43 protein-coding genes and 1 pseudogene are annotated in these 50,859 nt (G+C 40.0%); 16 read left to right on the top strand and 28 right to left on the bottom strand.

Annotated elements, in window-relative coordinates:
* Positions 1-296 precede the first annotated feature (296 nt).
* On the bottom strand, positions 297-509 hold the full coding sequence (locus WA1_RS22695) for a hypothetical protein (RefSeq protein ID WP_026134761.1): 213 nt from the start codon (positions 507-509) through the stop codon (positions 297-299).
* Positions 510-814: 305 nt separating this feature from the next.
* On the opposite strand from WA1_RS22695, the gene WA1_RS22700 reads away from it, so the two are divergent.
* Positions 815-2,203 carry an RNA-guided endonuclease InsQ/TnpB family protein gene (locus WA1_RS22700; RefSeq protein WP_017744394.1) on the top strand — a complete coding sequence of 463 codons (1,389 nt, stop codon included), beginning with the start codon at positions 815-817 and terminating at the stop codon, positions 2,201-2,203.
* 261 nt (positions 2,204-2,464) lie between these two features.
* Positions 2,465-4,375: an ATP-binding protein gene (locus WA1_RS22705; protein WP_017744393.1), complete on the top strand. Its 1,911-nt coding sequence runs from the start codon at positions 2,465-2,467 to the stop codon at positions 4,373-4,375.
* 103 nt (positions 4,376-4,478) lie between these two features.
* Here the strand turns inward: WA1_RS22705 and WA1_RS22710 are convergent, their stop codons facing one another.
* The 3 genes from WA1_RS22710 to WA1_RS22720 form a co-directional block, all read right to left on the bottom strand.
* Positions 4,479-5,984, bottom strand: a complete 1,506-nt coding sequence (locus WA1_RS22710; RefSeq protein ID WP_017744392.1) for a flavin-containing monooxygenase — start codon at positions 5,982-5,984, stop codon at positions 4,479-4,481.
* A 42-nt stretch (positions 5,985-6,026) separates the two neighbouring features.
* Entirely contained in the window at positions 6,027-7,604 is a 1,578-nt protein-coding gene (locus WA1_RS22715) for an NAD(P)-binding domain-containing protein (protein WP_017744391.1), read from the bottom strand.
* Positions 7,605-7,779: 175 nt separating this feature from the next.
* Positions 7,780-8,493: a hypothetical protein gene (locus WA1_RS22720; protein ID WP_017744390.1), complete on the bottom strand. Its 714-nt coding sequence runs from the start codon at positions 8,491-8,493 to the stop codon at positions 7,780-7,782.
* Between the two features lie 695 nt (positions 8,494-9,188).
* Between WA1_RS22720 and WA1_RS22725 the strand changes: the two genes are divergently transcribed.
* Positions 9,189-14,783: an ATP-binding sensor histidine kinase gene (locus tag WA1_RS22725; protein WP_026134759.1), complete on the top strand. Its 5,595-nt coding sequence runs from the start codon at positions 9,189-9,191 to the stop codon at positions 14,781-14,783.
* 29 nt (positions 14,784-14,812) lie between these two features.
* Here the strand turns inward: WA1_RS22725 and WA1_RS22730 are convergent, their stop codons facing one another.
* The 3 genes from WA1_RS22730 to WA1_RS22740 all read right to left on the bottom strand — a co-directional run bounded on the left by WA1_RS22730 (position 14,813) and on the right by WA1_RS22740 (position 17,663).
* Positions 14,813-15,040, bottom strand: a complete 228-nt coding sequence (locus WA1_RS22730) for a hypothetical protein (RefSeq protein ID WP_066612978.1) — start codon at positions 15,038-15,040, stop codon at positions 14,813-14,815.
* Positions 15,041-15,195: 155 nt separating this feature from the next.
* A complete protein-coding gene (locus WA1_RS22735; RefSeq protein ID WP_017744387.1) occupies positions 15,196-16,854 on the bottom strand; it encodes an alpha-amylase family glycosyl hydrolase in 1,659 nt (552 codons plus the stop codon).
* Positions 16,855-17,306: 452 nt separating this feature from the next.
* Positions 17,307-17,663, bottom strand: a complete 357-nt coding sequence (locus WA1_RS22740) for a DUF1823 family protein (RefSeq protein ID WP_017744386.1) — start codon at positions 17,661-17,663, stop codon at positions 17,307-17,309.
* 73 nt (positions 17,664-17,736) lie between these two features.
* Here WA1_RS22740 and WA1_RS22745 point away from each other — a divergent pair, with 73 nt between their 5' ends.
* On the top strand, positions 17,737-18,033 hold the full coding sequence (locus WA1_RS22745; protein ID WP_017744385.1) for an acylphosphatase: 297 nt from the start codon (positions 17,737-17,739) through the stop codon (positions 18,031-18,033).
* Between the two features lie 10 nt (positions 18,034-18,043).
* Here WA1_RS22745 and WA1_RS22750 read toward each other — a convergent pair whose 3' ends face one another.
* A complete protein-coding gene (locus tag WA1_RS22750) occupies positions 18,044-19,333 on the bottom strand; it encodes a proton extrusion protein PcxA (protein WP_017744384.1) in 1,290 nt (429 codons plus the stop codon).
* Positions 19,334-19,381: 48 nt separating this feature from the next.
* The gene (locus tag WA1_RS55215; RefSeq protein ID WP_148662742.1) at positions 19,382-19,576 is read right to left on the bottom strand and encodes a hypothetical protein; all 195 of its coding nucleotides are present in this window, start codon (positions 19,574-19,576) and stop codon (positions 19,382-19,384) included.
* Between the two features lie 2 nt (positions 19,577-19,578).
* On the opposite strand from WA1_RS55215, the pseudogene WA1_RS53075 reads away from it, so the two are divergent.
* A pseudogene (locus tag WA1_RS53075) lies at positions 19,579-19,886 on the top strand (hypothetical protein); the annotation flags it as partial.
* Here the strand turns inward: WA1_RS53075 and WA1_RS22755 are convergent.
* The 3 genes from WA1_RS22755 to WA1_RS22765 all read right to left on the bottom strand — a co-directional run bounded on the left by WA1_RS22755 (position 19,873) and on the right by WA1_RS22765 (position 21,506).
* Positions 19,873-20,286, bottom strand: a complete 414-nt coding sequence (locus WA1_RS22755) for a HEPN domain-containing protein (RefSeq protein ID WP_026134758.1) — start codon at positions 20,284-20,286, stop codon at positions 19,873-19,875. The pseudogene WA1_RS53075 and the gene WA1_RS22755 overlap by 14 nt on opposite strands.
* Positions 20,231-20,602, bottom strand: a complete 372-nt coding sequence (locus WA1_RS22760) for a nucleotidyltransferase domain-containing protein (protein WP_017744382.1) — start codon at positions 20,600-20,602, stop codon at positions 20,231-20,233. Before WA1_RS22760 ends, WA1_RS22755 begins: the two co-directional genes overlap by 56 nt.
* A gap of 604 nt (positions 20,603-21,206) precedes the next feature.
* The gene (locus WA1_RS22765; protein WP_017744381.1) at positions 21,207-21,506 is read right to left on the bottom strand and encodes a hypothetical protein; all 300 of its coding nucleotides are present in this window, start codon (positions 21,504-21,506) and stop codon (positions 21,207-21,209) included.
* A gap of 259 nt (positions 21,507-21,765) precedes the next feature.
* On the opposite strand from WA1_RS22765, the gene WA1_RS22770 reads away from it, so the two are divergent.
* Positions 21,766-22,941, top strand: coding sequence for a glycosyltransferase (locus WA1_RS22770; RefSeq protein ID WP_017744380.1), 1,176 nt, complete (start codon positions 21,766-21,768; stop codon positions 22,939-22,941).
* Positions 22,942-22,965: 24 nt separating this feature from the next.
* Here the strand turns inward: WA1_RS22770 and WA1_RS22775 are convergent, their stop codons facing one another.
* Positions 22,966-24,135: a pyridoxal phosphate-dependent aminotransferase gene (locus WA1_RS22775; protein WP_017744379.1), complete on the bottom strand. Its 1,170-nt coding sequence runs from the start codon at positions 24,133-24,135 to the stop codon at positions 22,966-22,968.
* A 404-nt stretch (positions 24,136-24,539) separates the two neighbouring features.
* On the opposite strand from WA1_RS22775, the gene WA1_RS22780 reads away from it, so the two are divergent.
* Complete coding sequence (locus WA1_RS22780) at positions 24,540-25,073, top strand: calcium-binding protein (protein WP_017744378.1); 534 nt, start codon at positions 24,540-24,542, stop codon at positions 25,071-25,073.
* A 667-nt stretch (positions 25,074-25,740) separates the two neighbouring features.
* On the opposite strand, the gene rd is transcribed toward WA1_RS22780, so the two are convergent.
* From rd to WA1_RS22825, 9 genes are all read right to left on the bottom strand, one after another.
* Positions 25,741-25,902: a rubredoxin gene (rd, locus tag WA1_RS22785; RefSeq protein WP_026134757.1), complete on the bottom strand. Its 162-nt coding sequence runs from the start codon at positions 25,900-25,902 to the stop codon at positions 25,741-25,743.
* A 105-nt stretch (positions 25,903-26,007) separates the two neighbouring features.
* Positions 26,008-27,789, bottom strand: coding sequence for a M61 family metallopeptidase (locus WA1_RS22790; RefSeq protein WP_017744376.1), 1,782 nt, complete (start codon positions 27,787-27,789; stop codon positions 26,008-26,010).
* A gap of 352 nt (positions 27,790-28,141) precedes the next feature.
* Positions 28,142-28,825, bottom strand: a complete 684-nt coding sequence (locus WA1_RS22795; RefSeq protein WP_026134756.1) for a Crp/Fnr family transcriptional regulator — start codon at positions 28,823-28,825, stop codon at positions 28,142-28,144.
* A gap of 61 nt (positions 28,826-28,886) precedes the next feature.
* Positions 28,887-30,182 carry a GspE/PulE/PilB domain-containing protein gene (locus tag WA1_RS22800; RefSeq protein WP_017744374.1) on the bottom strand — a complete coding sequence of 432 codons (1,296 nt, stop codon included), beginning with the start codon at positions 30,180-30,182 and terminating at the stop codon, positions 28,887-28,889.
* A 180-nt stretch (positions 30,183-30,362) separates the two neighbouring features.
* Complete coding sequence (locus WA1_RS22805) at positions 30,363-31,541, bottom strand: HetZ-related protein 2 (protein WP_017744373.1); 1,179 nt, start codon at positions 31,539-31,541, stop codon at positions 30,363-30,365.
* Between the two features lie 566 nt (positions 31,542-32,107).
* On the bottom strand, positions 32,108-32,839 hold the full coding sequence (locus WA1_RS22810; RefSeq protein WP_026134755.1) for a TIGR04283 family arsenosugar biosynthesis glycosyltransferase: 732 nt from the start codon (positions 32,837-32,839) through the stop codon (positions 32,108-32,110).
* 55 nt (positions 32,840-32,894) lie between these two features.
* Positions 32,895-33,233 (bottom strand): carbon dioxide-concentrating mechanism protein CcmK, encoded by a 339-nt coding sequence (locus WA1_RS22815; RefSeq protein ID WP_017744371.1) that lies wholly within the window; start codon positions 33,231-33,233, stop codon positions 32,895-32,897.
* A 126-nt stretch (positions 33,234-33,359) separates the two neighbouring features.
* Complete coding sequence (locus WA1_RS22820; protein WP_017744370.1) at positions 33,360-33,674, bottom strand: carbon dioxide-concentrating mechanism protein CcmK; 315 nt, start codon at positions 33,672-33,674, stop codon at positions 33,360-33,362.
* 116 nt (positions 33,675-33,790) lie between these two features.
* Complete coding sequence (locus tag WA1_RS22825; protein WP_017744369.1) at positions 33,791-35,062, bottom strand: hypothetical protein; 1,272 nt, start codon at positions 35,060-35,062, stop codon at positions 33,791-33,793.
* Between the two features lie 123 nt (positions 35,063-35,185).
* Between WA1_RS22825 and WA1_RS22830 the strand changes: the two genes are divergently transcribed.
* Positions 35,186-35,836, top strand: a complete 651-nt coding sequence (locus WA1_RS22830; protein ID WP_017744368.1) for an RNA ligase family protein — start codon at positions 35,186-35,188, stop codon at positions 35,834-35,836.
* Positions 35,837-35,877: 41 nt separating this feature from the next.
* Here WA1_RS22830 and WA1_RS22835 read toward each other — a convergent pair whose 3' ends face one another.
* Both WA1_RS22835 and WA1_RS22840 read right to left on the bottom strand, forming a co-directional pair.
* The gene (locus WA1_RS22835) at positions 35,878-36,543 is read right to left on the bottom strand and encodes a response regulator transcription factor (protein ID WP_017744367.1); all 666 of its coding nucleotides are present in this window, start codon (positions 36,541-36,543) and stop codon (positions 35,878-35,880) included.
* 161 nt (positions 36,544-36,704) lie between these two features.
* Positions 36,705-38,006, bottom strand: a complete 1,302-nt coding sequence (locus WA1_RS22840) for a sensor histidine kinase (RefSeq protein WP_017744365.1) — start codon at positions 38,004-38,006, stop codon at positions 36,705-36,707.
* A gap of 726 nt (positions 38,007-38,732) precedes the next feature.
* Here WA1_RS22840 and WA1_RS22845 point away from each other — a divergent pair.
* The 3 genes from WA1_RS22845 to WA1_RS22855 all read left to right on the top strand — a co-directional run bounded on the left by WA1_RS22845 (position 38,733) and on the right by WA1_RS22855 (position 41,692).
* Positions 38,733-39,197, top strand: a complete 465-nt coding sequence (locus WA1_RS22845) for a Spy/CpxP family protein refolding chaperone (protein ID WP_017744364.1) — start codon at positions 38,733-38,735, stop codon at positions 39,195-39,197.
* An 88-nt stretch (positions 39,198-39,285) separates the two neighbouring features.
* Positions 39,286-40,233: an S-layer homology domain-containing protein gene (locus WA1_RS22850; protein WP_017744363.1), complete on the top strand. Its 948-nt coding sequence runs from the start codon at positions 39,286-39,288 to the stop codon at positions 40,231-40,233.
* 133 nt (positions 40,234-40,366) lie between these two features.
* On the top strand, positions 40,367-41,692 hold the full coding sequence (locus WA1_RS22855) for a YcjF family protein (RefSeq protein ID WP_017744362.1): 1,326 nt from the start codon (positions 40,367-40,369) through the stop codon (positions 41,690-41,692).
* A 157-nt stretch (positions 41,693-41,849) separates the two neighbouring features.
* On the opposite strand, the gene WA1_RS22860 is transcribed toward WA1_RS22855, so the two are convergent.
* Together WA1_RS22860 and WA1_RS22865 are read right to left on the bottom strand one after the other, a co-directional pair.
* Entirely contained in the window at positions 41,850-42,278 is a 429-nt protein-coding gene (locus WA1_RS22860; RefSeq protein ID WP_017744361.1) for a type II toxin-antitoxin system VapC family toxin, read from the bottom strand.
* Entirely contained in the window at positions 42,275-42,520 is a 246-nt protein-coding gene (locus WA1_RS22865; protein ID WP_017744360.1) for a FitA-like ribbon-helix-helix domain-containing protein, read from the bottom strand. The genes WA1_RS22860 and WA1_RS22865 overlap by 4 nt, the downstream gene beginning before the upstream one ends.
* A 431-nt stretch (positions 42,521-42,951) precedes the next feature.
* Between WA1_RS22865 and WA1_RS22870 the strand changes: the two genes are divergently transcribed.
* The 4 genes from WA1_RS22870 to WA1_RS22885 all read left to right on the top strand — a co-directional run bounded on the left by WA1_RS22870 (position 42,952) and on the right by WA1_RS22885 (position 47,182).
* A complete protein-coding gene (locus WA1_RS22870) occupies positions 42,952-43,128 on the top strand; it encodes a hypothetical protein (RefSeq protein ID WP_017744359.1) in 177 nt (58 codons plus the stop codon).
* A gap of 24 nt (positions 43,129-43,152) precedes the next feature.
* On the top strand, positions 43,153-43,416 hold the full coding sequence (locus WA1_RS22875) for a hypothetical protein (RefSeq protein WP_017744358.1): 264 nt from the start codon (positions 43,153-43,155) through the stop codon (positions 43,414-43,416).
* Between the two features lie 317 nt (positions 43,417-43,733).
* Positions 43,734-45,902 (top strand): caspase family protein, encoded by a 2,169-nt coding sequence (locus WA1_RS22880; protein WP_017744356.1) that lies wholly within the window; start codon positions 43,734-43,736, stop codon positions 45,900-45,902.
* Positions 45,815-47,182, top strand: coding sequence for a DUF4384 domain-containing protein (locus tag WA1_RS22885; protein ID WP_148662743.1), 1,368 nt, complete (start codon positions 45,815-45,817; stop codon positions 47,180-47,182). Before WA1_RS22880 ends, WA1_RS22885 begins: the two co-directional genes overlap by 88 nt.
* Positions 47,183-47,274: 92 nt before the next feature.
* Here WA1_RS22885 and WA1_RS22890 read toward each other — a convergent pair whose 3' ends face one another.
* Together WA1_RS22890 and WA1_RS22895 are read right to left on the bottom strand one after the other, a co-directional pair.
* Positions 47,275-48,099: a DNA cytosine methyltransferase gene (locus WA1_RS22890; protein WP_017744354.1), complete on the bottom strand. Its 825-nt coding sequence runs from the start codon at positions 48,097-48,099 to the stop codon at positions 47,275-47,277.
* A gap of 373 nt (positions 48,100-48,472) precedes the next feature.
* Positions 48,473-49,552 (bottom strand): RuBisCO accumulation factor 1, encoded by a 1,080-nt coding sequence (locus tag WA1_RS22895; RefSeq protein WP_017744353.1) that lies wholly within the window; start codon positions 49,550-49,552, stop codon positions 48,473-48,475.
* A gap of 299 nt (positions 49,553-49,851) precedes the next feature.
* On the opposite strand from WA1_RS22895, the gene WA1_RS22900 reads away from it, so the two are divergent.
* On the top strand, positions 49,852-50,808 hold the full coding sequence (locus tag WA1_RS22900; RefSeq protein WP_017744352.1) for a response regulator: 957 nt from the start codon (positions 49,852-49,854) through the stop codon (positions 50,806-50,808).
* The last annotated feature ends 51 nt before the right edge of the window (positions 50,809-50,859 follow it).

Here is a 50,859-nt window from a genome sequence, read left to right on the forward strand (position 1 = left end):
GGGGGCCCCCCCCCCCCCGCCACTAATACACACCACTAATGCACACCGCCACTAATACACACCACTAATACAGGACAGGCGGGACGCCCGTCCCACAAGATGGGCTAATCCATTTCTTGGAAATATCCTTATTCGGCGACTCTGTATCTCATTGGGAAAGAGAGTTGGAGGCGATGTCCTAAAAGTTATCTGAAAAAAAAGTTTTATTAAATGGTCTTGACTTATTTCAACGAAGGCAAATTTCTGGGCGATCGCACGCACGCACGCACGCACGCACGTAAGTTCACTACACTTAATTAGGAATTAAGAACCTCCTGGCTGTCAAAAAGTAACTCACACAGAAAAGAGCGTGCCTCTTCTAACGAAAAATGTCTGGGCTTTCCTTGAAAAACGATTTGATACTCGTTATTGTTTGGCCCATCTCCGTATCCAGAAATCAGTTTGTGGTGAAAAGCTTCCTCTGCAAGGTGTTGGACTTCATTTCTAAGAACAACTTGTGTGTTAATCATAACTATGTCATCTCCTAGAATTATACTACAGTTATCGAGTAAGTATAAAAAATACAAAGGTATTGCGACTACTTTCAAAAGTTGTATGTTATGGCTCGGTCTAATGAAGGATAAATAACGAACTAGGTCAAGATTTTCCTGTTCCCTGTTCCCCGTGCCCTGTTCCCTTATTCTATCAAAATATAATGGGAGGGTGAGAACCCCTCAGTTTTAACGAGGGGATGAAACCCGACCCAACAGGTTTTAACCTGTTGTTGACTTTGTATGTAGTCACTAAGATAATCAACAACAGGAGGTGATGACAAGTGTACAAAACTTTACCAGTTAAGGCAAGGTTCACAGATATTGAAGAAGCGTTTTGGATTGACCAATGCCAACACGCTAACAGTTTGATTAATTGTGCTCTTTATCATGTTCGTCAAACTCATTATTCAAGACTTGAAGAGTCTGATAATGCATTCACAACTTATTGGCGTGGTGATGAATTGCGGCACGGTTGGAAGACATACAAATGTTTTACGACTTATCCCGAACTAGATAAAGTTCTTAAGGATAATCCACATTACAAGGCTCTGGCTGCACAAGCGGCACAGCAAACATTGAAATCTGTAGGGGAATCAATTACTTCTTACAATGGATTGGTTAATGCCTACTACAGAGGTGAGGTAGACAGACCCGCGTTACCACAATATAGGAAAAGCGGTGGACTTGCGGCAGTTACGTTCCCAAGACAAGCACTTACTTATAAAGATGGTTGTTTTTATCCATCAATTAGTAGAGAAACCAAACCGCATTTGTTAACTGAAATTGCTGTACCCTTGCCTGAATTCATTGATTCGGATTGGGTTAAAGAAGTGACAGTTCGTCCTTGTTACGGTCAGTTGTGGATTGATTGGGTTATCGATGACGGTAAACAGATTGTTGAAATTAATCCCAATCTTGATTACACCCAAGCATGGAGTTTTGACCACGGTGGAAATAACTGGCTAACAGGTGTTTCAACACTGGGACAAAGCTTAATCATTGATGGGAGAAAGTTAAGTTCAATGAATCAAGCTTATTGTCGGATTGTTGCCAAATATAAGCAGGGAAAGTCTGATTTCTACTGGGATTCAAATCTTGATAGGATTCAACGCAAACGCAATAATCAGATGCGTGATGCTATTAATAAAGCAGCAAGATTCATTATTAATCGATGTCTTGCTGATGGTATTGGAAATCTTATTATCGGTTGGAATGAAGGGCAGAAAAATGGTTCCGATATGGGCAAGCGTGGGAACCAAAATTTTGTGCCAATCCCGACTGCTAGATTGATTGAACGGCTTAAACAACTTTGTCCTGAATACGGGATTGTTTTAACAATTACTGAAGAGAGCTACACCTCCAAGAGTTCATTTTTGGATGATGATTTCCTACCTACATTTGGTGAAAAACCCGACGGATGGAAGCCATCAGGTGAAAGAATTGAACGTGGTCTTTACAAAACCAAAAAAGGTTTTTTAATCAATGCGGATTGCAACGGCGCAGCCAACATTGCAAAGAAAGTAGCCACACAGCTAGGACTTGTTCTAGTTAAGGTGGGTAGGGCAGTTTTGAGTCTGCCACATCGGTATGATTTGTTCCGCGATCTAAAGAATTCATTTCGTAATACGTTACGGAGTGCCTCTTTAGAGCACGGAGTAACAACCATGTAGAATCCCTCGTGTTTTAAACCGAGGGAGAACTCAAGATTATGCCTTTAGGATAACTAAAAATCATTATATTGGAGTTACAATAAGCAGGCGTAAGCGTAGCATTTGATGCTTAAGTCAAGTGTAACGCGTGTGGTGTGGCGCGGGCTGGTGCCATCGCTTCCCAAAGAGTAATCAATTTATAGAGATAGTAACTCAGTCTGGAGAAAGCATAAAAGCATATATACCTCCAGGTTCCGGTGTTTAGCCAAAGGTCTAGAGTCAATGGTTCAAGACAGAGTTGCAGACCCAATCCGCGTTAACGCAAGAAAGACTGATGCGTTCGATATTTTCAACTTTAAGCATTTCGTTGGAGCAAATCCCTATTTAGAAACAGGGGCATTGGTATTTGATTTTACTTTGACTGAATTGACACAACCTCTGCCTGTAGAGGAGTATGTTGCAGTCATTAGCGATCGCTATCCAAATTTGGGTAACGAAACATACGACTCCTATGCTCATCTGTTTGCCCGAACTTTATCAGAAGTTGGAAAGCTGCAAATGGATTTGCACCTCGACAGATGGGGTATAAAACCGTATCCGAATTTTACGAGGATTAGCTTGCAGTCACTGCACGAACGCACAACACGGGCTGTTGTTTACTTTGTTTGGGATTGGTTTGAAGCCATAACTCGAGACAAAGAAATTACCTTTGACGAACAAATTTCAAACCTTCAAAAGAGATTTCGGCAATCTGTCTACGGTGGGCCAACAGTCTACGCTTTACTGCGAACAGCTTCTAGAAAAGGTATTCCTGCCTTTTACCTGTGGGATGAAGGACTCACCCAGTACGGGTATGGCAAGAAACAGGTTCGGGGTGTAGCCACAACATTTGATTGTGACAGCCATGTAGATTCCGACTTCACAACCCGTAAAGATGACTGTAAAGCTTTTTTGAGTACTTTGGGATTCCCAGTTCCTAAGGGAGATATTGTTATTACAGAAAGGGAAGCACTCTCAGTCGCTAGAGAGATTGGTTACCCAGTAGCAGTGAAACCAGTCGTTGGTCACAAAGGAATTGGAGTCACAGCAGAAGTGCGAGACGAGTACGAACTAGAATCTGCTTTCGATCGCGCACTCAAGGCAATTCCAGAAAACGAGCCAAGCCGTATCATCGTTGAGAAAAGCATTATAGGTGCCGATTATCGACTGCTATGTGTCAATGGTAGATTTGTTGCTGTTACGGAACGTCGTCCTGCATGGGTAGTCGGTGACGGGGACTCAACCATTGAAGAATTAATCCGAGAAGAAAACCGAAAACCAGGACGGTGGGACACTCCAACCTCAGCAATGGCTAAAATTCAGTCTGATGAGGCAATGGAACAGTACCTCGAACAGCAGCGCTTGTCACTCGATAGCATCATTGAGAAAGATCGTAAAGTTTATCTTCGCAAAGTTGCTAACCTCTCATCAGGAGGAGTCAGCATTGATGCAACCCGTGACATTCACCCTGACAATATTATTTTGGCGCAAGACATTGCCCAACACTTCCGACTCATTTGCTTGGGGATCGATGTCATTGCTCGAAATCTTAACGAATCTTGGAAGTCAGGGGACTTTGCCATCCTAGAAATTAACGCTGCGCCAGGAATTTTGATGCATCTTAACCCTGCTATAGGAGAAAGCGTTGATGTCCCTTCACATATCCTAGAAACTTTTTATAAGTCAGGTACAGATGCCAGAATACCCATAATTACCTTTAACAACATCTCCGTACATGACCTTCAAGAAACAATAGACCATATTCTTTTACAACATCCTGACTGGACAGTAGGTGCTGTTTGTCGTGACGGAGTTTTCGTCAATCGTGCGGCAAAAATCCTTAATAAGGATTACAACGTCAACCTCCTAACATTGCTACGCAATCCCAAACTTGATTTGCTGATTGCTGAGTATGAAGGAGAAATTTTAGAGAAGGAAGGAATGTTCTATTACGGCAGTAATATAGTCGTTCTAGATAACCCTACGGAAACTGAGATGATACTAGCACGGGATATTTTTGAGGACTCCACTGTTGTGATCAGAAGACGAGACAATGTTTCCATCAGACGTAAGGGGTTGATTGAAGAATATTCTTTGGGAGAGGATGAACCGTTTACACGGGTTTATCTCAAGGAAGTTGGCACAGTTTTGTAATTAGTTTGAGAAATTAGAACCCCGGTTTCGTAGAAGTTACCGGGGTTCTGACGCCTCTACTTAGATCCCCGACTTCTCAAAGAAGTCGGGGATCTGGAGACAATCAAGATTTATTAGCTAGCAATTCCTGTCGAAGATTTTTGTAGGCAGACGGATCGGCTGGCATCATAAATTCTCCAATCGGATTCCACGGTTTTCTCCTCTTCTTAAGGCCCATGTCTTTCATCAGTTCATCTATGTAATGAAAAGTAAATGGAGTAATGCATGCTCCACCCAATATAGCGTATGGTCTTTCTTTCTTTCTCCATTCCAACTCTGCTTCTATATCTTCAAGAATTTCCTCCTGAGATGGCAAAGTTAAGTTTCCTTTAAAATACTCTACTAGCCATCGAGCACCTATTTCTGATGTTAATTGAGCACATCCGCTATAGTTATAGCCAACAAAACCCATCTGTGGAACTAGAGGATGAATCAGATGGCGGTATAGATGAATTATACTTTTTTCGTCTATAATTTGCCGAAGATATTTCTTTTCCAAAAAGGGGATATCTTGACGAAATCCTGTTCCAAATATAACAACATCTGCATCCAAATCCTCTCCGTTTTCCAGCTTCAACCCAGTACTAGAAAACTCTTTGATTCCTGTTTTTTTCGGATGAATTTTACCCGAGCGCACGAGTTCGAAAAAGCCTTGAGGGGCTAAACCAATGCTACAGCCTATGAGTTTGTTGATAGGTTGATCGGGAAGCATCCTACAAGCATCAAGAGAAAACTGCAAGCGTAACAGCGTCTCGTTAGCTCGCCAGAAAGCCCACACAAGAGGTTTTCCAATAGTGTGCAGAATTTTCTCCCACCCTTGAAGCGTGCGGTAAGGCATCCAAGATTCTGCAAACCGTGTTAAGAGAACATATTTGACATTGATCAGACCCAGGAAAAACTTAGGAATTTTCCACAATACTTGACGGAAAACAAGCGTACACTCTTTTGCTTCGGTAGCAGTAACTGTAGCTATATCAGTAGCTGATTTACCAAAACCTACAACAACAACGCGTTTGCCCTCAATTTGAGAGCGATCGTAAAATTGAGTCGAGTGTAATATTTTCCCTCCAGATGCTATGAACTCTTTCATTCCTGGGAAATTGGGTGTATTGGGGATACTAAGAGTCCCATTGCACACCACGACAAAGTCGAACTCGAACTGCTCTTGTTTGACACCACCTCGAGCATCGTCTTGAAAATTGACGTTAACAATCCACATTGGGCGATCTTCAGCTTGAGACTCAAACTTTTTGACTGCAGTCACTTCCGCACCAAACCGAATTTTTTCTAGAACATCAAAGTGCTGTGCGTAAGATTCTAAGTAAGCACATATTTGCTCCCCTGATGGCCATTCTGGATAGGAGCTTGGCATGGGATAGTCTGAGAACGCATATGTATCTCGGGGATTCTGGATAGAAAGTCCTGGGTAAGCCCTTGACTTTTCCCATACACCACCTAGCCCCGTCTGTTTCTCAAAAACTGTGACATGATAACCTTCTTCAAGAAAAGTCTTAGCTGAAACTAAACCGCTAACTCCAGCTCCAATGACACACACCTGTAACGCTTTCATTTTGTTTTCTTTCCTTTAGTAATAGAGAGCGAAGTGTTTGTTTCAATTACCAACAGGCATCAGTGAATTTGAAAGCTGATGCTCTAAGAATGCGAGGAGTGGTTTAATATGCACTTCCTCTAACCATTCGCTTGCCAAATCTTCAATGATGTGGTGTTCTGCAATTAACTTGCCATAACAGAAACACCGAACAACTGGATGAATGAAAGCACTTAGAGAAGCATTTTCAAAATCATCTTTGTGAACGCGATTGATGGCAAAAGGATCTGACATCTCATCCACTTCAGACCCAAACTCTAAAGAGATTGTGTAGCAATGATTGCAATGAGTCAATTGGTTTTCATGTATATAGTCTTTAGGGAGTTCCTGATAATATTTGGCAACTTGTTCGTCATTTGATAAAACTATTAAGTCACACAAAAATCCTGTTTGTTGCCACAATCCTGAACTTGTATTGACTCTATTGAGAATTGCTTCTGTTAAAGTTTTAGGAGTCACTTTAACAATCTGATGGGGTAATTGCTCCTGATGGTATTTATGCTGTAAGATGGAATTCAAAGCCCGAACATTATAGCGAAATCCATGAATAAAACCGGATTGCTTCTTGCGATAATCGCGCATATGCATGAGTGTTCCGGCAAAATACAAGTCCTTGATGTTGGTAGATTCCCATTCACTCGTTTGATCGGGAAAACGGTTATTGATAACTAAGTCAGGTTTACATGATTCATCAAAAATAGAATCATCGAAGCGAAATCCAGTACAAACAATAACGCGATCGTAAATTATCTCTTCTTTTTCTCCGCTAGCATGACTGTAAGAAAAAGACACCAAATATTTACCATCTCGAAACTCTATTTTACTAATACTGGCATCCAAAACAGCATTTTGTGATTTGAGTTGGTACGTATCCAAAAAATTATTGTTAACAGCCCGTAGATTTCCCACATACCTGGTTTTCCATGCCATAGATAAAGGAGTTCTACTAACTATGTGAATTGATGCAGCAGTTCCAATAAGATGATCGGCAGTTTCAAAACCAGAATTACCTTTACCAATAATCAAGACTTTTTGGTTGATAAAGTCTTCAGGATTTATGGAAACATCAGTGTATTTTTCTGCCAATTCAATGCCAGAAATAGAAGGAATGTAAGGTTTTTGAAAACCCGTTGCCACAATCAGACGCTCTGCATAATAAACATTGTTATTACTATCTGTAACTTCAAAGGCATTCTGTTTAGCAATTCTGACAACTTGACAACCATACTTAACTTTAAGGTGAAAGCGAGCAGTAAAATCATTGAGATATCTGACAAGGTCTTCTGTATTTGGAAAGTATTCCTTGCTGTAATTCTTAAACGAAATTTCTTGATGATCGTTCAATAGAGAATTCCAGTCCCATCTCAGATTGATTTCTGTATCGTTATACCCTGTGTAAACTTTATTAATAGAAATCAATTTTTGATGTCGTGGAAAGTTTTTAAAAAAAGTTCCAGCATTGGTTCCAGATTCTAAAATTATGTAACTCCGTTTGGATTTTTCTAAGAAATATCCTAACTGTATTCCTGCTGGACCAGCACCGATAATTAAATATTCAAAAAAGTTAGTTGTTGAATTCATTATTTTTTATCCTCAAATATATGTTTTCGGGATTACTCCTGTCCCGTCCAAAGATTATCTATTTAATTGAACCGCAAAGACGCAAAGGACACGAAGAGAAATGAGTTAGGGAATGAGGGAATGAGGGAGTGAGGGAGTGAGGGAGTGAGAGAAACTAAATGACAAATGATAAAGCTTATGCAGATTTCAACAATTGTTGATTCTCGGAGCTTTTAGCATACATTAAAAGCTCATTTGTAAAGGTTGTGAAAACAGTAAAGACTTCTTCAACAATTCCAAAAAGCTTTTGGCGAGTTTCTTCTGTCAATTGAATGTCTGTTATAAATTCCTCGCATCCTGATAAACCTATAGTATGACCAGTTTCTACAGTTAAATGAAAATCAGCAAAATATAAGCATTCGTGTTCTGTCATTGATTTAATCTCTTGACCAAGTTTTGCGGCAACTGAAAACATCACATTTCCTGTTGCTTCCGTAACTTCAACAACTATCAGCTTTTGGATAGGGTCAGCTTGTAAAGCATAGTGACAAAGTTGATGGGTTAACCATCGTGAAGCTTTGGTTTCTTCACCCCAAAGAAATTTGAGGGTATCAACAAAACCGTGTTGCTGGTCAAAACCTAACTTTTGTAAGTCTTGCAAAAACCACAACCAATGATGGTCATCTTCATATGTATGTTTGTTGATTATTTTCTGTATTGGATCTGTGGTTGGTTCTTGTCGAAAAACGTATTTGTTTAACTCTCCAAAATTCATTATAAAGGGAGCTGCATAGGGTGCCCAAGCCAACCTTTTCATAGGATTTATGCTTTTATCTCGCATAAATTCAAATAAGGGATTTTGAGAAAAATTTTGCTTTTTTTCTTCAATTAGTTGAAGTACAGAGTTCATAAAAAAATCAAGATTCTAGGAGAATTGTTCTTTACTTGAGTAACTTTTTATGGCAAGGCAAATCCATAGGATGAACTGAAAGGAGTTTATTCAACCTTAGTATATTTTTTTGAGCATAAAATCAAAGTTACATAGAGGATGTTTTAAAAGTTTTGGTCTCATATAATGAGCTACTATACAAACAAAGTCCGCCTGCGCGAACTAACGAGAAATTAAGGTTTTGAAACCCACGTAGGTGGGTTTCGCTTGTATAGTCGAGGCAGTGCGTTGCGGGGGTTTCCCCCGTTGTAGCACCTGCTGTGCGATTTCTAATCGCTAGGACTAGTATAAATTATGACTTTACAAACATCCTCTAACCATGATGGTTTTTGCTGTTAAAAATAACAATAGAAAATTTACGGAATAATATTCTTGATTAACTTAAAGAAAATATTAACTCTACTGAGTTAGAAAATTTTTGTTGGCTATCAATATTGATAAATTTACTGATTTCTAAAATCTAATTTTAGTGAACGCTTGGCTAGCATGAGTTTGACAACGGTGAACACACGGTTTAAGCAACCGTGTATTCACCGTTTTTTATTAAAGTTTTTACAGTTGATGAGGCTAATATTATGAATTTAGCTCCTGATTTGTGAGATTGCTGGGATTTTTGGGAACACTAGGTGATATTAGTTTTGGAAGTTTTGGCTCAAATGTCTGTACATCTAAACAAAATTTTTACTATTCCTGGCTATCGCATCTTGGAAAAAATTTATGCAGGCAGCAAAACTCTAGTTTGCCGGGGTATTAGAGAAAATGACCAAGAACCAGTCGTTATTAAACTAATACAAAGCAAATATCCAAGTTTTGCTCAAATTGCTCAGTTTCGCAACCAGTATGCGATCGCAACTAATCTTCATATTTCAGGTATTATCCAAACCTATAGTTTGGAACATTGTAATAACAGCTATGCTTTGGTAATGGAAGATTTCGGTGGTGTTTCTTTAAAAGACTATTTAAATCATGTCAAAGTCTCAAATACAATACCTCTAGAAGAGTTTTTCCATATTGCTGTTCAAATAGCTTCTACTCTCCACGAGTTGCATCGGCACCACGTGATTCATAAAGACATTAAACCTGCAAACATCCTAATTAATCCCACCACCTTTGAGGTCAAGTTAATAGATTTTAGTATTGCGTCCCTACTCCCAAAAGAAATTCAGTCCCTTACCAATCCCAATTTTTTAGAAGGCACATTAGCTTATATTTCCCCCGAACAAACCGGAAGGATGAACCGAGGGATCGATTACCGTAGCGATTTTTATTCTCTTGGAGTCACATTTTTTGAACTCCTTACCGGGCAGTTACCCTTCACCACTAAAGATCCTATAGAGTTAGTCTATTCTCATATTGCCAAGCAACCGCCAAATGCAAGCGACATTAATTGCCACATTCCAAAGTGTCTGTCCGATCTGATCGGCAAACTGATGGCAAAAAATAGTGAAGATCGCTATCAAAGTTGTTTCGGATTAAAGTCTGATTTAGAAATGTGTTTGCAACAATGGCAAAAGACTGGAAATATCACACCTTTCCAGTTAGGACAACGTGATATTTCAGACCGTTTTATTATTCCTGAAAAACTCTATGGTCGCCAACAGGAAGTAGAGACTCTACTTGCTGCCTTCGAGCGAGTCACAAGTGGAACGACAGAAATGGTGTTGGTTACTGGTGCTTCTGGTATCGGCAAAACTGCTGTTGTCAACGAAGTTCACAAACCCATTTTGCGACAACGAGGTTATTTTATTAAAGGAAAATTTGACCAGTTCCAACGCGATATTCCCTTATCGGGTCTGGTGCAGGCTTTTGAAGACTTAATAAGACAACTCCTGAGTGAACCCGATCGTGTTCTTCAACACTGGAAAACAGCCATTTTAGCAGCATTGGGTATGCAGGCTCAGATCGTTATTGATGTTATTCCGAACTTAGAATTGATTATTGGTCCTCAACCACCAGTCGCTGAACTATCTAGTATCGCTGCACAAAATCGTTTTAATTTATTGTTTCAAAGATTTATTAAAGTATTCGGTACTAAAGAGCATCCTCTGGTTCTTTTTCTGGACGATTTACAATGGGCAGATGCAGCTTCGTTAAAACTTCTTGAATTATTAATGAGTCCAAGTACAACAGTTAGAACATATCCCTCTGTAATAAAAAGACATGAAAATGAATCTTCAGTGCCAGAAGATATAGAAAATTCTCATCAGCTTCAAAAAAATTTATTATTAATTGGCGCTTGCCGCGATAATGAAGTTTCACAAACACATCCACTGTTCTTCACAATTAAAGCTATTGAAAAGACACAAGCAACTATTAGTTATATTAAGCTTCAATCTTTAAGTTTATTTGACTTAAATTCTTTGATAGCTGATACTCTTCATTATGAAAAATCAGTTTCCCTAACTCTTACAGAAATAGTATTTGCTAAAACTCAAGGTAATCCATTCTTTTGTTATCAATTTCTCAAAAAACTACAAATAGAAGGAGCTATTACATTTAATTTTGAGGCTAGATTTTGGCAATATGAAATTACCAAAGTGAAGGCGCTAACTTTCACAGAGAACGTTTTAGAATTTATGGCGCTTCAAATTGAAAAGTTGGCAAGAGAAACTCAAGCTGTCTTAAAATTGGCTGCATGTATAGGAAACCAATTTGATTTAAAGACGCTTGCGATCGTACATCAAAAATCCGAGGTAGATACGGCAAATGACTTATGGACAGCCTTACTTGAAGGGCTTATTATACAAGACAGTGAAAAATATACCTCACCTAAATACAAATTTATACACGATCGCGTACAGCAAGCTGCTTATTCTTTAATATCCGAAAGCCAAAAAAAGATAATTCATTTACAAATTGGACAATTGCTGTTGAGTACTATATCAGTTGAAGAACGAAAAGAAAAAATTTTTGAATTAGTCAATCAACTGAATACAGCAGCAGAATTAATTAGCGATCCAACCGCTCGTCATGAATTGATAAATATGAATTTGATTGCTGGAAGAAAAGCTTTAGCATCAACTGCTTATGCAGCAGCATTGAAGTATTTTAATACTGGTATACAGTTACTGACTGTTGATTGTTGGGAGTCAGACTATAATCTTAGCCTCACTTTATATGAAAAAGCAGCAGAGGCGGCATACTTAGATGGTGATTTTGAACATATGCAAAAAATAGCAGATATTGTGTTGGAAAAAGCAAAAACGCTATTAGATAAAATCAAAGTTTATGAAGTTATAATTCAAGCTCGTGGTTCGCAGAATAAACTTATAGAAGCAATTAGCATTGCGCTATCATTTCTAAAATTGTTAGGAACGGAATTTCCAGAAAATCCCAAGCAGACTGATATTCAAAATGAACTAGAGATAACAACTTCAAATCTGGCAAATTTCAGTATTGAAACCTTAATTCATTTGCCAGAAATGAAAGAACTTTTGCCTTTAGCAGTAATGCGTATTCTCTCTAGTATTACAGCTCTAGTGTATCCAGTTTCTCCTCAGTTATTTCTGTTGATGATTCTTAAACAAGTTAATTTATCTATTAAATACGGAAATGCTCCTTCATCCGCTTTTGCTTATATCACCTATGGATTAACGCTTTGTGGAGTCGTAGAAGATATTGAGTCTGGATATCAATTTGGCAAACTAGGCAAAATTTTGTTGACTAGAGAACAAACTAGCTCTGTAACTGCAAAAGTTTTAGAAGTATTTCATCATTTAATTAGACCTTGGAAAGAGCATATTAGGGAAACACTAAAACCTCTGCTAAATACTTATTCTATAGCTTTAGAGACGGGGGATTTAGAATTTGCGGCTTATGCTCTTTATGGTTATTCTTATACTGCATATTTCACGGGTCAAGAGCTAACAGAACTAGAAGGAGAAATAGCAATATACAGCAGTACTCTGCAAAAAATAAAACAGCATAGAGTCTTTTACTGGAATGAAATTTATCGACAAACCGTTCTCAATCTTTGTCAAGTTTCTGAGAAACCTGATTGTTTAATTGGTGAGGCTTATGATGAAGAAAAAATGCTGCCAATCCATTTAGAGACGAATGATGGAGTTGCACTTTTGTTTTTATATTTATGTAAACTTCAACTTTGCTATTTATTTGGTGATTACTCTCGTAGTATTGAATATGCAGCCAAAGCAGAAGAGTATTTATATGCTGGACTGGGGATGATAATTCTTCCGATTTTTAATTTCTATGACTCGCTATCTCTTTTAGCAAGGTATCCTAGCGTTCAACCATCAGAACAAGAACAAATTTGGATAATGGTGATAGCTAATCAAGAAAAAATGCAGAAATGGGCTTATCATGCTCCCATGAATTTTTTGCATAAATTTTACTTGGTTAAAGCAGAGCAACATCGGATTCAACATGAATATGCCGAGGCTGTGGACTCTTACGAAGATGCTATTGCATATGCTCAACAAAACCAGTATATCAATGAAGAAGCTCTTGCTAACGAACTAGCTGCTAGATTTTATTTAGAATGGAACAAATTAAAAATTGCCCAAGTTTACCTAACAGATGCTTACTTTGGCTATGTTCGCTGGGGTGCTAAAGCTAAAGCTGACAATTTGACAAAACGCTATCCTCAGTTATTTACCCCTATTCTTCAAGAAAAAAAAATTCAGCTAGAACTCAGTAAAAATGCCTCTAATAGTATTATACCTGTATCTACTAGTAGCACTAATCGAACTTTCTCTGGATCGGATACAAGTATTTCTGACTCTCTAGATTTGACAGCGGTTATCAAAGCCTCTATTGCACTTTCCAAGGAAATTGAACTGGAACAATTGCTATCTACTTTAATGCAGGTAGTTATGGAAAATGCTGGAGCTTCTAAATGTGCTTTGATTTTGAATGAAGGAGAAAATTTATCCTTAGCTGTCACTTCCAACTCAGCTTCTGTACCCCCTCATACAAATTTCCCATCAATCCCGTTAACATCTAGCCAATATGTTCCGATAACTTTGATTAACTATGTAAAACGCACACAAGAAATGTTAGTTATTGATGATATTAATGAACACATAATATTAGCATCCGATAGTTATATTATAGATCAAAATCCCAAGAGTCTTTTGTGTATACCTATTATTAATCAAGGAAAGTTGCTTGGTATTCTTTATTTGGAAAATAATCTGATAATTGCAGCGTTTTCTCAAAATCGTTTAGAACTACTCAAACTGATTACGACTCAAGCCGCAATCTCCTTAGAAAATGCTATTCTCTATCAAAATTTAGCACAAGCAAGCGAGCGCTTAGAGCAGTACAATCATAGCTTAGAAGAAAAAGTGGCTGAGAGAACACAAGCACTTCACAGAAGAAATCAACAATTGCAACAAGCAATAAAGAAGTTAAAACATACTCAAACTCAATTAGTTCAAAGTGAAAAAATGTCGAGTTTAGGACAAATGGTGGCAGGAATTGCTCATGAAATCAATAACCCTGTCAATTTTATTCATGGCAATATTATTCATGCTAATAATTATATAAATCAATTATTAGAATTCATAGAAATTTCTCAACTAGAATACCCTAATTCTTCCGAGCTACTACAACATAAATATCAGGAAATAGACTTAGATTTTCTAAAAGAAGACTTGCCCAAAATTATGAATTCAATGAAAACAGGAACTACACGTATTCAAAATATTGTGTTAGGGCTGCGTAACTTTTCTCGTTTAGACGAAGCAGAAATGAAACCAGTTGATATTCATGAGGGAATCAACAGTACTTTAATGATTTTACATCACAAATTTAAAGCCAAGGTAGAAAGACCTGAAATTCAAGTTATAAAAGAATACGGAAACCTACCCAAAGTTGAATGTTATGTTAATCAACTTAACCAAGTCTTTATGAATATACTGGGAAATGCGATTGATGCGTTGGAAATAGCGACTGGGAAATCGGAACTAGAGAACAGAAAGATAAATACCCCAATTGCCAATCCTAAATCCCTAATCCCTAAAATTTGTATTCGTACATTTATTGCAGAAAACCATACCGTAAAGATTCTGATTGCTGACAACGGTTCTGGAATGACTCAGGAAGTTATGCAAAAAATATTCGATCCATTTTTTACAACTAAGCGAATAGGAAGTGGTACAGGTTTGGGGTTATCAATTAGCTACCAAATTGTAGTAGAAAAACATAAGGGTAGTTTAACTTGTAATTCCATGCTAGGCCAGGGAACTGAATTTATTATTAAAATACCAATAAGGCAGAGTAAGGGATGAGATATCTAGATATTCCACAGATATATGCTCTATAAAATACACCAGTTTTCAAGTAAATAAACCACAGAATTTTCTTGTGGTACGGGCGTCCCCGCCCGTTCTGGCTCGGAGAGTTGTGGTACGGGCGTCCCCGCCCGTTCTGGCTCGGAGAGTTGTGGTACAGGCATCCACGCCCGTTCTGGCTCGGAGAGTTGTGGTACAGGCATCCACGCCCGTTCTGGATGGGAAAGCGGACGAGGACGCCCACCCCACTTCATGTGGTCTATCTTTCGTTCTCAGATCTTGGCTGACAACAAGGTGAGGAGTCAATACTGCTCGGTTAAGAGAAAACGAGAACCCCGGTATCTTAAAGATACCGGGGTTCTGGCACCTCAACTATCCTTAACCGACAAGTATTGGGTGAGGAGTTTACTTACTGCCAAACAAACACTTTGGCTTCATAAGGTCCTAAGTCAGTCATGATCCCATCATCACCAGCTTCAATATCGTAGTTGCTAGTCCATTCGTGCCATGTACCACTACTAGGGAAGTTAGGCACATGATACCCACCTAAGAAGTTTTCTGAGAAATTGGCGACGACGACAACACGAGAGCCTTCATCATTCCATCGGCTGTATGCTAAAACTTTTGCCTCTGGATTTTCGTGAATGAAGTCAATATTTTCCGTGTAAAGAGCATGATTGTGTTTCCGCAGGTTAATCAAACCTTTGTAATATTCAAATAAGCCACGATTCAAATCATTGCCCAGTAATTTCCAATCAATTTTGGATGACTCTTGTGTTTTCGGCTTGTACTCTGCAAATTCTTGACCCATCCAAAGCATGGGTACACCTACAGCCGTCATAAGGAGAACTGCACCCAACTTCAATCGTTTAAAAGCATCTTCATCAAAAACTTTGCGGTTTCCTAGTTCTACTATCAGGCGATTGTGATCGTGGTTTGCCAAGTAATTCACAACATTTGTACTTCCCATGAAACCTTGGCGCTTGCAGTCAATGACATCTTTGAGTTGCTCTAAATCAAAGGTATCACCGCAAAGGTGTGCAACAACAGTATGGAGGAAACTATCATGCCAGCAACCATCCATTGGTCCGTCTACATTGGTGATGCTAGGAGTTTCAGGAATGTGTTCGGCAATATTATAAAAAGGCTTCATGCTAGCAGTTTTTTTAGTTTCCTGCACAATCCAGTGCATGAAATCATAGTTAGCAATTTGCCGTGCCGCATCATAACGAATACCGTCAAGATGATATTCACTAATCCAAAAACGAACCGTATCCCCAATAAATTTTCGAGCAGGATAAGTCTCTAAATTTTCATCATATTGTTCGTAATTAAATTCAGGTCCCCAGTTATTATCAGGATCGCGGGGAGCATGATGATACCAATAATCGTGGTCGATTTGTGTGAGAGGACAAGATGCTTCTGAATGGTTATAAATACCATCCATAATGACACGAATGCCTCTAGCATGGCACTCATCAATAAGATTTTTCAACTCTGCTGTTGAACCATAACTTGACTCTGTGGCAAAAAAGAAACGAGGATTATAACCCCAACTATAACTACCAGGGTATTCTTTAACTGGCATTAACTCAATGGCGTTAATTCCCAGTTCGCACAGATAATCTAACTTTTCAACAACGTGCTTGTATTTGCCACGTGCATAAGGGTCATCTTCACCACCAGAAAAGTCAGTAACGTGTAACTCATAAATCACCAATTCATGGTCTGCAGGCAAAGGGCGATCGTCATGTTGCCAAACATAAGTGTCAACAATACGTTCGCCATCTTTGATTTGTATAAGGCCATTGTCATGTCCGCCCAATTCATCAATGTTAGTGGCGTAAGGATCGGTCACATCTACCGATTGGTCGGGTTCAAAAAACCAAGATTTAGATTTAACGCGAAATTTATATTGATAAGTACCGTCCTCTAATTCAACAGTTGTGCGAAAATAACCATCATCACCTTTTTGCATTGGGATCGGTTCCCAGTTAGAAAAAGAACCAATGACAGCAGCGCCTTCATTATAAGGTGCAAATAAGTTGAATTCTATTGGTTTTGCCATAATTAAGTTGTGAAATTGATGTGATAATGAACTTTACAGGTAAAAGGAAACATTACTAACAACATTGCTAATGACTAAATAATTAATGACGTAAACGATTATTTAGTCATTAACAATGTAGAATCTGTGTTTATTAGAATGTTTAGACTATTAATATTGTCTGGTTATGAAATGAATTCGCCAATAGTCCCTTAGAAATAATTAAGAACTTTATACCTCTATCTTAAGGATTGAAAAGCAAGATATTTATTAGGTAGAAAGACATAATTCAATGGAAAATACGCAGCTAAGACAAGATCTGGGCGAATAGAATTCGCCACGTAAGGGATTTCCAGGAAACAAATTATCCCATATTGTGGGACTTATCCCATATTGTGGGACGGGCGTCCCCGCCCGTCTTCTATTAGTGGCGGGCGAGGACGCCCGCACCACAAGAAATTTTGGGATATTTTTTATTTGGAAATCCCTAATAACCAGTTTGCAGCTGTTGCTCTGCGAGTTTGTCGAGGTCCAAACTCTCCGATTTTGTAACCTTTAAAGCCCAGTTTTTCCTTCAAGAGTTGTTTGTTCTCTGGCGGAATGGAACGAGTCAGCTTGACTGTTGCAGGACGACTTTCAATAAAATTCGGTGGTTCAGGATACTCAGAGCGCCATTCGGGTGTAACTTGTGTGTTGTCCCACTGTTCGGTTGACGAGTCATAGCGATAGCCTAAGGAGTGCCAAACTAACTGATTGACTGTGGCGTCATCAATTTCTTCGTTGAGAATAGCCCAAATAGTTTCTGTCGTAAGGGCTGGTAAATTAGACATAGGTGCTTAAACAATTGAAAATTACTGCATAATAAACAAAGTAGGCTGGAAATTATTATAACTTGACCAGTTAATGCAGAATACCACACCGCAGTCAAAGCAAGTTCGCGCCCATGTATTCATTTCTGGAAGAGTTCAAGGGGTTGGCTATCGCTATGCCACTGTGGAAACTGCTACCCAACTCAGATTAACAGGTTGGGTGCGGAATCTCCCCGATGGGCGTGTAGAAGCAGTTTTTGAAGGGAGTCAGGAGGTTGTAGATGAGATAATTCGTTGGTGTTATGAAGGTCCACCTGCTGCTATGGTGAAAGATGTGCATATAGAATACGAGCAACCAGAAGGGCTGCAAGGATTTCAAGTGAGGCGCTAATAAAACTCTTTTACTCGTTCATATCTTTATATGTGGCTAGTGCAGAAGGTGACAACCGACTGAGATAGCGGAATATCCAGTACTTAAATATAGTATCTAAAATTACGGGAAAAGTGGCAATAAATAAAGATATCAAGCTCTGATTGGCTGGAAGCCCTATATGTTCTGCCAAGCCATCTAGAATAACCTCCCATCCATGAGGTGAGTGAAAACCTACAAATGTATCTGTGAATAAGATAATTAAAAAAGCTTTAGCGCTGTCACTTAAACCATAAATAATATTATCTAAAAAAGCTTTTACTACAAGAATTTCTTTCTGACTTGTAACAATAACTAAAGCAAAAGCTATGAGTGATAATAAATCAGCAAAAACATTGCTAATAGCACTGTTGCTTTTTGCTTGGAATTCCTTAAGTAGTTCGCGAGCCTTCTCTTTCACTTGGTGCTCTATTGATTCTGGAGAAATTGGCGGTGCTTGAGAGATAAAGTGTTGAAATTGAAGCTTTTTTTCAAAAGTTTTTAATTCTTTAAAAGCTTCTTCTTCCAGTTCATGGTGAAGAAAAATTTGATTTGGGTTTTCACCTCTCACTCTTGCAACAATAGGTTCTATCAAAGGTTTAGAAAAATGCTGAGTTAACATTGGTATAATGATTAACAGGAGGAAAAATCTAACCGCCATTCTTGTTCTATTTTGAGAAAATCGAAAATTTCTCACAAATGTTTCTTCGGCTTCTGAGGAAAAATCTGCTTGAATTCTACTGAAGGTTCTACCAATAGTTCTAGGCAATAAACCAGATTTATTAAAAGCCGATTCATCTCTTATTTCAATGTCGTGAGATGAATTTATTGGATTTTCAATGACATTATTAATTTGTGAATTTTGTGGTTTTAATACTATACTCTCATCACTGACTTGCTCCGGCTTTTCTTGCTTATAATTATATTTATCTAAAATTTCATCAATGAACTGTAGCTTTTCTAAAAAGGTGCTGTTAGAAGTGTTGAATAACGAATTGCCTATCTTAAATTCCGTTAATCTTAATTTGATAATAATCAGGTTCCTTTCTAATTGTACTTGCCAATAAGATATGGCACTTTCAGAATAAGTGGCTGATTCGGGAGATATTTTCCTGCCTGCAAAGTATTCTATCTCAATATTTCTTATGGTTTGAGCAGCCTGGTACGCTTCTGAAAGAGATCTTTCTGGTGTACCTGTAAACCATTGGTAGATAGATTGTAAATATTTTTTAAGTTTGTCTCTAGAAACAATTTTTTTGTCCTTTACAAAAGAATCTTTCATAGGAATCTTTATTAATTAAATATTCATCTGACGTTTTTGAGTTAATGTTTAATTAAGAATAGTAGATGCGCGATCGAGAACAACCGGAACATATAAACTTTTATTTTTCAGGCGATCGCCCATATCAAACAATTTTACACACTCCCCGTCACCTTTACCATACTCACAATCTAAGGCTGTGATGCAAGAACACAATAAGTAGGTGCAAGTAATTAAGGGATTTCCAAGAAATAAATGATCCATAAGCTTTAGAAGGAGGATATCAGCTTGGGTATACCAATGATATCCAGAAAGGGATGAGCGGAGGACCACTGCTCGATCGCCAGGGTAAGGTTGTCGGTGTGAATGGAATGCACGCCTATCCACTTTGGGATGTGCCTTCTGTGTTTGCTGATGGTACAGATGCCGATCCTGTGCTTTGCACCAAAAGATTATACGCCTCAGTTGGGCTGTGCCGATAGATACTGTTCGCTCCTTCGTTCCTCGCCCTCACCCTCGTTCCCTGGTTCCACCTGGGAATGCTTTGGTGCGAAACGAAATTAGCGATCGCTGACTATTTCATCTGGCATTGAATTCATGACATTTTTGTACACTTCTGATGCAAGTCGAAATGCTTTCTTAAGTTCTCCTGGGCTAGGATTGAAGTCTTCTGTTGCTTCTATTGGATATCGATATGTCTGGTTGTACTGGCTTAAATATCCTGCTTCTTTTAATACAGTTGTGAATTCTGGTTGAAATGCCGAAGCTAGTTTTACCAAGATGTTAATATTATGAGTATTTCCTGGGTCAGTATCGTGGAGAATAAGAAAACCTTTAAGAGCTTTTTCTGCTGCTTGCTGGCAATGATAAATAGCTATGTCTGGTAGATCTGAGGATAACTTTTGTGCAGCAGCTAAATCACGTTGGGCTTTTTTCAACCAAAACTGTACCAAGATGCGCTTTGCCTTGTCCATAAAGCAATTTTCCTTCTTCTACAATTTTTCTAGTGAGGGAAGCAGGGACTGTTTTAAATGTTTCCACATCAGAACGGGTTTTTACCACAACATCCACGTCAACCATTAAATCCTCCAAAGCGTTCAATGCTCGTACTCCCCAGTCAATGCGATCGAACTCTGGAATACCATCATCTACAATGACGCATATATCTAGATCGCTGTATTTATTCGGTGTTCCCCAAGCATAAGAGCCAAAAAGAATAATTTCTTCAGGATGGAGTTCAGCTACTAAACGACGGGTTACTTCAGTAATCACGTCGGAATTAATGTTCATCTGGCATTCACCTCAAACTGCTACATTGAAAAACTAAAGTTATTCTATAGGTGTGCGTATTTTTGCTCCCACCATTCATACCTTAACATTGGAGACGAACTGTTTTTTCATTTTATCAGGCTGTGGCAATTATCTCCTCTAGGAAAAACAAGTCAAAAATTGCCTATTCTGTGATTCTATCTTGAGCTAATCCGGTAACCGCAAAAGCGAGTAGAACAGGAATTATTGATTGAAGAGAGCTTACATTTAATTAAGTAATTTAACCTTGATTAATTGTCTTTATATAATTTGTTTTAAACTATTTTTGTCTTACTCATGTGCGATCGCCATATACACCTTATTGCATCTAGAAAATGAACTTTTCTCATCGACTCACACCAGTACTGATTGGGGTATCGACAGGGTAAGCGCATTTAATTTTGTAGCTGAAAATACAGATTATCTGACTTAGATCCAAAATTCTTACAATTTTGCGGCGTAATTTTTAGTTGTTCTCCATTCGCTCTAAGTTTTTTCCTAACATTTCTTACGATGGTGTTTAGTGGACTGCTGCGATCCACAAAACGTAGTAAGAAGTTCGTGTCCACAAGATATATCATCACAATTAGGGACGATCCTCATAAATACCTTCACGACTCACTGCATAATCTGACAGTGTCGGTAGATTTGAGCAAATGGATAATGCAAACTCATCTAATAACTTATCTACACTTGCTTCCAGCTCATTTTCATCTGTTAATTCCTGATGATTGAATTGAGTAGGTGTTTTTTCCAGCAATGCTTCTACTGTTGGTGCAAATGCATCAGCTAATAGTAGTCGAAGACTTTGGGTGTCTCGACGTGCAATGCTTTCTCTGATTTTTTGCTCTAATTCAGGCGATAACTGCAAGGTAATAGTCGTCATATTTTATAAATGTCAGTAAACTATTTTTTATGTTATCAGGATGATTGAGCGTATTCCCCAATCCCCAGCCCCCCAGTCCCCAGTCCCTTTTTGCACCCACTTGTTAAAAGAAGATAATTGGCTACATTGCAGATAGTGATATAAATCTAGCATTAGTATTGTGAGAGCGTTCGCGAAGCGCAAGCTGTACCCAGCTTATCGCTCTTTCCCTACCCTCAGAAAGTCTGGATGACGGCAGATTATGAAACTCAGTCTGTGCATGATTGTCAAAAACGAACAAACAACGCTTCCTAAATGTCTGAGTAGCGTTAAGAACCTTGTTGATGAGATTGTTGTGTTAGATACAGGTTCAACAGATAGCACACCACAAATCGCTAAAAAATTCGGTGCTGAAGTACACCACTTTGAATGGTGCAATAACTTTAGTGCTGCTCGCAATGAAGCTTTAAAATATGTTACAGGTGATTGGGTTCTTGTACTGGATGCAGATGAAACTCTCACCCAGAAAATAGTACCGCAGTTAAAAGAAGCCATACAAAGGGAAGAATACCTGCTGATCAACCTGGTGCGCCACGAGATTGGTGCAGAACAATCTCCTTATTCCTTGGTTTCTCGACTATTTCGCAAGCATCCTGAAATCTCCTTTTCTCGCCCTTACCATGCTTTGGTAGATGATAGTGTATCTACACTTCTCAACAAGGAACCACATTGGCAAATAGGTTACTTGGAAGGAGTTGCAATTTTACATACAGGATATCAAAAAGATACCATAGCCCGACAAAATAAATTTGCTAAGGCACAAGCAGCAATGGAAGAGTTTTTTGCCGCTCATCCTCACGATCCCTATGTTTGTAGCAAACTGGGCGCAGTTTATGTCGAACAAGGCAAAGTCATACAAGGAGTAGAGTTACTAGCGCGAGGGGTTGCTTCTGCTGAGGATAACTACGATATTTTGTACGAACTTTATTATCATTTAGGTATTGCCTACAGTCGGCTGCAAAATATTAGACAGGCAATTGCTCACTATCAAGCTGCTATTAAACTACCTATTTATCCCATTCTAAAATTAGGAGCATATAACAATCTTGGTGCTTTGCTCAAAGCATCTGGAGATTTAAATGGTGCAAAAATAGCTTATGAAACAGCTTTAAAAATCGAGCCCAGTTTTACAATAGGATATTACAATCTTGGCATGACATTGAAAGCGATGAATTTGTTCAAAGACGCGATCGCAGCTTATCAAACAGCCATTCAATTAAATCCCAAATATGCCGAAGCTTACCAAAACTTGGGAGTTGTGCTACTAAAACTTGGCTATGTAGAAGATAGTTTAACTGCTTTTAGATCTGCGATCGCACTTCACGAACAACACAACCCCGAAGAAGCAAAACGACTGCGCCAAGGTTTGAAAGAAATGGGATTGATTAACCAGTGACCAGTGACCAGTGACCACTAACTACTAACCAATAACTCCTTTCAAAAACCTTTCCAATCTGTCCATTCCCTTTTCGATAGTTGCCATATCCGTAGCATAGGAAAGGCGAATGTTATCATCAGCACCAAAGGCTATTCCTGGAATAACTGCGACTTGCTCTTTTTCTAGCAAGGCGTTACAAAACTCCAGAGATTTTAGGCCTGTTTTGCTAATATCGGGAAATAGGTAGAAAGCTCCGTCAGGTTTGGCACAAGTGAGTTCGGGAATAGCGTTAAGTCTTTCTAACATCACCTGTCGCCGTTGTGCGAAAGCTTGGCGCATTTCTTCGACACAGTCTTGGGAACCTTCCAAAGCTGCGATCGCACCGTATTGAGCAAAAGTACATACATTAGATGTACTGTGGCTTTGAATGGTAATCGTTGCTTTAATCAAATCAAGAGGTCCTGCCAAGTATCCTATCCGCCATCCTGTCATGGAGTAAGCTTTAGCAAAACCATTACTAATAATGGTTCGAGCAAAAATTTCTTCTCCCAAAGAACCAATACAGACGTGTTTTGCACCGTCATAAAGAATCTTTTCGTAAATCTCGTCAGAAACGACAAGGATATCTTTCTCAACGACAATCTCGGCTATTGCTTTGATTTCATCTGGCGTATAAACCATCCCAGTCGGATTGGAAGGCGAATTGAGAATTAATAACTTCGTTTTGGCGGTAATCGTTTTACGTAACTGTTCGGGAGTAACTTTATAACCAGTAGAAGCATCGGTAGAGACAATTACTGAAATTCCACCTACAAGCGTTACCATTTCCGGATAGCTCAACCAATAAGGTGCTGGGATAATCACCTCATCACCTGATTCAATCAAGGCAAGCATCAAGTTAAACAGAGAATGTTTACCGCCATTGGTGACGATGACATTTTCTGCTTTGTAATCCAAACCGTTATCAGTTTTAAGCTTGCGAGCAATAGCTTCCCTTAACTTTGGTTCTCCAGCAGCTGGTCCATACTTAGTCTTACCATCATCCAGGGCTTTTTGTGCAGCAGCTTTGACGTGCGCCGGACTGTCATAATCTGGTTCTCCGGCGCTAAAACTACAAACATCTATACCGTCTGCCTTCATCGCCTTGGCTTTTGCTGCGATGGCTAAGGTTATGGAAGGCGTTACCTGACTAACTCGTCCTGCAAGCTTCATCGTTACTTTAATTAGGCAAATTCTTATCTATTTAAAGATATCCCAGAAACTTTATCGATTTTTGTTTTTAACAATTCCTTTTATAAACAACTCGCATAAACTAGTATTTTTGAACTATTTGTTATGTACAGGTACAGCAGGCAGATCCCCGACTTCTTTAAAGAAGTCGGGGATCTTGCACCTTGCTAACCATGTAGGGGCGCAAGGCCGCCGCGCCCCTACCAACCACTAACTACTAACCAATAACCACTATTGTTAACAAATGTAAAAACTTTTTGACAGATGCATAAACCTTTTAACTGCCTCCGTTAAGTAAACGAGGGTTCAAATCGGAAGCAAACTTCTGAAGGAACCCGAACTTACCTAGTACAGATCGACATCACATTTTTTTAGGAGAAATGAACATGGCTGCTATTTACGGTACCGAAAACAATGATGTACGCTTTGGAACTTCCAACGCTGACTCCATTTATGTTTATAACGGAGACGATGTTGTTTACGCAGGCTCTGGGAACGATTATGTTGATGGTTGGAAGGGCAATGACATTCTCTTTGGAGAATTTGGTAATGACTCACTCTATGGTTATGACGGCAATGACTACCTTGATGGTGGCTATGGCGATGACTACCTTCATGGGGAACTAGGAAACGACGTTCTCGTAGGTGGTTATGGCAAGGACACCCTCTGGGGAGGTTCCGGGGCAGATAAATTTGTCTTTGAGTATAAGTTTGATGGTATTGATGCTATCAAAGACTTTAACTGGACTGAAGGTGATAAAATCTCCATTTCCAAACTAGGGTTTGGTGCTACTAGCGTTTCCGACTTTAGTTACAACACTACCACAAAAGCCCTATCCTTCTTAGGAACTCAATTTGCAACCGTTGAAACCTCTGGTGGTACTAGCTTTGTTCCTAGTCTCGACATTGAACTTGTCTAGGATGCAATATTGAGATCGCCTCAGTCAAAGCCTTGCTTTCCGTCTCAGGAAATTTATGATAAAAAGGGGCAGGCAGAGTAGAAAATCTTTTCTTTTCCTTGCTTTTCGCAGCAATCGTTGCATTTTATTAAATCGCTTAACTGCCACTTTTGTCAGTCAACGATCAGATCTTCCAAGAAAGTAGTTTACTCCCACCGTCTTGCACGGGTGGGATTTTTTTATATTTGTTCACCACTGCTCAAACGCATCTGAAAATACGGACGATATAAATTACAACGTGGCTATACTTGATTGCCAGAGAATTTTACTAACCCATTTCACCAGATACCATCTCACCTAAATTTTACCGAGACTCCAAGCGATCGCTTCGCTTGCGGTGAGTACAGCATTCGCTACTCTTGCAGGTGTGTTAACGAAGTGCAACGCACTAATGTCCTTTACAAATATCAATTTTCGATTTGCAAGTTATTAAAATTAGCATAATTTGATATATTGTTGGTTACTACAATTAACCGATTGACTTAACCTTGTATTGTGCCGACTTACTTACGTATTTTGCCAAAATCTCATAAGATTTTTATATAAGATATTTGTCTTGAGAAACCCAGTTTCTCAAAGAAACCGGGTTTCTATATCTTAACGCTTGTTATATAGTGATAACTAATTCTTATTCTTCGGCTTCAAATTGAGATTTATCTGCACCACAAACCGGACAGACCCAATCTTCTGGTATATTTTCAAATGGTGTTCCCGGTTCTACATTATCGTCTGGATCTCCTTCTTCTGGATTATATTCATAACCGCAAACAGTGCATATGTACTTTTGCATCATATTCCCCTCCGATACTTTGTTTGTTATTGCCTCAATCTTAATTGATAGTTCCTAATTCGTAATTCGCAATTATTAATTTAATTACGAATTACAAATTAAAAATTACAAATTATTAAGAGGAGTGCCTAACCAACCACTAAAGTTTTTCTTTTGTATCGTAGATGGTTTTTCTTGCGGTTTGACCTGATACTTACTAGGACGTGGAGCAGTTAAAGTAACAGGTAGGGTGCGAAGTTCTTCGTGATGGAAAACTGTGATTTGAATGGTATCGTTTGGTTGGTAATCTTTGAGCCTTTCGCACAAGTCATTTGCTGTTACCCGCAAACCATCAATAGCCAGCAACTCATCTCCGGCATCGATTCCGGCTAATTGTGCGGGAGAGCCAGCTTCTACAAACTTGATGATTTCTCGCCCGCGATCGCTACTGACTTTTGTACCCAAATATGGTTCCTCCTCAGTTTCCACAACCAGTTGCAAGCCAAAGGGTTCTAAATACTCCTTGAAGGGCAAATCTTCTGTACCATCAATATAGCGTTTAAAGAAATCAGTCAAATCTACTCCAGCAACAGACTCAATAACTCCCTGCAATTGTTCTGGAGTGTAACCAATTTCATCTTTGCCAAATTGATGCCACATTTTGACCATGACATCATCAAGTGAGAGTTGATTTCCATTACGCGAACGAATCAGCAAATCTAGTAGCAAAGATACTAATTCTCCTTTGAGATAGTAGGACATTTGGGAATTGCTACTGTTCGCATCCTGACGATAGAGTTTAATCCAAGCATCAAAACTCGATTCCGAGAGTGGTTGTACTTTCCGCCCTGGTGTAGTTTCATGACGAGTGATTTCCTTGCTCAAATTGCTGAGAAAGGATTTGGCATCATAAATTCCCGCCCGTAGGGGTATCAGTAAGTCGTAATAACTTGTCGTCCCTTCACAGAACCACAAAGAAGGTGTGTAGTTTTCTTGGTCGTAGTCAAAAACTTCCAATGCTTGGGGACGAATACGCTTAACGTTCCACAAGTGAAAGAACTCATGAGCAACGAGTTGTATGAAGCGCTCATATTTGTCGCGATCACGAAATCCAAACCTCTGATATATCAGCGAACAACAATTTTTGTGCTCCAAACCACCATGTGCCTGATTAAATAGATGCAGCAAAAACACGTATTTTTGATACGGTAAGCCACCAAACATCTTTGCTTCTGCACTAACAATTTTTTTCAAATCCGCAATCATTTGCTGAACGTGAAAATTGCCTTTACCCCAGATGGCGAGTTCGTGAGACTTTCCCAAAACATCAAATTGATATAACTGGTGGTCGCCAATTTCAAAAGGATTATCTACGAGAGTATCAAAATCTAGAGCATAGAAAGAATTTTCTTTGTCTGGAACTGGAGGTAGTGCTGTAGTCACCCGCCAGTCTGGGCGTGGTGGTACAACAGTTACCTCAATTGGGTATTCCTCCCAACCTGGTATTCTAAAAAACAATGCTGCACCATTAAAATAACCATGGCTACCGTCTAGGTGATTTGTCCGTACTGTTAGCTCATCAGCAAAAATGCGATAAGAAATGCTAACTTTTGATGCACCATTTATCTCGACCTGCCAATGATTTTTACTAATTTTCTGCCAGAGCAAAGGCTTATCTTGAGTAAAAGCAGCAAAATCTTGCAAATGTCTGGCGTATTCTCGGACTAAATACGATCCTGGAGTCCATACAGGAAATTTCAAGTCCAAGATAGGGGATGGGTAGCCCACAATTTGCAGAGTCACCTCAAACAGATGTGCTTCTGGTTGGGGCATCGCTACCTGATAGTGAATTGTCGGGACAGTCTGCTGCTGATAAGTATTGCTCTGCAGTACAGTTGCTTTAGTCATCAGTGGTTGTGTGTTAGGAGTTCTAGGTACTAGTGACAAATGACTAGTTAATAGTCATTAGTCAACAATCAATGGTCAACAGTCAATAGTTTCAAGTAAAAAAACTTGCTTACCAATACAGTAATCAATACGCTTTGCTGAGTAAAATCAATCACCTTCTATCATTAATAGCACTACTCCAAGAATAAATTTAAACCAGAGAGAGTATTGGTAATATGAAATACATCTACTTGATAACAGATATTATGGGATATAAAAACGGGCGAGACGCCCGTACCACAAGAAAATCTACTCTACAAGAAAATTTGTTCACTAGAAATTTTCTTCTTATATTGCGCTCGACTCAAAAAGGCTATACTTTACCTGCCAAATTTATTAACTGTTTAAAATTTGCTAAATAAATGCTTTGATTTGTCTTGTCGATTTTGATCCATCCTTTTTCGTGTAGCTTTTCCATAATTTTTGTAGTTTCTTCAACGCCAATTTCTGTGACATCTGCTAAATCTTTGAAAGGAATGTTGTAGATTTCTTTTCCCTTGTCTAAAGACTGACCGTAACTCTCACCCAAGGTGACAAGAGTGTGAGCTAGCTTGACAGCAGGGGGCGAAGAACGCATTTGCAAGCGGACGTTAATTTGCCTGAGTCGGCGCACCATCAGTTGTAACATTCTATGATGTAATTGTGGGTCTTTAAATAATATTTGAATAAAGCGTTCTCTAGAAATACTGAGCAACTTTACAGGCGAAAGAGCAATAACGTCAGTTGAGCGAGGCGATTCATCTAAAATTGCCATTTCTCCAAAAAAATCGCCCCGACCCAAAATTGCTATGGCGACAGAATCTTCGCCTACTGTACGCCGGACTTTAACCCAACCAGAAACCAGAAAGTAAAGTGCATTACCCCAGGCATCTTCCATGAGAACGGCTCTTCCTGCTGGATATTCGTGATCGATAGCAACAGAGAGCAGCCATTCTATTGTTTGGGGGTTGGCTGTGCTCATCAAAGGAAACAGTTCACTAAAAACCTCAGTCTGCATGAAATATATCTTTAATAAATAAAATGTTAGTGGTTAGTGGTTAGTAGTTAGTGGTTGATGGCTAACTACTCAAATCCTTTTTCTTCTCTTTTTTTGGTGGTGGTGGTTCTGGAATATCTGTCAGTACCTTTATCTGCATATCTAAGTTTTCCAGCACTCGGTTTAAGCTATTAAAAGCCTCTAGTTGTCCGTTATTGAGATTGGAATTAAGAGCAAGGCGTTCTTGGAGTTCGCGTAACTTGTAGGTCAATTGCTGGGAAATTCCCACTGCATCGCGGCTCAAACGCGCTAATTGTTGCTGTTGATAGAATTTTAATGCTGCTCCCCGCAACACTTGTAATGTTGCTTCTTCGCCGTACATTCCGGGCATGACACGCAAGCGCAGTAACAAGCGATTTTGTTGATAAAGGCATTCTCTCTCTACCTGTTTTGGTTCTACAACTGTGGTCATGGGTAGAGACGCAAAACGTTTTAATTCATTAAGGACTCCTTGAAAGACAGAGAGAGGTACTTTTTCTAAGACAGACTGTAACACTCCATTTTCACTCCAGAGTATTCTGCCGTGGTAAGGTCTTCTCTCCAAGTACAAACGCCCAATCCCGTCTGATAAAACTCGTCCTAGTAACTGTTCTAGTAATTTTCTGGGTGGTAATGTCGCTAATTCTTCAACTGGACTAATAGCATTAAGGCTGGGTAAGTGCAAGATGTGTAAGTTGGAAGACTGGGCTGTCCTATCAGGGTCTCTCTCTTTGTGTTCTTGAGTAGGGCTGGGACTTTCATCGTGGGAGGTTGGTGCCAAACCTTTCGATTCATTGAAGGTTGAATAACCAAACTGCCAAACAGTATCACCATTTTGTACCATTTGTGCCTGAGTATGTGTCTTATCTGACCGTCGTTGTAGCGTTTCAGGGATGATACTGTTAAGTTGTGTATCTGATTTATCCACGATCGCAGCTGGTTTTTTTTCTTGAGCAATGTCTTCCCAAGATTTTGGAATTGGTCTGCCCGCAGTCGTCCCTGTATTTTTATGATTCAGGTACGCTGAGAGTATAGTGCGGTGAGTATCGCCGTTTATGGGCTGAGCTTCCATGGTGCAATTGATGTACGGCAGTATGCGGTTCACATAATCTATTGCCGCATTGTCTTGGGGATTCACCATTCCCAGTACCAAATTGTTGTCTTTTATGTTAAAGGGCAGAATCTGGTGATACAGACACGCTTCAAAGGACAAGGTACTTTCAATCAACCGAAAGATTTGCTCCCGGTCTAGTCCTTGTTCAGACTGAGTTTGTGTGCTGGGCCGCACTTGCTTACCACTTGCTGCGGTATCAGCTGGTTTACCCTCTGAAGACAACATACGGTTTTGATGCTAGATGTTTCTATATATCCTATACTGCCCACAACTAAGTTGGCAGTAAACAGAATATAATTCTAGAGTTAAAAAAGTTAAATAAATAACTAAGAGGGGCGCGTCCAGACTCAGGTGGTATGTTGGTAGGATGGGCAATGCCAGCCTACAACTTGTATATTTAAGCACTCATTCAGTTTGGGTTCTCATGCCTTGAGCTATCAAGTAAACTTTCGTCCATTCACCCATAGCTTGGTGGGTCTTAATTTTTAATTGTTGAGCTATTTCCTCTATGGAACGACCTGCTTTTCGTAACTCCAGAATTTGGCGCTGCATTGCAGTTAATTTCTCGTGCAATCGATCCCATTGCCTTGGTGTCAAACCCAAATTGTGTTCTTCTAAAGAAGTTGACAACCAGCCATCTACCAGTTCTGGCTTATCTTTCAGCGCAAAGACACGGACTGCATGGTAGCTGATTTTTTCCCGCAGTCGGTAGATTTCCTTAATGGGCTTATTGAGTTGTTTGGCGATCGCATCTTGTGATTTCCCTTCTAGGTAGAGATGCAGCCACGAGACCGCTTCTTGTCCGAGATGCTCTAGCAGGTACGTTTCAAATTCCTGCTTCACAGCTTGACGTAGCGTTTGTTGTTCCTCTGCTTCTTGTGCTTCTTGATACTCTACAATGGCTTGTGTATCAACCAAGTTCACTCGGTTATCACTGTCATCTGTGAGAATTTCTTCTGAAACTAACCTCACTAGGTCACTGCTTGGCACTTGAGTTAAGCCACCACGTTGAGTCCGTCTCAGATAATTTACAAAACGATACACAAGCAATGGTTGATTCCGTACTGGTCGCAAACAATACTCTTCTACACTGGCAAACAATAGGGCATTTTTTAACCTGTCATCAGTGGTGCATTCACCAATGGAAAGCATTTGCTGCTGCATATAGTTATCACTTTGCAATAATTCTTGGATAACTTCTTGCAACACATCTAATACAGTCCGTTGGCGATCCCGGCTTAAGGCGACCCAAGTCTGAATTTTGTTACGTAATGTTACCAGACTTCCCAACCGAGTTATCAAATTGCGATAAGCACGTTCTCTAGCAATACCCAAGTAGCGTTGACGCAAAATTCGATAGCGGTACTCCATTGCCTGCTGAGCAATATCTAACTCCTTTGAGGAGAGTACCTCAAAGCGTTGTAAATCGCTTCCTAAAAGCCAATCAACGATACTTTGCCTATTAACAAGATTTTGTTCTGGGCACTCCTCAGCTAAACGCTTTCGCCAATATTGTGCCAGTTTTTCCGCCTCCAACGCCATAGTGAGATTGCGCTCCTCGAAACCCTGTTTTAAAGTTTGCATCACAACCCCCTTTTATCCCACTTAAATTGTTCACTGGCAGTTGCCCCTAATAAAATCATGTCCGTCATAACTAAGCGCGTCTCTACTTTGTATTACGTTCTAGTTCACTAGAGTTATGCAGAAAGTTTTATCTCTTGACGAACTTTTATCTAGCTCAAATCACGGAAAATCTTGTTTTCTAGAGCTTTGGTGGCTTTACAAAAATTTATATTTTGATAAACCACAGCAGATAGTTTCAACCTAGAAAACTATTTTTATAACAACCTACAGGTATGCACGGTATATGTGATGAGGGTCTTGGAAAAACTGACATTTTGCACCCGCTCTCGTAGCGCGAAGATAACTCACACCCATCTAGACGCGGTTTTGTCAATATATGTTTCGCCCATTCGCAGTTATCAGTTCCCAGTTATGAATCATCTCTGGGTGTCAGTTACTGATGAAAATTGCCTCATCGCACCGTGTACCGTATTTGTATTTTTTATACCGTAATTTAAACCACCAGTGTATTTAGGGTTACTTAGGGATTATACCACTGTTGGATGCCCCCATGCTCTAATGCCCAACTAACGAATCTCCTCATAGAAACGCTTGAGGTATTGCGGCGAAACACCAAAACCCCAAAGGAAACCAATGAAAAGATATATGGCTGTCGCTTTAAAAAAGCCCCAATGTGCTACACGGCGATCGCTACTTTGAACAATCCGGTTAAGCAGACAAATTCTTCCCCGTTGCACCAACTTCAAGCACAAGTCAGCTTCTTCCATAATGGGGAGATTGCTATCAAAACCCCCACATTCCCAAAAATCAGTGCGACGTACAAATATAGCTTGATCCCCAAATAATAAACGCAATCCTCGAACAAACAAATGCGGGCGAAAAAGCAGTGGCGCGTAATAAGTTTTTAAAAAGTTGTGTAGCGTCACACCCCAACGTGTGGTTTTATCTCCTGCCATGAGGGAAATAAAACCACCACCCGTCACAGATTGGTCTGCCAATACTTCCTCAATCAGGGTCACAAGATCATCTGACACCAAAGTGTCAGCATGTACAAACCACAAATATTCCCCAGAAGCTGCTTCTGCACCCTGGTTCATTTGTGCAGCACGTCCACATTTTTGGGCAATAAGGACAGAAGCCCCTGCTTGTTCGGCTATGGTAACAGTGCCATCAGAACTCCCGCCATCAACAACCAGCACCTCCCTTGCAGGAGGCATTAACAGACTCAGATGGCGCAGAGTACGTCCCAAGCACTTAGCTTCATTTAAAGTCGGGATAATAATAGAGACTTTAGACATAATCAGTGACCAGTGACCAGTGACCAGTAACCAATGACCAGTGACCAGTGACCAATTACCTTCGCACTATAGGATTTTCTACTGCTTGTCGGTACTGTTCGACTTCTTCTGTATAACCAATGGGTAGAACAGCTTCGACGTTTTCATGGGGACGAGGAATGATAACCCAGGATTCTAGGGTACCGCCATGTACCTTTTCCACGGCGTCAATACCAGCTGCCATAGAAGTTTTTACTTCTTGAACATCACCCCGTATGTTAATTGTAAAGCGAGCACTACCCACTCTTATATATCCAACGAGGGTGACTCGACCTGCTTTCACCATCGCATCTGCTGCCGCAAGTATGGCAGGAAAACCTTTAGTTTCAATCGATCCAACTGCCTGTAGTGGCATTGGTTATCTCCTATATCAGTAAACGTATCTGGCGCAACAAGATAATTGTACGAATGTTTCTACCTATTTTGATAGGTTTTCTTTCAGCTTACCCCTACTCCCTACTCCCTACTCCCTACTCCCTTCTTAAAAAACACGGAATGGCTCCGATTTTCTAGTAAAATGTATGGGCAAAACGCTTTCCACGTTTTCAGGGGGATTAGAAACAATGTAGTAGGTAATGACCTGACCACCATTAGATTGCTCGTTACCTGCGGCAATACCTGCGTCAACTGCTCTTTCCACCTCACCCGTATCTCCACGAACTGCAACCACAAATCGAGCACTTTCTGCTAGACCGTAATATACAAGGGTAACTGCCGCCGCTTTCACCATTGCATCGGCTGTAGCAAGTACAGCCGGAAACCCTTGAGTCTCAATAACCCCAACTGCCATTGGCATGGCTTTAAACTCCGAGATGTATGATTGTAAAAATCATCTTACTAGAAAATTGGGAGTAGGGAGTAGGGAGTGGGGAGTAGGGGAGAAGGGTTGGGGATGAGGGTGAACAAAATAGTTCACTTCTTTACTAAAACATAGGCTGTCGCATACTCAGGTAGTTGCTTGATATTGCGATCAAAATCTGTTCGCCCTTGGAAAATACCTGCTAAGAAATCGAGTTGATGAAGGTTGGGTAAAAATGCTCCACCTGTATCCGCAATAATTCCCAGTTTTAAATGTTTGCGTCCACCTTGAAGATATTCAAGAGCAATAACTTTTCCCAAACCAATATTAAGGATATCTCCAGCAAAAGTGACTCCTGGAGAAATCGAAATTTTTGCGTCTATCTTATATCCATAGCCTTTAATAGCATCAACTTTCCTAAAATACCAATAGCGCTTTTGCGATCTCGCTACTGTCCCTCGAATATAAGGAATTCCATTATTTCTATCTACATTAAAAAGTGCTTCAGAACCATCAGTAAATTTAATAAGTATCGTTCCTTCCATGAGAGCTTCTTCCAAACCCTCTCTGGTTAAGTAGGCAAGAGGTTCAACCTTACCAAATTCTTTACCACCAGGCTCATAAATTCCTGATAACACATCTTGCTTGGTATATTTAGTATAGAAATTATCTGTTACTAAATTGTCTTTTAAACTATAAATAGCTGTATTAAAAGTGCGCGTTTTCTTCCGAGAGCCGGGATGAGTAAAAACCGCATATTTTGTGAGTCTCAGACGTCTCTGACTGGTATTTTCTGGATTATAAGCAGACCATTTTATAACTCGGAAATGCGTGTTGATGAAATTTGGATCTTGTAATCGAGTTACTCGCTTCTTGCTAATATCTTCCTGTAAGACAGCAATCATGAAATCCAAAGTTTTGAGAGCATCTTGTACGGTGACTCCTTGAGTCCCTAGCAATCCAGTTCTTTGAATATTGGGATCTTCTACAGCATAGTCTTCAAAATACTTTCTAGTATTTGAGAGAGTAGCTAATAAATCTGCTTGATTAAAATCAACCTTAACAGTTGGTAGTTTTCCCTGTGTAAAAACGCGATCACCAGAAACTTTAAATTTATCTTTTTGTAACTCATCAATAACTTGATAAGGCGTTGGTGCGATTGTCGGCTCTTTCTTTGAGGGAGTGTTTTGCTTGTCTTGCTTGCTAAAGGGTTGCGAAACCAGGAAATTATTGTGGATTGAGGAGAGGTTTTGTTTAGTTAAATTTTGTTGGGCAATTGGTTGAGTTTTTAAGTGATTATAGAGATAATGACTAGCTAAACAAACAAGTAGTGAAGCGGCAAAACCTATTGTAATGCGGAATGTTCGGTTAGATAGGATAGGCATAAGTTGAAGAATCAATGTCCTTTATCTACGATGGTCTGTTACATATTGTATAGCTCAGCTTCCAGTTTAAAAGCGAAAATTTGGGATAATATTTGTGCGATCTCCTGAGCATTTAGTTCCAATATGGCTCAAATCAAGCTTGCGTATCCCAAAATTCCTGACAGTAAAAACTGCCCTTTCAAGCAATGCATCGCTTTTGAGAAGTATGATGGCACGAATCTACACTGGGTTTGGGATTCCGAACTGGGCTGGTATGCCTTCGGTACAAGACGTGACAGATTTGACTTAGACGAAATGGGTATTACAGATTTTAATAACACTCATCCCGGTTTAGAAGAAGCACCTAGCATTTTTATGAGAGACTTTGCAAATTTACTCTCCACTATTTTCCACAAAAATCCAGATTATCATTGCCCAGAGATTGCTGTTTTTACTGAGTTTTTTGGAGCTTCATCATTTGCAGGAATGCACAAAAAGGAAGATTTAAAACAACTTGTCCTGTTTGATGTACAAACCGATAAAGGCATTATTGATCCAGAAAAATTTGTTAAAGATTTCAAGGAATTAAACATTGCAAAAGTTGTTTATCGAGGCAAACTAACTGGCAAATTCATTGATGATGTTCGTGAAGGAAAGTTCAATGTAGCTGAAGGTGTTATCTGTAAAGGAGGTAAAAATAATGACAATTTATGGATGGTGAAGATTAAGACAAATGCTTACATGAAAAGACTTCAAGAAGTTTTTAAAGACAATTGGAACAATTACTGGGAATAATTACAATATTTTTTCAATATTAACCGCTCATCGGTCACTGGTCACTGGTCACTGTTAAAAGAATTGGCAAAGATAGCAGCTTGAGTTCTATCCCGTAAATTTAACCGACTTAGAATGCTTGTAACGTGATTTTTTACAGTTCTTTCTGAAATGTAGAGAGACTCAGCTATTTCCCTATTATTGGCACCAATAGCAATTAAATGCAAAACTTCTCTTTCTCTAGGAGTTAATTCAGCAAATTCAGGCGGAGGACTTGGAGGTTTAGGTGTTGGAAATTCTTGTAAAGGAGTGAAAACTTTTTCAAATAGCCCTGGACCTAAATGAGTATGTCCCAAATAAACCGAACGGATTGCATTTGCTAATGGTTCTAAAGGAGTGTCTTTTAATAAATAACCTCTTGCTCCAAAACGCATAGCTTGAGCTACATATTCATCATCATCAAATGTTGTTAATACTAAGACTTTTACAAGAGGAAACCGCTGACAAATCACCTGAGTTGCTGCTACACCATCCATCACAGGCATGCGAATATCCATCAACACCAAATCTGGTTTTTGAGAACTATTATCAAACATCTCAACAAACGCGATCGCACTTTCACCATCTTCAGCCTCACCCACAATTTGAAAATCAGGTTTTAACTCCAACAAGCTTTTTAAACCTTGGCGAATAATGATTTGGTCATCTACGAGTAACAGGCGAATCATTGGATTTTGGATTTTGGATTTTGGATTTTGGATTTTAGATTTTGGATTTTAAATGGGAACTGGGTATGAGGTACGAAGTATTGTGAAAATTCATTAAATTTCCATTCCCCATTGCCCCTTATCCCCAGAGGGGGCCCGAGTTCCCCACTCCCCATTCCCCATTAATAAGGTAATAAAGCCGTTATACAGCAACCTTCGCCCGGTTTGCTATCAATATGAAATTGACCTCCTAAAGCCAGTGTTCGTTCTCGCATTCCCTGTAGACCAAATCCAGTTGTGTTTTGGTGCGGGTTAAAACCCTTACCATTATCAGAAATCTCCAAACTTAGTAAATTCACGGTTACTTGTATATTAATTTTGACATGAGTAGCATTGCTGTGTTTTGCGGTATTTGTCAGGGCTTCTTGAATAATACGATAGCTTGCTGTACAAACTTCAGCAGGTAAAGATTGAGATAAGTTAAAGATACAGTTTGGAGTAATCCCAGTTCGACGCTGAAAATCTACAAGTAAAACTGTCAGTGCAGACTCTAAAGATTTTCCATACAGAGGCTCGCAGCGCAATGTAGCAACAGACATCCGTACTTCTTTGAGAGCATTGCTACCAAGTTGTTTTGCTTCTAACAAAAAAGTTTTGGCTTTCTCTAGATTTGATTGTAGAAATACCAAAGCATTCTCTAATTGGATACTCTGCGCCGTAAGTGAGTGACCTAGTGAATCGTGAATTTCACGAGCAATACGGTTGCGTTCCTGTAGAGTTGCCTGATCTTCTATGCGAAGAGCATATTCCCGAAGTTTTTGGTGAGCCTTAGCTAACTTTTCCCGGCTTTGGCGTTCTGCTAGCAAGGCATTAATTAATAGTAACACAAAAACCAACACCAAGCCAAACATTAACCCTGAATTTAGTACCAGATGCCAGATTAACGTTCTAAAATGTTCATTGGGTATTGATTTTTGTATCAAAGCTGCTACAGGCGGTAGTTTGGGGACTGGTGCTCGTACAACATACATATTCCGTAATGGTAGCAACCAAGTAAAAACAAAAGATAGAAAAGCGAGACCTGCTACCAGCAAGCGTCCGCTTAGTTTAAAAAGCAAGCAACTGCGAATGACGAGAATTAACGCAAGTGCAGGTGAAATACCCATGAATCGACTACTCATCATAATTGCTAAAAAAATCAGTCCAAACTCAACCCCTGTATAAAGTATTTTTATAATTAAGGATTTAGCAGTTGGTAACCACAAACCTACTATTCCAAAGCTAGCAATACATAAAAATAATGGCAGTCGATCTTGAGAAGAAATGTGAGGAGGTAGAAATGCTGGATGTGGAACTTCTACTAAGGGGAACTCGACCAGAAGCGCAATGCCTAAAAGTATCCACTCAAGATAAAGTAGTAAGCGAAAGGGATGAGGCTTGGGCTGAATCAGAGGTCGCACGACAGCAGTTATAGTTTTTTTCACTCTACAAGACAAGGTTTGGTAGTATAGAAATTTTATTTGATTTTTGAAACATATGTAGTAAGTAGAGCATCGGGCATTAGACATAGTAAGAAATAATTTATTGCCTCTTGCCCATTTTTATACGTCCTGGTGCAATTCTGCATAGGTTCGTAAAAATCCGAAAATACGTAGGTTGGGTTGAGGAACGAAACCCAACATTTACCAAAATAAGGAAGAAGGAAGAGGAAAGAGGGAAGAAGGTTGGGATTTTCGTTTATATCTCAAAGTCTAACTCTCTTTCTTCTGACAAATGGGTCAAAAGCCCCTCAATTTATTGATGGATTCATAAAGGTTTTTCACTCTGAAAATCCCCTCAATTTATTGATGGGGATACAACGCACGGTCTTCCTTCTTTCTCCTTACGAGCGTTAAAGGCATTTGTTGAGTTTCTCCAAGAGTTTTCCCAACCCACAAAAATTCGATAGCCCTTGTAGTATTGCATCCTGGTGTACGCAGTTCATGATGGCTACTTAAAATTTTTTATGAGTTATTTAGGATTTTCATAGAGACATTATTCCTATTTTGGCAATCTTAAGGTAGGACTTAAGTACCAGTTAAAGTTAGTACTTTCGGTTTATTCCTCTTCAGGAATTTTGTTCCATGTAGAATGCGATCGCAAATGTTTAAAGTTAGTTGGTGGTTAATGGTTAACTATTAACCACTAACTACTAATTATCCTCAAATTTTATGAAACCTCAACTCATATCGATACTGATTGTTACATCAATTTTGGCGATCGCATTTGGAGAGGCAAAAATCCTTGCTCAAACTTCTAACGAATTGGGAACGCTGAAAGTTAAACCTCACGTTCAAGCCGTTTCACAAAGAGAACCTTTTCCTAACATCAAAGATGTTAACCTTACTGATGAACAAAAAAAGCAAATTTGGCAAATTCGGCAAGAAATATTGCCCCAAGTTTCAAAACTGATACCTCAGCCACAATTAACAGAAGAACAAAAAAATCAACTCCAATCCGGTCAACCCGTACAAATCACTTTGCAAGGGCCAACGCCCGAACAAAAAGCTAAATTGCAAGAACTTATGCAGTTGTATATGCAAAAAATAGAAGCAGTTCTTACTTCCGAGCAAAGGCAAAAGTTTCGTGAGAATGAGAAAGATTTAGTTTTGTTTGAACAACGTGTCAATTGGTAGAAATGCCCTATATCGTCAGAGGGATAAATTAATGAAGTAATTTCATTAATATTACTAGTAAAGAGAGATGTATTCGGGGGCATGACTAATGAATTGGTTCCTTCGGTTATTTTTACCACTTGTATCTTTGCCAACTTTATGCTTACTCTTACTGTCTGATGTACCACAAGAAACTTACGCTCAAAATTCAGCACAAGCAATTTTTCCTGATGTAAAGCCCAATTATTGGGCGCAGCCATTTATTCAGGGGCTAGCAGAGAAAAAAATAGTGGCTGGGTATCCTGATGGCACATTTAGACCCGAACGAGCAGTTAACCGTGATGAGTTTGCTGCCATGATTGATAAAGCTTTTAATCGACCACCAGTTCGGGAAATATCTAGCGGTGCAGCTTATAAAGATGTTCCGGAAGGTTATTGGGCTGCTCCTGCTATCGAAGACGCTTACGAACAAGGATTGATGACGGGTTATCCTAATGGTGTTTTTCGTCCCAATCAAAATGTTTCCAAAGTTGATGCAATAGCCGCTTTATCAAAAGTGGTAAATCCAACTTCTACAACTGCACAAACAACGAGTTCACCAGTTGCTACCGCACCAGCAACGACTCAACAAGCAAGAAAAACAACGAGGAAGTTTGCACTTTTGCCGTTGGCGATGACTTCCTTAATGCAGCCATTATTAGTGGCAAAAGCTAATGCAGCTAATGTCGCTTCAGCACAACAGGTTGGTACGGGTGAAGATCCAAAAACAGGCGATCGCACGGCCAATTCTAACCGTCCTGACTCATATGCTGTTACAAATTTATACACGGATGCAGGTGAAATTCCTCAGGACAAAGTAGATGAGGTTGCAAAAGCAACAAGAGCAAATCTTGTTGTGAATTATCCAGAACGTAACGTTCTGAACCCCAGAAAAACCTTATCTCGTGGCGAGATGAGTGCCTTAGTTTACCAAGCAATGGTAGCGCAGGGAAGAATGGAGGCAGTGGCGGTTAATACACCTGCTTACCAGTATATTGTGCGTCCTGAAAATAGATAATATATAGACAGTGACCAGTGACCAGTGACCAATTAATGGTTACCACCCCGGTTAGATCCCCGACTTCTTGAAGAAGTCGGGGATCTGGAAGTCTCTCGAAATTCCTCTCAATCCCCAGTCCCCATTTTGCCCAATGACTGAGCAAAGCGATACTGACTTGCCATCTACTGATTCTCAACCATCCAGTGAGCCGACTCCAGAGAAGAATCTCAAATCAGGTGAAACTTCACTGACAAATTCTGCTGCTGCTATCTGGAATCAAGCAACAACGCGTTTTCTGAAACTTCTACCTGTAGACCAACTGGCTCAGACATTGGTTAAATGGTTTAGTGTCAGTGAAAGTCAAGTCGCGGAAATTTTAGAGAGAGTTCGAGCAGAACTACCCACAACTGAAGCTTTATTGATAGGGAAACCCCAAGCGGGGAAAAGTTCAATTGTGCGGGGATTGACAGGAGTTTCTGCGGAAATTGTTGGTCAGGGATTTCGCCCTCACACACAACACACCGAACGTTACGCTTATCCTTCTAACGATCTGCCATTGCTAATTTTTACAGATACTGTGGGACTTGGAGATGTAAGTCAGGAGACTGAGGCGATCGTTCAGGAACTGCTTGGGGATTTGCAACAGCAGAATCATCGTGCAAGATCTCTGATTCTAACAGTGAAAATTAATGATTTCGCAACGGATACGATGCGCGACATTGCTCGGGAACTGCGTCAAAAGCATCCAGAAATTCCCTGTTTGCTAGCGGTAACCTGCTTGCATGAAGTTTATCCTCCCGATACGGAGGATCATCCGGGGTATCCACCGGAGTACGAAGAGGTTAATAGACCATTTACCGCCATACAAGAAGCTTTTGCAGGGTTGTACGATCGCGCTGTCTTGATTGATTTTACTTTGGAAGAAGATGGTTACACGCCAGTCTTCTACGGTTTGGAAGCTTTCAGGGATACACTTGCAGACTTGCTTCCAGAAGCAGAAGCCCGTGCAATCCATCAGTTATTAGATGAGGACACGGGAAAAGAAATTGGTAATATTTACCGGGATACCGGACGACGCTATATTTTAGTCTTTTCTGTCATGACAGCGGCGATCGCCGTCGTACCGTTACCATTTGCTACCTTACCAGTACTGACAGCCTTACAAGTATCAATGGTAGGTTTACTAGGCAAATTATACGGACAAACCTTAAGCCCATCACAAGCCGGGGGAATTGTCAGTACAATTGCCAGTGGTTTTTTAGCGCGGGCAATTGGTCGTGAGTTAATCAAATTTATACCAGGTTTTGGCAGCGTCATAGCTGCTTCTTGGGCAGCTGCGTACACTTGGGCGTTAGGTGAAGGCGCTTGCGTTTACTTTGGTGATTTGATGGGGGGCAAAAAACCCGATCCACAAAAAATCCAGTCAGTTATGCAACAAGCATTTCAGGAAGCAAAAGATCGATTTAAGGCAAAGTAAGCAAATTAGCAGAATTATACCAAAAACAGTTTAGAACCTAACTTTTCAAAAATTATCAAAACCTCGTAGGGGCGCAAGGCATTGCGCCCCTACAAATGCTATCAAACCATTCCGAAAAAGAATAGTTGCTCGCCTTTTACAGTACAATAGTGCAATACTATGAAAATTTCTCTTCCCAAGGATTAATAATAAAAATTCCACAGTTGGCAAAGTCAACAACATTACGAGTTGCTATGGCAGCGTTATGAGAGTAACAAATAGCAGCAATTTGGGCATCAGCTTGAGATATGGGCATTCCACTGAGTCGTCTTTGGGCTGAAATATTAGCAAAAGCGACAGCAGCAGATTCATCAAATGCAAGAACACGTCCTGCGAAGTCTTCTGCAAACATTAAAGTAGCAGCTTGGTAAAGTTGATATTTACGCTTTCCTTCTGGTAGTATGGCGATGCCATAAAGTATTTCAGCTTGTGTAATTGTTGTAGTAAACAAACTTGTTACAGGTTGTTGAGATGCCCAGTTGCGGACTATTGTAGAGCCTTGGGGTTTGATTAACTCTGACAATACATTAGTATCAAGAACAATCATTCAAAAATAGGTGAAGAACGCATGGGTTCTCTAGGAATTTCTTCTATTTCAAAATCTCCTAAATGAGCAAAGCGTTTTTCTATCATATTTACAATATTCGCAGATGGTTTTTGATTTTCGCATAAAGCCTGACTGAGAATTTCTTTTACTTCTTCTTCTAGGGAACGACTATTTTTTAAAGCTCGTTCTTGTAGAAGATTCTTTATATTGTCATCAATGTTATAAATGGTAATATTTGTCATAATGAAAATGTATTGTGAAACGAAGAATTAAGATAAATACTACAAAATTTCAAATTTTACTCATTCGATTCCGACCAGATGACCATATAGAAATATGAGTACTTTATTAAGTCTGTGATTTTTTCAAGAGTGCGATCTATATTAAAAATAACAATTATAATAATAATATCACTTAGAGTTACTATCTGCAAGCAGTACGTACTAAATTATAGTTACTAGTTGAAGGTATTGGCATTTACTTTCATAATTGGATTGAAGAGAAAAAATGTCCCATTAGAAACTTATATCATTTATGCAACAAGTGTTTCAGGAACCTAAAGACTGTGTTTAAGGCAAAGTAGCTCTAAAGAAGTTTGGTGTGAGACGGGCAAGTGAATTCACTATCATTGAACAACGCTATAATTTGCTTGAGGTCAAAAAGTAGAAACAGTATGTCTAGCCTTGAACAAATTGAAGCAGCTATTCTATCCCTTCTACAAGATGAATTTCAGCGACTAAGGCAGTGGTTTTTTGACTTGGATTATCAACGTTGGGATGAGCAACTCGAGCAAGACATTGCAGACGGTAAGTTGGAAGCTTTAGCCTCCGAAGCGATCGCGCTCATTTAAAGCAGGGCAATGTCGTGAAATCTGATGCATTACACAACGCGAAGATTTTGTTCGTGCTATGAGGCTCTCCCTGAAAACGTACAGGAAATAGCAGATCGATGCTATGAACTATTGAAAGCCGATCCGTCTCATCCATCGTTGCACTTCAAAAAGATTGGAAAAAAGTATTGGTCAATTCGGGCAGGGCTAGATTATTGGGCTAATGGTGTTGAGGTGGAAGGTGGCATTTCATGGTTTTGGATCGGGACTCATGCAGAGTACGATAGGTTAATTGGGGAGTATAGTTAATATTTGTAACAAATGTGATTTTTTTGGGCATTTCTAGTTATACCTTATATGGAATTAAAAGAACTACGTATAAATAATCATAAATTAAAATGGTAAAAGAATATTAATATACTTAGTATTTAAAAAGTTAATGGTCAGTGTAAGTGCTTAAAGTTACTAGAGGTAACTCGAAAAGTCATTGAAGAAATTTGCTCAAGAGAAACAATTCCAAAGAGTTAACAACAGTGGGAGTAAGGTCAGGGGTGACTACGCCATACGTAAAGATAGGAAGATTAAATTCCTCCATCGTGCTTTCCTAGAACTCAAGAAGAAGTTTAATGAAGAAGTGGGATAAAAATAAAACAAATTTTGAGCGTAATTTAGCAGTCATCATTGGTATCGATCGCTATGACAGTTCAGGAATTCACGATCTCTCAACAGCAGTCAATGATGCTAGGGCGATCGCTGACTTGTTGCAAGAAAACTATGGCTATAAGGAAGAGAACATTATCTGTCTGTTCTCACCTCGTCCTGACAATGGCACTCTAAAGGATCTGAAACAGCCTTACCGTGAAGCAACTCTAGACGAACTCAACACGCTACTTGAGGAAACCCTGCCTCACAAACTGAAGCCAACCGAGGGCGATCGCCTACTCTTCTACTTCGCTGGTCATGGCATTCCTCAAGAGAGCAAGGATGGACCGGCAGGTTACCTTATACCGCAAACAGCTGAACTGGGAAACCTGAAAACCTACTTATCTATGCGGAAGTTGCATGATGCTCTGAGTCAACTTGAGTGTCATCACTTGCTAGTAGTTTTAGATTGCTGTTTTGGAGGAATGTTTCGTTGGGCAAGTAGCCGAAAACTTATTTCTGTTCTGGAAACCGTTCGCCGAGAACACTACGATCGCTTCATTCGTTATCCAGCATGGCAAGTTATCACCTCTTCTGCTCACGATCAGGAAGCTTTAGACCTATCAATCGATCGTCGCAAAAGCAACGAGAGCTTATCTCACTCTCCTTTTGCTCAAGCGCTGATTGAGGGATTACAGAACAACAAAGCTGATGTTATACCCGATGGTGTAATCACTGCCCATGAACTCTATCTTTATTTGCGCGATCGCGTTAGTCAGTTATCTCGCGAACAGCAAACACCAGGTCTTTATCCCATGAGGTTGGAGTATGACAAAGGCGAATACATTTTCACCCGACCGGGTTTTAAGCGAGATGACTTAACACAAGCACCTCCATTGAATGAAGAAAATAATCCCTATCGCGGACTCAAAGCGTTTGAAGAAAGGCATTCACGCTTTTTCTTTGGAAGAAAGGCATTGGCAGAATCGCTATCCCATCGACTTTTCAAATCACATCGTCCGCTTACGGTTGTTTTAGGTGCGTCGGGTTCTGGCAAATCAAGTCTAGTTAAAGCAGGATTACTGCCTTATCTTCGGGAAGAGCAGAAAAAGGAGTCGCAAGCGCAAAGTTGGTACATTCTCGATCCCATGCGTCCCGGCAAATCGCCCTTTACGGAGTTAGCTAGAGCGGTTCTACCCATCGCCAACAGCAATTTGATTGCTCAATTAGCTCAAATCAGCTTTTTGGATAAAACATTTGCTGATATTCTTAACCTCAATTCAGAGCACAAGCAAAAAGTTACTAGCCCAAACCCTACTCAATCCGATAGTCAAGAACGACTATCAAGTCATGAAACCTTTGATGAAACGAAACTGGCTGGATGTTGGAATAATGCTACACCTGAAGCTAAATTGTTGCTAGTAGTTGATTACTTCGAGCAGTTAAAGCGATTTTGTCATCAATCCCAAGAGCAAAAACAACTTTCCGATCTCTATCATGCAATTGAGCAAACTCTCAACCCACTTACCAAAGCTCTTCAGCATGAGCCTCAGTCCTTTACGGATTTGATGTCAGCATGGAGTCAAAATCATCCAAATACTAAGCTCCTCCTCGTCATTGACCAGTTTGAAGAACTTATTACCATGAACCAAGAGGAGAGGGGACGTGTAGAACAGAGTGATTCGCAGGAAGAGGATGAGCAGAAGGAGTGGCAAAAGTTTTTATCGCTTTTGAGGATTGCTTTGGCAAAATATCGTCGGCAACTGCATATTGTGCTGACGTTACGTTCTGATTTTGAGCCTCGGTTCCTCAACTCAGTTCTGAAGTCTCACTGGAAGAGCGCTCGGTTTCCGGTACGGGCAATGAACTCAGATGAGTTACGGGATGCAATTGAGGGACCAGCTTTAAAACAAGCGTTGTACTTTGAGCCACCGGAGTTGGTAGGTAAGTTAATTGATGAAGTGGGGCAGATGCCGGGAGCATTGCCATTGCTCTCGTTTACCTTAAGTGAAGTCTATATTAAGCTCTATGAGCGGTGGACAAAAGATAAGAGTACAGATCGAGCTTGCAAAACCCCGGACAAACTTATAAGGATTTGTTCGATCGCATTAATGCCAAAATCAACAGCCAATTTCCCCAACAAACTCCAATAATCATAGGTGAAGCCAACCGCATCGTTTTTGGAGATGAGTTTGCAGAAACTATTTATGCAGTCCCAGTTGTGAAGGTGGAAAAAGATGCAGCAACAGGCGAAATGCGAGCTAAGTTAGGGGTTGGACAGGTAAATGGTGTTGCGGTGGGAGCAGAATTTGCTGTCTATCCTCGTACCATAACGGATTTAAAAAATAAAGAGAATCGAGTGGCGATCGCTACAATTATTCAAAGAGGAGCAACTGAATCTCTGTGTCAGCTTAAATCAATTGATGGCAAAGAGTTTAAGGTTGAAGATGGAGATCGAGCGGTTTTATTAACTCCATCAATTAATCTTGTTCGTAAAGTTTCTCTAGTTTATCAAGAAGAAGCAACAGCAGTAGAGGTGAGCGAACCCGAGCAATTACCGCCTAACAAACTTTTACCGGAGGTCTTTAAACACCAAGAGAATGCTTTGGAGGCAATTAAAAAAGCTCTTCCTGAAAATGGTAAGGGCTGGGTGGAGTTAGCAGAAGAAAAAGTTACTGAGGATGATTTTGAGGGAGTTGCTTACCAAGTGGTTGTTAATAATCAGGGAGAATATGAAATATGCGATCGCACTGGACACCCATTTCAAAATATCGCTCCTCTAAAAGTAAGCGATCGTGATGCTGCTGCAACAGTGGTAAAACGATTAGTTCATCTAGCAAAATATCATGCGACAGCAGAGTTAGATAACAAAGATAAAACTTCACCCTTAGCAGGTAAGCTAACTCTTGAATGGCTGGGAACATCAGCTATATATCAACCTGGAGATGATATTCCACCAAAATCTCAGTTGAAACCGTTTACCGATCCGAGCGTTCCAACTGTCAAAGTAGGTGAATATGTATTCCTGTCAATTCACAACACTTCCAACCAAGATCTCAATGTTGCTGTCCTAGATATTGCGTCTGATTGGTCAGTTGAGCAAATTTACCCTGGTAAGAACGAAGGAAGTTTGGTGACAATTGAGGCGAGGAGAAAAGAAGTTGTGCCAATTCCAGCAGGTTCAGTTGGTGAAGACAATGTGAAAGTATTTGCTGCGGTGGGTTCGGCAAACTTTCGCTGGTTAGAACTGCCATCACTCGGTCAAGAACTTGAGCCTAAAGGATTAACTCGTTCTGGTAATCCACTAGATGATCTCCTCGCGGTAATTGATGAGGATAAGCCACCAACTAGAAAATTGTCTGTAGCTGCTTCTCCCAGCCGAGAGTGGACAACGAAACAGATCGGTCTAACAGTTATAGCGCCCAACAAGTAATGATGCTAGAGTACGGCTAGGTTTTCCAATGCTAGCGATCGCTATCTGGTATCAAGCAACAATACGTTTCCTGAAACTCCTTGAATAATTAGCTACGATTCGTTTTTCTCAATATCTAAAATTCGCTTTCCGATCCATTCACTAATGCTTGGGACGATGGCGTTACCAAGGAGTCTCCCTCGACGACCGTCCAACCTGGGGGAAACCCCATCAGCCTCTCCCATTCTGTCCAAGTCAAGTTTCTCGCCACACAGTATTGGTCGGTCTGAATGACCTCCTTGATGTCCTCCAGTTTGGGCGCGTAGCGTGGGGCAGATGCTTTGTGCCAAGGTATACCCAAAGCCACCGCGACGTTGTACCACAAGCGGAGGGTTTCCGAAAGCGCTTTGACGAAAATTGGATCTAGCTTTCTTCCGGCTCGATTCTCTCGTCGAAGTATCCCAAGACAATTCGCTGCTGTTAGTAAAGAAGTGATAGGCACGTTCCGATCTAAAACTTGCGATAAAGAATACTCTGTCGCGGTTGTGGGGTAAGCCCGCATGCACAGCGTTGCACGATACCCATCCCCCCAAATACCCATTCTCTTCCAACGTGTTGATAACTGTCTCAAGTGCGTTTCCTTCTTCTGCTGAGAGCAAACCGGGTACATTTTCCATGACCAGCCAAGTTGGCTGAACTTCTCTAACCAATGCCATAAACGTGAAGAAAAGACCGCTTCGCTCGCCAGAGAGTCCTTTTCGGTCTGTATTGGCAGTACTGATGTCTTGGCATGGCCATCCCGCACACCAAAGTTCAGAGGTAGGGATAATTGTTGAATTGAGGGTCGTGATGTCGTCATGAAAAGGTACGTGTGGCCAGTGGCGCTTGAGTATTTGTTGACAGAAAGGATCTATTTCACATTGAAAAACAATACGCATTCCCGCTCTTTCAAATCCGAGATCGAAACCACCAATACCAGCAAGTACATCATGTCGTGGTTGTCAGCTTGATTGTAAACAATGCAGTTGGGCATTTCCCGAACAGTTCGCGCCACTTCGTCTGTCTTCAGATAATATTGTCAATTTGAGGAAGTATGCTACTGAAACTAGTACAGATCCCCAGGAATTACTCAATCGAATTATTGATGAATTTTTCCAAGATAAGTTTAAGAGTGATGAATAGTAACCACCCTAGAACGCCGATACATTTGTAAATCCATTTTTTTTATACGGTCTAATATTTATGTTATCAATAGTTAGTGGTTAGTTGTTAGTAGTAATTTTTTAACCACTAACAACTAACCACTAACCATTATTCATCAATTTGCCAAGAATCTTTGGTTACATTTTCATCTAAAATTCTCCTAGGTTTTACGATCACAATGACTTTTCCTAGAAGAGGGACTTCTGGGGATGTTTCAAACCACTGAAAATCCAACTCTCCAGAGTTGTCTACTACAAAATAACTGTTAGAGTCCCATTCTCGTTGAGCGCGATCTACAACCACTAATACTGGTTCTGTTGGATTTTGTATCTGGTTTGGAAATTTACCACTCTCACACAATATAACCACCGGGTCTTCTGCACTTAGCAGTACTTGCCAACCAGGTAAAGGAACCCAAGCTTGCTCTCCGGCAAACTTGACGATGCGAAATGGTTCTATCTCTTCAATTACGGGTACGACTTGCAGATCTTTTTGTGTCAGTGGTAACTCACCAACTACTGGTATAACACGGGGTAAGTCCGCTTCTGATTCCAAGCGATAAAAAGGCAGAGAAGGGGCAGGGCGATTGGGAACGACGGTAAAATCAGTGAGTAATTGTTCGATTTGTCTCCTTGCTGTTTGCGAGTAAGCAAAGCGCAAACCTTTTGCAATCAGGCGGGAACGTTCTTGTAAGTCTGAGTTTTGACGGGCTAACTTCCAAGATTGATAGGCAACAGCATCGCCGGGATGATTCTCAAACCCCTCTGGTGGGATACGAAAGCGGGAAAACTCTTTGATTGCCTTGGCGATTTCTTTTGCCCCATCAACGTCAATTTTATTTTGGAAGGCGAGTTCGGCAGCCGCAATCCTTTCTTCTTGCGTTAGCAGGCGAAATTCATACAAAATATCGCTACCTCTGGTGGAGTAATGCGATCGCACTTCTGCCGGTGCATTTGCTTTTTCTATAGAATTGTAAACTTGTGCGCCAACAGTGACCTGATTTTGTTGTATCGGCTCAAATCCAGTTGCTTCAAAAATTTCTTGGGGATTGTAGCCTAGTTTTTGCAGTTGGGCGATCGCAATTCCCCATTCCACCCAGTTGCCTTGCTTTTGTCTGAGTTTTCTCAGCAACTCTAGTGCGACATCGTTGTTATTTGGCTCTTGAACATTGGGTGGTAAGTCAGTCATAGTGTATCAACAAGCTTTAATTCGGGAAGACTATGTTAAAAATTTACTATCAAGACCATTTTTTTAGTTAATTATTAAGTATAAACACAATTAATAAACTTAATGATACGTAAAATTACGTAAACAAAAAGTTAAATTTATTGACAATTTTTCTTGTAGTTTTTGTCAAAAGTGAGTATAACCAATTCATGTACGATTAAAAATTACTTATGCCTTAGATTGTGTTACAAATTGTGCTAAGTTTTAAGCCTGCTGAATACGGAATATAACAAAAAATCAAGATTAAAAGGAATCCTTTTATGAATAATCCCCTTCCTGAATTAGATAAAATCCGCCGTCAACTTGTGAATGTAGAAAGCCGTAAAAAAGCAAAAATGCTGGTTGTTGATGACGAGCCAGATAATCTTGATTTATTATACCGCACCTTCCGCCGAGACTTCCAAGTCCTTAAAGCAGACAGTGGCGTGAATGCGCTGCAAGTGTTGGCATCTGAAGGAGAAGTTGCAGTTATTATCTCCGACCAGAGGATGCCAGAAATGAAAGGAACAGAGTTTCTCAGCAAGACTGTTCCTCAATTTCCCGATACAGTCAGAATTATTCTGACAGGCTTTACTGATATTGAAGATTTAGTAGAGGCAATCAACGCTGGACAAGTCTACAAGTATATTACCAAGCCCTGGGACCCCGTTGAACTGAAAGCGGTGGTACAGCGAGCAGTAGAAACCTATGAATTGCTGAAGCAACGTACCGAAGAATTGAGACGTGCTAATGCTCAAATGGGGTTACTGGCTGTTCTTGTACAAGTGACGCAACAAGCTGCTAACCTAGAAGCAACGCTTGACCCTATTGCCAAAGCATTTGGCGAAAGTTTTTCCGCAGATGGGTGTATTTTGCAACTTGTAAAGGGCAATGCTTTGGTTGCAAAGCAAGGGACTTACAGTGTTGGAGGAACTGTTGAAAATTGGCTCGCTCAAGACCCGCTCACAACGGAAGCCATTGCCAATCAGCAATTGCAAGTTTCAGTAAATGTACCCAACGATCAAAAGCTAGCTGGTGTTTCTCACTATCAGTCTAACAGCATCCAAGCACACTTGATTGTTCCCATCACCTTCCGCGAAGAAGTTTTGGCAGTGCTGTCCCTACAGTGGAAACAACCTTGCTCTTTACGTGAAGATGAACTGAAACTTATTCATCTATCAGCACAATTGGCTGCGATCGCACTTACGAGTACTCGTTACTATCAGCCAACTAAGTAAATAATCAAAAGTCTTAGGAATTTCCAGGAAATAAATGATCCTGCATTGTGG

The sequence above is a fragment of the Scytonema hofmannii PCC 7110 genome, assembly GCF_000346485.2.
In the GTDB taxonomy this organism is placed as follows: domain Bacteria; phylum Cyanobacteriota; class Cyanobacteriia; order Cyanobacteriales; family Nostocaceae; genus Scytonema; species Scytonema hofmannii.

Bases quoted from the DNA above. Each gene is read 5' to 3' on its own strand.
- WA1_RS22695 (WP_026134761.1), bottom strand. From the start codon at position 509: ATGATTAACACACAAGTTGTTCTTAGAAATGAAGTCCAACACCTTGCA.
- WA1_RS22705 (WP_017744393.1), top strand. From the start codon at position 2,465: ATGGTTCAAGACAGAGTTGCAGACCCAATCCGCGTTAACGCAAGAAAG.
- WA1_RS22710 (WP_017744392.1), bottom strand. From the start codon at position 5,984: ATGAAAGCGTTACAGGTGTGTGTCATTGGAGCTGGAGTTAGCGGTTTA.
- WA1_RS22715 (WP_017744391.1), bottom strand. From the start codon at position 7,604: ATGAATTCAACAACTAACTTTTTTGAATATTTAATTATCGGTGCTGGT.
- WA1_RS22720 (WP_017744390.1), bottom strand. From the start codon at position 8,493: ATGAACTCTGTACTTCAACTAATTGAAGAAAAAAAGCAAAATTTTTCT.
- WA1_RS22725 (WP_026134759.1), top strand. From the start codon at position 9,189: ATGTCTGTACATCTAAACAAAATTTTTACTATTCCTGGCTATCGCATC.
- WA1_RS22730 (WP_066612978.1), bottom strand. From the start codon at position 15,040: ATGAAGTGGGGTGGGCGTCCTCGTCCGCTTTCCCATCCAGAACGGGCG.
- WA1_RS22735 (WP_017744387.1), bottom strand. From the start codon at position 16,854: ATGGCAAAACCAATAGAATTCAACTTATTTGCACCTTATAATGAAGGC.
- WA1_RS22740 (WP_017744386.1), bottom strand. From the start codon at position 17,663: ATGTCTAATTTACCAGCCCTTACGACAGAAACTATTTGGGCTATTCTC.
- WA1_RS22745 (WP_017744385.1), top strand. From the start codon at position 17,737: ATGCAGAATACCACACCGCAGTCAAAGCAAGTTCGCGCCCATGTATTC.
- WA1_RS22750 (WP_017744384.1), bottom strand. From the start codon at position 19,333: ATGAAAGATTCTTTTGTAAAGGACAAAAAAATTGTTTCTAGAGACAAA.
- WA1_RS55215 (WP_148662742.1), bottom strand. From the start codon at position 19,576: ATGGATCATTTATTTCTTGGAAATCCCTTAATTACTTGCACCTACTTA.
- WA1_RS22755 (WP_026134758.1), bottom strand. From the start codon at position 20,286: ATGGACAAGGCAAAGCGCATCTTGGTACAGTTTTGGTTGAAAAAAGCC.
- WA1_RS22760 (WP_017744382.1), bottom strand. From the start codon at position 20,602: ATGAACATTAATTCCGACGTGATTACTGAAGTAACCCGTCGTTTAGTA.
- WA1_RS22765 (WP_017744381.1), bottom strand. From the start codon at position 21,506: ATGACGACTATTACCTTGCAGTTATCGCCTGAATTAGAGCAAAAAATC.
- WA1_RS22770 (WP_017744380.1), top strand. From the start codon at position 21,766: ATGATTGTCAAAAACGAACAAACAACGCTTCCTAAATGTCTGAGTAGC.
- WA1_RS22775 (WP_017744379.1), bottom strand. From the start codon at position 24,135: ATGAAGCTTGCAGGACGAGTTAGTCAGGTAACGCCTTCCATAACCTTA.
- WA1_RS22780 (WP_017744378.1), top strand. From the start codon at position 24,540: ATGGCTGCTATTTACGGTACCGAAAACAATGATGTACGCTTTGGAACT.
- rd (WP_026134757.1), bottom strand. From the start codon at position 25,902: ATGCAAAAGTACATATGCACTGTTTGCGGTTATGAATATAATCCAGAA.
- WA1_RS22790 (WP_017744376.1), bottom strand. From the start codon at position 27,789: ATGACTAAAGCAACTGTACTGCAGAGCAATACTTATCAGCAGCAGACT.
- WA1_RS22795 (WP_026134756.1), bottom strand. From the start codon at position 28,825: ATGCAGACTGAGGTTTTTAGTGAACTGTTTCCTTTGATGAGCACAGCC.
- WA1_RS22800 (WP_017744374.1), bottom strand. From the start codon at position 30,182: ATGTTGTCTTCAGAGGGTAAACCAGCTGATACCGCAGCAAGTGGTAAG.
- WA1_RS22805 (WP_017744373.1), bottom strand. From the start codon at position 31,541: ATGCAAACTTTAAAACAGGGTTTCGAGGAGCGCAATCTCACTATGGCG.
- WA1_RS22810 (WP_026134755.1), bottom strand. From the start codon at position 32,839: ATGTCTAAAGTCTCTATTATTATCCCGACTTTAAATGAAGCTAAGTGC.
- WA1_RS22815 (WP_017744371.1), bottom strand. From the start codon at position 33,233: ATGCCACTACAGGCAGTTGGATCGATTGAAACTAAAGGTTTTCCTGCC.
- WA1_RS22820 (WP_017744370.1), bottom strand. From the start codon at position 33,674: ATGCCAATGGCAGTTGGGGTTATTGAGACTCAAGGGTTTCCGGCTGTA.
- WA1_RS22825 (WP_017744369.1), bottom strand. From the start codon at position 35,062: ATGCCTATCCTATCTAACCGAACATTCCGCATTACAATAGGTTTTGCC.
- WA1_RS22830 (WP_017744368.1), top strand. From the start codon at position 35,186: ATGGCTCAAATCAAGCTTGCGTATCCCAAAATTCCTGACAGTAAAAAC.
- WA1_RS22835 (WP_017744367.1), bottom strand. From the start codon at position 36,543: ATGATTCGCCTGTTACTCGTAGATGACCAAATCATTATTCGCCAAGGT.
- WA1_RS22845 (WP_017744364.1), top strand. From the start codon at position 38,733: ATGAAACCTCAACTCATATCGATACTGATTGTTACATCAATTTTGGCG.
- WA1_RS22850 (WP_017744363.1), top strand. From the start codon at position 39,286: ATGAATTGGTTCCTTCGGTTATTTTTACCACTTGTATCTTTGCCAACT.
- WA1_RS22855 (WP_017744362.1), top strand. From the start codon at position 40,367: ATGACTGAGCAAAGCGATACTGACTTGCCATCTACTGATTCTCAACCA.
- WA1_RS22860 (WP_017744361.1), bottom strand. From the start codon at position 42,278: ATGATTGTTCTTGATACTAATGTATTGTCAGAGTTAATCAAACCCCAA.
- WA1_RS22865 (WP_017744360.1), bottom strand. From the start codon at position 42,520: ATGACAAATATTACCATTTATAACATTGATGACAATATAAAGAATCTT.
- WA1_RS22870 (WP_017744359.1), top strand. From the start codon at position 42,952: ATGTCTAGCCTTGAACAAATTGAAGCAGCTATTCTATCCCTTCTACAA.
- WA1_RS22875 (WP_017744358.1), top strand. From the start codon at position 43,153: ATGCATTACACAACGCGAAGATTTTGTTCGTGCTATGAGGCTCTCCCT.
- WA1_RS22880 (WP_017744356.1), top strand. From the start codon at position 43,734: ATGAAGAAGTGGGATAAAAATAAAACAAATTTTGAGCGTAATTTAGCA.
- WA1_RS22890 (WP_017744354.1), bottom strand. From the start codon at position 48,099: ATGCGTATTGTTTTTCAATGTGAAATAGATCCTTTCTGTCAACAAATA.
- WA1_RS22895 (WP_017744353.1), bottom strand. From the start codon at position 49,552: ATGACTGACTTACCACCCAATGTTCAAGAGCCAAATAACAACGATGTC.
- WA1_RS22900 (WP_017744352.1), top strand. From the start codon at position 49,852: ATGAATAATCCCCTTCCTGAATTAGATAAAATCCGCCGTCAACTTGTG.